Origin of the sequence: Chitinophaga sp. S165 (genome assembly GCF_003182155.1) — a bacterium.
Taxonomy (GTDB): domain Bacteria; phylum Bacteroidota; class Bacteroidia; order Chitinophagales; family Chitinophagaceae; genus Chitinophaga.
In genome coordinates this window covers 403701-461371 of sequence record NZ_QGTG01000005.1, presented here as the reverse complement: position 1 = coordinate 461371, position 57671 = coordinate 403701, and the positions used below count along the sequence as shown (strand labels likewise).

Genomic DNA, 57671 nt, shown 5'->3' with positions numbered 1-57671 from the left:
TCCGCCTGCCTGAGAACGTTTATTGCCTTCAAAGTTATTAGTTCCGGATCACCCGGTCCTGCTCCTACCAAAGATAAGTATGCCATGTGAGAAGTATTATAAAAATATTTATATGAGTAAAATCATACGAACCACTATAAAATTAGAACACTTATTCCTAATTTCATGATGCAGATCACAAAAAACGGCTCATTTTAACACTCGAATCGGAAAATAGACATCATATTAATTAATTCAACATATAAAGGCCGTTCTAAATTTATCAACTCAATTCTTTGCCGATGAAAATTGTAATTATAGGAAATGGCATGGTTAGCTACAAGTTTTGCGAGAAAATAATCGCCAAATTGCCAAGCCGGGCTGCAGAAATCGTGGTTTTCGGAGAGGAGCCCCGCCCCGCCTACGACCGTGTTCACTTAAGTGAGTTTTTTGCCGGCAAAACAGCAGACGACCTTCTCATGGCCCCGGCCGACTGGTATGCCGCCAACGATATTACCCTCCACCTGGGCGATCCTGTTCAGCAGATTGACCGTAACACCAAAACCGTCCATTCATATAAAGGTATTACAGAAGCGTACGATTACCTCGTAATTGCTACAGGCTCTTCTGCTTTTGTGCCACCTATTCCAGGTGTGGACAAAAAAGGCGTATTCATTTACCGTACTATAGAAGATCTGGAGCTGATGCGTGACTACGCCCCAAAAGCAAAAAGAGGCGTAGTGATCGGCGGAGGCCTGTTAGGGCTGGAAGCAGCAAAGGCACTGCTGGACCTCGGTATTTCAGATACACATGTCATAGAGTTCGCCCCAAGACTGATGCCCCGTCAGATCGATGAAAGCGGTTCCCGCATACTGGAGCAGCAGCTCAGACAACTTGGTTTACAGATACATACCAATAAAAACACCAGTGAAGTGATCGGTGGGGATACTATGACCGGATTACAGTTTGCAGATGAGTCCATCCTCGAAGCGGACATGCTGGTGATCTCAGCCGGGATCAAACCACGGGATGAACTGGCAAAACTGAGCGGCCTGGAAACCGGTCACCGGGGCGGTATTGTAGTCAACGAAAAACTGCAGACCACTGATCCTGAAATATTTGCTATCGGTGAATGTGCCTTATATAATGGTATGATCTACGGCCTGGTAGCACCCGGTTATGAAATGGCGGAAGTGGTCGCTTCTCATATTGCCGGTGAGGCACAGGAGAAAGCATTTACCGGTTTCGACATGAGCACCAAGCTGAAACTGATCGGTGTGGACGTAGCCAGCTTCGGCGATCCTTTTGCTCCGGCAGATACCAGCCGCAGTATCGTATTTGAAGACACAATGAAAGGCGTGTATAAACGCATCAGCATCACCAATGATGGTAAACACCTGTTAGGTGGTATCCTGATCGGCGATGCGGACGCTTATAATATATTATTACAGACAGCTAAAAATAAAGTCATCCTCCCTCCTAACCCTGAAGATGTGCTTTTAGGCGCCCGAGGGGGAAGCCAGGAAGCCGGTCCCGGTGTACTTGGATTACCGGATGATGCCATCATTTGTAGCTGCGAAAGTGTAAGCAAGGGTAGCATCTGCGCGGCCGTTGAAGCAGGCAATGAAACACTGGACGCCATTAAAAAATGTACCAAGGCGGGCACCTGCTGTGGTGGTTGCACACCAATGGTGAAAGACCTGATCACCGGCACCATGAAGGCACAGGGCAAGTACATCCGTAATGTGATCTGCGAGCACTTTGCCTATTCCCGCCAGGAACTGTATGACCTGATCCGTATCAAGAACGTCCGTTCTTTCGACGATGCGCTTGATCATTATGGTCATGGCGACGGTTGCGAAATATGTAAACCGGTGATAGCCTCTATCATGGCCAGCCTCTGGAATGACATGATCCTGGATAAAGGCAATGATGTTGTGCAGGATTCCAATGACCGCTTCCTTGCCAATATCCAGAAAGGTGGTACCTATTCTGTCGTTCCCCGCATCCCGGGTGGTGAGATCACTCCTGCCAAACTCCTGGTCATCGCGCAGGTGGCCTTAAAATATAACCTGTATACCAAGATCACCGGCGGACAGCGTATAGACCTTTTTGGCGCACACCTGGACGACCTGCCGAACATCTGGGAAGAGCTGATCGATGCAGGATTTGAAAGCGGTCATGCTTACGGAAAAGCTTTGCGTACCGTTAAAAGCTGTGTAGGTTCTACCTGGTGCCGCTTCGGGCTGCACGACAGTGTAAGCTTTGCTATACAGATAGAAGAACGTTATCGCGGCCTGCGTGCTCCACATAAGATCAAATCTGCAGTATCCGGATGTATCCGCGAATGCGCAGAAGCACAATCTAAAGACTTCGGCATCATTGCAACAGAGAAAGGCTGGAACCTGTATGTAGGCGGTAATGGCGGTTCAAAACCACAGCATGCCATCCTGTTGGCGGCAGATCTGGACAGTGAAACCTGCATCCGCTATATAGACCGTTTCCTGATGTTCTATATCAAAACAGCCGATCCGCTAACCCGTACCGCTACCTGGTTGAATAAGCTGGACGGAGGCATCACTTACCTGCGTAACGTAGTTATAAATGACAGCCTGGGCATTGCTGCCGAACTGGAAGCAGAAATGCAATCGCTCGTTGATAAATATAAATGCGAATGGAAGGAAGTAGTGGACAGTCCTGAATTGCGTAAACGCTTCAGTCACTTCGTAAATGCGCCAGGCACTAAAGATCCGACAGTAAAATTCGATACGCTGCGGGAACAGAAAAAAGCCGCAGAATGGAAATAGAAAATCAGTTCATTAAAAGACATTCATCAATAAACAGATAACTTATGTCAGCCATCATCAGCACGAGCACAAACACGACCACAAACATTGTATGGTTCTTCGCCTGTAATGTGATAGACGTTCCGCCAAACGGAGGAGTATGCGTAAAATATGATGATGTACAAATTGCGCTGTTCCGTTTTGCCAGACGCGACGCCTGGTACGCTACACAGAACATGTGCCCGCACCGTCAGCAGATGGCCCTCAGTCGTGGTATGACAGGCACTCATAATGGCGAGCCCAAGGTGGCTTGTCCCTTCCATAAAAAAACATTCTCTCTCGAAGACGGCCGTTGCCTGTCTGACGATCAGGAATGTTCCCTCACCACCTACCCTGTCAGGGTTGAAAACGAAAAGGTGTATATAGGGATCATGCAGGAAGCATAATATCAGCAGAGAGAGCGGGAATACTCTTTTGCTAACATTATCAACAGAATGCATGAAATGTTTATTCTCAGCAGGTTCTTTATACCTGCTCTGTATGCTCTTTTTCCGTCCTTCAGCGCATGCACAGTTCACGTTGGGCGCACAGCTCAGAACGCGTACGGAATTCAGGGATGGCCAGGGAGCACCGCTGCCGAAAGGCGCCTCCCCTGCTTTCTTCACCTCCCAGCGTAGCCGTCTCTTTGCCGGATTCAGTGGCTACCGTTTTAAACTGGGATTGACAGTACAGGATGTGAGAGTATGGGGACAGGATGTTTCCACTCTTAACAGGGTCACTGCTCAAGACTACAACGGCTTACTGTTACATGAAGCCTGGGCGGAGATCATGCTGCTGGACACAGTAGTTAAGAACAAAAGCCTGAACCTCAAAATTGGCCGGCAGGAAATCGTTTATGACGATAGCCGCCTGCTTGGAAATCTGGACTGGCTGCAACAAGGCAGAAGGCATGATGCAGCAGTACTGAAATATGAAACGGGACCATATACATTGCACCTGGGCGCAGCATTTAATCAGAACAGGGAAAATGCAGCCGGCACTATATATAATCCAACTCCTCCGGGAAATTACACAGCTACTACAAATGGTGGCGCCATGTACAAAAGCCTGGAATATCTGTATGGCTCACGGAAACTATCTGCAGGAACTATCTCTTTCCTGTTCCTGGCCGACCAGTTTTCCAAATTCCATCCCGATAGCACAGGTGTTAAGATCTGGGAGAATGGCGTACATACGCGCATGACGACAGGGTTATATTTCATCAATTCTTTTGATAAACTGACACTGACCGCCGCCGGATATTATCAGTTCGGCAAAAATGCTAACGCGCAGGAACTCAACGCAGGGCTGTTATCCGCCGCTTTCCAATACCAGCTCTGCAAATCGTTCAGTGCAGGTCTTGGTGCTGATTACACGACCGGTGGCACAAGCACAACAGGTAAAAGTCATGCATTCGATCCGCTCTATGGCACACCGCACAAATTCTGGGGCTATATGGACTACTTCTATGTGGCGAACGGATTTGGTAACCGCGGCTTGCAGGATTACTACCTGAAAACGAAATATAAGGCAGGAACAAAGTTTCAACTGACAGGAGATGTCCATGAGTTTTTCAGTGCCAGTGAAGTAGTGGAGAACGGCGTTTCACTCAGCCGGAAATTTGGTACAGAGGCTGACCTCGTAGCCACATATTCCCTCACGAAGGTGATCTCTTTTGAAGCAGGCTACAGCCACTTCTGGAATACGACCTCACTGACTTCCGCTGCCGTTAAGAACGTCTCCAATGCACAAAGCAACAGTAACTGGGCATATGTGATGGTCGCTATCAGACCGGAGATGATTTTTAAATAATACAATTATTCAACCAGATCTTTTTCAACATGAACAATCAACAACCTCTCAATAAACTACCTCTCTTTTCACTGAACTCGGTGCACATGCGTACATTTCATACCACGTGGCTGATGTTCTTCGTTTGCTTCTTCGGATGGTTTGGCCTGGCCCCCCTGATGCCGACTATCAGGGAAGACCTCGGACTAACGAAATCACAGGTAGGTAATATTATTATCGCTTCAGTATCCAGCACCATTATAGCAAGGTTGATCATAGGTAAATTATGTGATACGTGGGGTCCGCGCAAAACTGCTGTGCGACTGCTGATAGTGGGTTCGCTGCCGGTATTCCTCGTAGGACTGGCACATGATTATACCACATTCTTATTGTTCCGTCTTGCTATCGGCGTAATAGGCGCTTCTTTCGTAGTAACACAGTTCCATACGTCCATGATGTTTGCGGCAAACATAAAAGGCACGGCAAATGCTATTACCGGCGGATGGGGCAACCTGGGTGGCGGCGTGACCAACATGGTAATGCCTTTGATCTTTGCCGCAATAGTGGGATTCGGATATACAAAACCGGAAGCATGGCGCCTGGCGATGATCGTACCCGGTGCTATGATGCTGATGGTAGCATGGATGTATCACAAGTTTACGCAGGATACACCTACAGGCAATTTCGATGAGATCAACCGTAACAGTCCTGTAAAGGGGAAAACTGACTGGACCATCCTGGGAGACTGGCGTATATGGGCACTGACGCTGGCTTACGGCATGTGCTTCGGTATGGAGATCACCTTCGACAACGTAGCTTCTTTACACTTCGTGGATACATTTCATCTTTCACAGAGCAGCGCTGGTTTCTGGGCTGGCATCTTTGGTTTCATGAACATCTTCGCAAGAGCAATGGGCGGCATCGTATCGGATAAAGTAGGTGCGAAAGCAGGCATGAAAGGAAAAGGCATCCTGCTGGCCATTGTATTACTGTTGGAAGGTATCGGACTGCTTTTGTTCGCGCAGGCAGGCTCACTGGCCCTCGCTATTGTGTCTATGCTCACTTTTGCACTGTTCCTGAAAATGGCTAATGGAGCAACGTATGGTATAGTGCCTTTTATTAATGAAAAGAATGTAGGACTGGTAAGTGGCGTTGTAGGTGCAGGCGGCAACCTGGGTGGCATGTTGTTCGGTTTCCTTTTTAAGTCTGATAGCATCACTTATGTCGATGCATTCACTTACATCGGTTATATCGTAATAGCAGTGTCTTTCATCATACTGTTGACGAGATTCATTAAAAAACCGGCTACTGAAACGGCTTCCGCACCTGCCGGACAAGTAGCATTTGCAGACTAACAATGACAGGCAATCATCAACATAGTAAACTTCCTGCGGGCAGTTACCGTAGCACCTGCTGTTATTGCGGTGTAGGCTGTGGTATTATTGTGCACAGGGACAGGCAGGGGAAATTAAGTGTGGAAGGAGACAAAGATCATCCGGTAAATAAAGGCATGCTTTGTTCCAAAGGCATGAACCTGCATTATACTGTGATGGACACATCAGACAGGCTTTATTACCCGGAAATGCGCTATCACCGGCATATGCCCCGGCAGCGCGTTTCCTGGGACCAGGCGCTGGAGCGTACTGCTGCAGTATTCAAACAAATGATAGCACAATACGGCCCTGAGTCTGTAGCATTTTATGCCTCCGGACAATGCCTGACGGAAGAGTATTATGTGGTGAATAAACTGATCAAAGGATTTATCGGAAGTAATAATATAGACACCAACTCCAGGCTATGTATGAGTAGCGCGGTAGCTGCCTACAAATTATCACTGGGAGAAGACAGTGTTCCCGGAAGTTATGATGATATAGAACAGGCAGACTGCATATTCGTAGCCGGCGCCAATCCTGCGTGGTGTCACCCGATACTGTGGCGCAGGATTGAGGCTGCGAAAGCAAAGAACCCTGATCTGAAGATCATCGTCAGCGATCCGCGCGTAACACAGAGTTGTGCGATAGCAGATGTTCATCTTCAACTGATGCCGGGTACAGATATCGTATTACATCATGCTATTGGCCGGCTGCTGATAGAAGCAGGGCATACAGATAATCATTTCATCCAGCAACATACCGAAGGCTTTGCCAAATACCGGGATACAGTAATGGAGCGCAGCATCAGCAGTGCAGCATCAGTATGCGGTATTTCAGAAGACCTGATCTATGAAGCCGCTGCTATGATCGGCCAGGCCAAAGGTTTTATGACCATGTGGACAATGGGGCTTAACCAGAGTGCAGTGGGTGTAAATAAAAACCTGAGCCTCATCAATCTCAATCTTATTACAGGCAAGATCGGTAAACCCGGTTGCGGACCATTCTCACTGACAGGACAGCCGAATGCAATGGGAGGACGCGAAGTAGGCGGCCTGTCCAATATGCTGCCCGCACATCGTGTGCTGGACAATCCTGCACATCGTAAAGAAGTGCAGGAATTCTGGGGCGGTACTGCAATCTCCGACAAACCGGGACTGACAGCTACTGAGATGTTTGAAGCATTAAATGACGGCAGGCTGAAAGCCATCTGGATCATGTGTACAAATCCGCTGGTAAGTCTTCCTGATGCACGTATGGCTGAAGCGGCGCTACAGAAAGCGAAGTTTGTGGTTGTACAGGAAATTTCCTCTAAACCCGAAACACTGCGTTATGCAGATGTTGTGCTTCCTGCTGCCGCCTGGACAGAAAAAGAGGGCACCATGACCAATGCAGAAAGAAGGATCACTTATCTGCAAAAAATAAATGAAGCCCCCGGCGAAGCATTACCTGATGCTGAGATCATCAGCCGCTTTGCGAGGAAGATGGGATATCATGGGTTTGATTATAGTAATCCGTCAGAGATATATGCTGAACATAGCCGGCTTACTGCAGGTACCAATATAGATGTTAGTGGCGTCAACTATGAGTTGCTGAAGGAAAAGAGATCTTTACAATGGCCTTACCCGGCTGGCACCGCAAATAACGGTACACAAAGATTATTTACAGATCATAAATTCTATACATCATCTGCCAAAGCAATCATTCATTCCTTTCCTGACGACAACCGGTCAACGCCGCCCGATCCGCAATGGCCGCTTATTCTTACTACCGGCCGTATCCGCGATCAGTGGCATACGATGAGCAAGACCGGGAAAGTCAGCAAACTGAAACAACATATTCCCACCCCCCTGTTGGAGATCCATCCGCAGGATGCGGCTGAAAGAGAAATTAAGGAAGGAGATATAGTAGAGATCTTCAGTGAGAATGGCGTAGTGCGTGTCAAAGCACAACTGAGCACTTCCATCAAACAAGGTGTTGTGTTCCTCCCTATGCACTGGGGGAAGATACTTGATAATGACTTGAGCCGGGCCAATAATCTTACACACACACTGGTGGATAAAATCTCCAAACAACCCGACCTGAAGTATACGGCGGTACAGGTGAGACTATATCAAAAGCAGGCGCAGAAGATCGTTATCATTGGCGCAGGTGCAGGCGCCTGTGGCTTTGTAAAGGCCTATCGTGGAATAAATACAACGGACACTATCACTGTATTCAGTAAAGAGGACCAGCCTTTTTATAACCGTGTTATGTTGCCTGATTATATCAGTGGTACCCAGCAATGGGCGCAGCTGGTGAAAATGACAGACGAGGAGGAGAACCTGCTGGACATTACACTACATAGAGGCGTTAGTATTAATGGGATAGACCGTGAGCAGAAAACGGTAACAGACAGTAATGGCCTTATACATGCATATGATGTATTGATAATGGCGATGGGCAGTCGTGCGGCTACCCTAAGGGATGCGCCTTCTCTGGATGGCGTCTTTACAATGCGTAACCGGCGGGATGCGGATGCATTCGTCAGACATATTGACCCTGCAGCAGGAAAAGTGATGATCGTCGGCGGTGGACTGCTGGGTATTGAATTAGCTGCTTCACTAAGAGAAATGGATATAGACGTGGCCGTTATACAACGCACGTCTAAACTGATGGACAGACAGCTGGATGCTTTAGGCAGCCAGCTGTTATATGAAGAGCTGACCGACCGTGGTATTGAGATCCTGTACAATGATGAAATAGAAAGGTTCACCGGCTTAAACAAATTAGATGGCATCCAGCTGAAAAGCGGAAGGCATGTAGCTTGTCAGGCGGTGGTCATGTCCATAGGCACCCTTCCTAATATTGAACTGGCACGCGCCAGTCACCTGTTATGTAAAAGAGGTGTAGTTGTTAATGAATACCTGCAAACGAGTGATCCGGATATTTTTGCTATCGGAGAAATAGCAGAATTCAACGGAACCCTATATGGTATTACTGCAGCGGCAGAACAACAGGCAGCAATAGTTGGCCGATATCTGGCGGGTGACCTGACAAGTTATTATGAGGGATCACTGTTCATGAACATCCTCAAAATGCATGGCACTGATCTTTGTTCGCTGGGCATGATAGAAACACCAGATGATCCTGCCTATGAAGAGGTGGTGTTCATTGATAAATCAAAGCGTTATTATAAGAAATGTGTTATCCACAATGACCGCCTTGTAGGCGCTATTCTGATCGGCGATAAGTCTGAGTTCCTGGAATTCAGGGACCTGATATCCAATAAAATCGAATTGTCGGAAAAGCGCCTGGAGCTTTTACGCTCCGGCAAGAAAGCCGCTCCGGTGATCGGCAAACTGGTATGTAGTTGTGGAGGCGTGGGAGAAGGAAATATCTGTGAGAAGATCAAGGAAGGAGCCGATACCCTGGAAAGTATATGCCAGGCGTCAGGCGCAGGTATGGGCTGCGGTAGTTGCAGACCGGAGATCAAAGCCATACTTGAAAAGCAACTGCCATCCACACCTAAAGAGGAGGCAGTATTTATCATGCAAGCAGTTTAATCATGATCAGACATTCACAGACAGTGAGCATTAATTTTACGGGAGGGATCGTCTCTCCCGGACAGCTGCTGACTATTCTGGATATAGCGGCAGCAGCCAGGGTTACCCAGGTACGGTTTGGCTTACGGCAACAACTGCTGATAGAAATACCAGGTAAATACCGTCAGCAGTTTGAGGAAGAGTGTGTACGCCACCAGATCGTGTTCCATGCTTACGGTACTGCTCCTAATATCACCAGTTCCTATCCTGCGGCCGGCATTTTCATTAATGAAAGCTGGCTGACGGAAGGTATCTATAAAGATGTATTCTCATTATTCGATTATACGCCTGCGATGAAGGTGAATATCTGCGATAACAGGCAAACATTCACTCCTTTTTTCTCCGGCCATATTAACTGGATTGCAGCGGGACAGGCCCACTATTGGCATTTATTTATCCGTTTCCCGAAGTCCAGCCGTCTCTTTGCGTGGCCTGATCTCGTCTATACAAACAATATCGGCCAGCTGAGCCAATTTATCGAGTCAGTGTTGCAGCAACAGCAGTCTATCAGTAATGACGCACTGTATACCCTTGTGAAGGATAAACTTGAATATGCTTTCCGTCCGGTAACAGCGGAACTGGAGCTGCCTCCTTTCCATCTGCCTTACTATGAGGGCTTCAACAGGCATGAAAATCACTACTGGCTGGGCATCTACCGCAGGGATGAAGAATTTCCGCTTCCATTCCTGCAAAACCTTTGTAAGATATGCCTGGAAACGAGGACAGGGCAGCTGTACGCTACCTCCTGGAAATCGCTTATCGTCAGGAATATAGCACCGGAGCACAGAAGGCTATGGGATTATATACTTGGTAAGTATGGTATCAATGTAAGACATGCTGCCAACGAGTTGAACTGGCATGTGGAAGACAACAGCGAAGATGCATTGATCCTCAAAAGGCATATCATCCGTCATTTCGATAATGCCGATGTCAGGACTTACGGTTTATGTTTCAGCATCAGGATCAATCCGGGCAATAACTGTTTCGGTTCTATCGTGATCACTAAACAGGAAAGTAAGACAAAGAGCAGGCTTAAAGGGCTTCAACGATTTGATATTCATTATACACAGGATTTTAACCCGAATTCCGGCACTTTACTGCCTTACCGGACAGGAGTGGCCAAAGAGCATCTGGGGCCTTATATCACCTCTCTTTGCCGGGAGTTTTATGAGAACAGTGCGTTGACAGATCCATTGCTGAACTATGTAGCTGGACAGCAAACTGTTATAAGCACCACTCAGCCGGAGAAGGAAGTGCATCAATGCACCCGCTGCCTGACCGTATATGATGACACTGTGGGAGATCCTGGTCAGGGCATTGCAGCAGCAACACCCTTTCATAGCCTTCCGGAGCATTATCATTGTTCACTATGCGAGGCTCCGTTATCCGATTTTACAGCCATTACCGCAACATCTCTTGGGTGGCTTGCGGGGGCACAGGATTAACAATACATTTGCATTTTTCCCATATGCACTACAGCAGGTGCTTGCAGTGAAAATTGCGCTTATTTTATCACAAAAAGCCATAATACAAACACTAAAACGTTATAGAACTAATGTTTTTAGTACTATTTTTGCAGCGCAAATCGCGTAAATAAATTAATATGTCTCCTAAATCGGCGCCTGACATCGTTTTAATCGGTGCAGGCATAATGAGTGCAACGCTAGGCGTACTATTGAAAGAATTACAACCGGAACTGACCATTGAGATATTCGAAAGGCTGGATATCATAGCAGGAGAAAGTTCGGATGCATGGAATAACGCAGGTACAGGACACTCTGCTTTCTGCGAACTGAACTATACTCCTGAGAAAGAAAATGGCAATATTGAGATCAATAAAGCTATCAAGATTGCGGAGTCATTCGAAGTGTCCAAGCAATTCTGGTCTTTCCTTGTACAGCAGGGTTGTATTAAATCCCCGGAGACATTTATACAGAGCGTTCCTCACATGAGCTTTGTATGGGGTGAAAACAATGTTCAATATCTGAAGAAACGCCAGCAGATGCTGGAAAGCAATAATTTATTCAAGGGCATGGAGTACTCAGACGATCCTGCCGTCCTGAAACAATGGATACCATTGGTGATGGAAGGCCGTGATGCTGCTGAGAAAGTAGCGGCTACGCGTATGGAATCCGGTACGGATATCAACTTCGGCGCCCTCACCCGTGCACTCATCAGCTATCTGAAACAACAGAATGGTGTACAGGTACATCTGAAACACGAGGTACGTGACCTGGAGCAGGAAGAAGATGGCAGATGGTATCTGAAAGTGAAGAACCTGGAAACAGGTAAGAAAAGAACGCTGCATACAAGATTTGTATTTATAGGCGCTGGTGGCGGCTCTCTGCCGTTGCTGGAAAAATCAGACATTCCTGAAGGTAAAGGCTTCGGCGGCTTCCCTGTAAGCGGCCAGTGGCTGATCTGTAAAAACCCGGCTATCGTTGAAAAACATGCGGCTAAAGTTTATGGCAAGGCTTCTGTAGGTGCACCTCCAATGTCTGTACCTCACCTGGATACACGTGTGATAGATGGTAAAAAGGCCTTACTGTTCGGACCTTATGCAGGTTTCTCTACAAAGTTCCTGAAAAATGGTTCCTGGCTTGATCTGCCGAGGTCCATCAAATTCAATAACATTCGTCCGATGCTGGCTGCCGGCCTGGATAACCTTCCGCTCACCAAATACCTGATCGATCAGGTACGTCAGTCGCCGGAAGAAAGAATGGAAGCCTTACAGGCATTCCTGCCGGAAGCAAAAATGGAAGACTGGGAACTGGAAGTAGCAGGACAGCGTGTACAGGTGATCAAGAAACACCCTGAACATGTTGGTATCCTGGAATTCGGTACTGAAGTAGTGAGTGCGGCAGACGGCTCTATTGCAGCGCTGTTGGGTGCTTCTCCGGGTGCTTCCACTGCGGTATCCATTATGCTGGAATTACTGCAACGCTGTTTCCCCAACAAACTGGCTACGCCTCAATGGCAAAATAAGCTGAAACAGATGATCCCATCCTACGGGCAGAAGCTGGCGGAAAGCCCTACCCTGCTGGAACATGTGAGAAGCTGGGCAAATGCTGTACTGGAACTAAAGAAATAAGCGAATTACATACTGGTAATAAAAAAAAATAGGGGATATGGAAATATCCCCTTTTGTTTTAACCTTATCTTATTGTTTCTAAGAGACGTGTTTCAGACTGTAAGGCTTACGCCTTACAGGGTATTTTCACCAGCACTTCCACATTCTTCTCCGGTTCTGCCTGTATTTCAAAAGTGCCGTCGTGTAAGGCGGCGAAATACGACATCATATGACATACCGGCTGGTGAAATATTTCGCTATCTCCTTTCTCGGATGACTTAAAAGGAGACGAAAAGATATAATTCGCGTAAAAAGATCCCTTTATTTCAAAATATCCTGGCTCAAACCTGAATACTATCTTCGGTATCTGATGGGTTGTTGAATGCCTGTTCATCCAGAAAAAAAGATTCAGGATCAACTGCCGCATCACGGATTCGTCGATATTCGCTTCCACAGGTATTTTACTGTTCTGTAATTCAACGGCGGGAGATAGCAGATTGTTGTATGGCTCTTCACGTACCAGTTGTCCCAGAAAAAAAAGTAAGTTGGTGGTCTTCCTCTTTAGTTCAAAGGTCTTACCCAGCATATGCTGTATGATCCGGATATTCTGCAGTTGAAAATCAAGTTCTATTACCTGCGATCTGATTGATTCTGCCTGACGGGTGATCTTGTTCCCCATTGCTTTCCCGTCGTACAGTACGATTAGTTCAACACTTGAAAGTATGCTTGCTACAATAGATTTCAATTCATGAAAGATCTCTTCTATTAGCCGGCTGTCATCAAGGAAATTTTGTGCTGACACAGAACTTTTCATGTAACGCTGTTTACAGGCATCCCTGAAATTGGCTCCGGTGTACGTCTGACTACCGGAGTGTAAAAATAACACTTAAGGCGCTTTCTTTTCCATTAACATTCTTACTAATACGAGTAAAATATGATAGAGAAAATGTTAAAATGCGTTCTTATCGCCTTTGATAGTATTAAACACGGTTAAAAATATGATACGCAGATCGAGATACACTGACCAGTTTTCCATGTACCAGATGTCATGCTCGATACGTTTACGCAGATGTAATTCATCTGTGATCTCTCCACGGTAACCATTCACCTGTGCCCAACCTGTAATACCAGGTTTCAGGAAGTGACGGATCATATATTTCTGGATGATCGCAGAATATTCCTCTGTGTGTTTCAGCATGTGCGGACGTGGACCAACGATAGACATATCGCCCAGGAACACATTAAGGAACTGTGGCATCTCATCCAGGTTCGTCTTACGCAATATACGCCCTATCCTTGTAAAGCGGCGGTCATTCCTTGTAGCCTGTTTCGAATTCGCATCCTGGTTCACGTAGATGCTTCTGAACTTCAGGCAACGGAACGTCTGATTGTTACGTCCGGTACGATGTTGCACGAAGAATACCGGTCCCCTTGATTCCAGTTTCACCAGCAGCGCCAGCAATGGGATGAGCCAGCTCAGTATAAAGAGCATTACAGCGCCACTGAATAATACATCAAACATACGTTTCCTCAACCTGTTGGCGATATCATCCAATGGCTCTGCCCTCAATGATATAATAGGAATATTATCCAGGTAATCTACATATATCTGGCGGTTCACGAACATCCTGAAGTCAGGCACAAATCGAAAACGGATAAAATGACGTTCTGCCTCATGCGCCAGCGTATATAAATACGGGAACTGTTCAGGTGATAATGTTGAGTATATTTCTCTGATATTGTTTGACTGCGCATACGGGATGCAATCTTTCAGCGTACCTATTACCGGGTAATTAGAAAGCTCATGCACGTTGCTGTATTCCTCGAAATAACCCTCAAAACGTAGGTTGCTCTTACGGCCCATCAGGTTGTCTACCAGTTGTTTTGACAAATCATTATATCCAACGATCACCACCTTTCGTTCTATTTCCTTACGGTGAATGATATAATTCGTCAGCATATAAAAGAACAACCTGTCCAACAACACCACTATGATGAACATAGTCATGTAGGTGATGATAAAGATCCTGTTGAAGGCTTCTTTATTCAGGAATACGAAAACCAGCATCAGCAGCAGGTACAACATGATACTCTGCAGCAACTTTTTGACGATCCGTTCTACAGACATCTGCTGGCTCATAAAATAAATACCTGTCGTATATAAGGCAACGACCCATGCTGTATTGGATGCCATCAGGAACGTGTCCCTGTTTACACTCACCGGCACTCCATACTGCTGCAGCCAGTAAAGCGCAAAAAAGAAGAAGGCATTGAGGCAAACAAAATCCAGCACGAGGATCTGAATGCTACATATTTTAAGATAACGGTCCAACATATAAAGTGAGGTTCAATGATGTTAACTAACTACTACAGCTTCTTCAAAGCGTGACATTATTTTTCCTACAGACAGATGTGTTTCGGCATACACACGTCCGTTCCTTGCTATTTCTGAGGCATTGTCCTGCATGGCTCTGATAATGCCATCGGTAAGTGCTTGCTGATCTTCCGCATTAACCAGTACGCCCATATTATGTTTGCTTACCAGGTCGTGCAGACTTGTACCGCTATTGGCTGTGATAAGTGCCAAACCTCCTACCGCCAGGATAGTGGTAAGCTTGGATGGCATTACCAGGTCACTTGCGTTGCCTTTTTGTATCACCAGGTGTACATCGGCCATATTGAGGAAATGATTGAACTTTTCAAAAGGCTGCAGCGGAAAGAATATAACATTGTCAAGGCCTTTCGACTCCGCCTCTGCTTTTAGTTTTTCCTTATAAGGGCCAGAACCGCAGATCAGGAATTTCAGTTGCTTATCACTTTTCAGTGTTTCGGCAGTATTCAAAATTGCTTCCAGTCCCTGCTTCTCTCCTATTGCACCGGAATACAATACGATCTTGTCATTGACATTAAAGCCGTACTCTGTCTTCAGTGTAATGCGGTCTTCAATAGGATGGAATAAAGAAACGTCTACCCAGTTTGGAAAGAAGAAAATTTCCTTACCTGCTTTCTCCTGGATCTTGCGCATCATACCATCTGAAATACTGCTTACCATATCTGCATGTTTAAAGATGTAGCGCTCCAATCCGAACAGTGCTTTAATAAGTTTCGGAGAGGAGATCATCTTCAGATCACGGGCCGCTTCTATCTGCATATCCTGTATGTGATAGAGGAATTTGGCGCCTCTGAACTTCTTATACAATACGGCGAGTAATCCCAGGTGGAACGGTGGCACCACCGCTATCACCACATCAAATTTCTTACGGGGCAGCAATTGCAGTACCTTAAAAAAAGCCGATACCGCAAAAGAAAAGTCCAGCATGATACGTGTCTTACCGGATGGTTTTGCCGGTACGTATTGCGGGCAGCGATACACTGTTATCTTACCTCCCTGTCCGTTGTTCTCTATCACTTCTTTCTTATACCAATTCTTGTTCTTGTCGTATGGGGGCTGCACCTTCCACTCCGGATAGTAAGGGTAACTGGTGATGACGGTACAATCGTATCCTCCGGCTGCCAGCCATTTGATCATTTCACCATTATACTTGCCTATCCCGGTTGGTTCCGGTGAAAAATTACCTCCAATCAGTAGTATTCGCTTGGACATACCGCTATATAGATTTCTGTTTTTTTACTATCTCCATCTTTCCGATACGAAGGCCAGTGGATTGCCTTTGAATATTCCGTTTTCTGATACCGACGCCGTCACTACAGAACCTGCCGTGATGACTGTATCTGTTCCGATGGTAACACCTGGTCCGATGAATACACAGGCCCCAACCCAGCAACCATCCATCAGTGTAATAGCCCCATTACGGTAAGGCATTGAAGGGTGCCTGTAATTGTGATTACCACCACAGAGAAATGCACGCTGTGATACACATACATTGTTACCGATCACCAACGACTCGAAATTGAGCAGATAAGCTTCTTCTCCCAGCCACACATCATTACCTATTTCGAGTTTCCAGGGGAAATGAATGTTCACCCGTGGTTTGATCACTACGCCATTTCCCACTTTAGCTCCGAACAAACGTAACAGTCCTGCCTTAATGCCTGAAGGCACAGGAAAGGCCGTCAGGAAGAAGAACATCTTTACGATATACCAGCAAGCCTCCTTTAATTTACCAGCGCCGCGGTCCAGACCTTCAGAGGCATCGAAGTCTTTTAAACGGACCTGTGACAGATAAAAGTTATCCATTACTATCAGGAATTATTATAAACAAATACTACATCCTTTTTTACCAGCAAACGGTATACACATAGTCCTACATAAGCTCCCAGTGTGTTCAGCAGGATGTCATCGGCATCATACACACCGATCCTGAAGATCATTTGCAGCAGCTCTATAGAAAGACTGAAAAAGAATGCGGCGATTATTACTCTAAATTTGTTGGCAGGTGTTCCTGACAATGCATCTGTAAGAAAGCCCAAAGGCATAAACAGCACGATGTTTCCCAGAAGGTTCAGCAAAAAGAGCAGCCAGTATCTGATAGACCTGGTTCCTTCAGCGATGAAATCATAAGTACTCTTCAGTGGCATCCATCTCGGCTCGCCATAGTGCTCGCCTGCGGTCCTTGTCGGCTCCCAAAAAACGATGTACAGTAATGCTGCTAAATACACGACCAGTAAAACTATCACATCGCGTTTCTTTACTCTCAATATCATCCTTGTCTTAACCTGTTATTTCGCTTTAATTCATACATCTTGGCATCTACCAGGAAACGGTACCAGAAGCCCTGCAGGAAATGCCATACAAGTCCTGCGCCGCCGTCCAGGAAACCCAGCCTGATAAAGTACCGGTAAAGGAAGTAAATGAAAGGACGTACAAACAAGGGGATCTTGCTATATACTTTTTCCTTGATCCATCGTTTACGGGAAGACTGCTCCCCGCTTAACGATACTTCCACATTATTTGAAGATGTTGTACCCTTTTCTATATCCAGCAGATCCTTCACTTCACGTGAGGCATAGTTATTCTGTTTAGCCGTCCACCAGGTGAGATCATTCAGATTATGATCTACCATGTCATAATCGAAAGTCTCCGTTTCTCCTTTGTCCAGCACCACATGTTCATCCATGGCACGCTCTTCCAGTCTGCCGGTGCCTGTACGCCATATGCGTAGCAGACGGTGTGGATAGAAGCCGCCGCGTTTCATCCATTTCTCCATGAAGATCACACGGCGCTTGATAATAAAACCGCCTGTTTCCGGCTTTGCCAGAGGCAGTTTAGTATTGATCTCAGTTATCAGTTCATCCAACAGATACTCATCACTGTCCATGCGCATGGTCCATGTCGTAGTAATGTTGCAATTGTCCAGCGCCCAGTTGAACTGGTCAGAGTGGTTGCCTGGCCATGCTCTCTGCACAACCCTGGCGCCCAACGCAGTCGCAATTTCAACAGTACGGTCGGTAGACATACTGTCAACAATGATGATATTATCCGTTATACGTTTCAGGTTCTGAATACAACGGGTAATATGTTTTTCCTCATTATAACTGAGGATGATAACTGTTAAGGAATTAGACACCTGATTTATTTTGACTTATATAATTCGATATACTTATTCACAAGACGGCTTCTGTCGAAGTCACGCTGCATCAATGCCGGAGCTGCTGCTGACATAGCTGGTAACCTGTCTCTTTCTGCATAGGTTTGTTCCAGCACAACCTTGATATTCTCAGGGTCAATACCGGAGATCCAACCCAGTTTATTATCACTGATGTAAGTGCTTAAACCCACCATGTTGCTGATCAGCACAGGCGTGCCCATAGCAAGAGACTCTATGACGATGTTGGCAAAATTTTCATTGTAAGAGGTCAGCACCATTACATCATGATCGCGCAGCAATTTAAACTTGGCGTCACCGTATACAGGACCTACCCAGTTAATATGCGCGTCAATCCGATATTCACGCGTCAGTGCTTTCAACTGCTCCAGATAATCGTCTTTATGCGGACCGGCGATGGTCAGTTCGTACGGGAATGTAACCATACTCAGTCCCTTGAACAACAACTCCAATCCTTTCTTAGGATCGATGCGGCTCAGAAAAACAAACCTGATCTTTTGCTGCACAGTTTTGGGCGTTATCTGTCCACCCGGTACAGTTACAAAGTTGAAGATCTCTGCCACATCGGAAGCAGGATAGATCTTCTTTATCTCGTGTACTTCTGCAAGAGAAGTAGCGTGAAATTTTACTTTAGATAATAGCGGGTCACCAACCACTTTCTGAATGATCTTCTTCTGGAAATTGTGATTGGTTTCCATGATATAGTCACTCAGCATTCCCCTGGGAGAAACTACTGGACGCACTCTTCTTACATAACATACCAACAGGGTAAAGATGCTTACAAGATTCCACCAGGAGTGGATATGTACGGCATCATACTTTTTGATGTTCCTGTATAGATAGCTGATCAATCCGGGGGAAAAATGCGTATGGTCTTTTGTTAAACGCTTAAAGTAGAGTGTATCCACTCCATCCACCTGTTGTACAACACCATGCGGTACGTTCAACTCTTCTTTACCGTTGGCTGTTGTAGTTACTACCGTCACCTTATGTCCTTCCGCCACCAATTGCTCGCACAGTGCAGAACTTGAATAGATAGGACCGCCATACACGTAAGCAGGTTTATAAGATGGGATTACATGAAGGATGTTCATCTGTTACTTTCTTTTAACAATTTGTCTGTTTGTGTTACAATACTTACTAATAGACGAATCCATCTACCCTGTTAAAGTATTTTGCGTCCTTGTCAATATCACTCACTGTTTTGGCAGGAACGCCGGCATATAATTTCCATTCTTCATAGAACGGTTTATTCAGTAAAGACTTTGCACCGAGTACGGAGTAGCTAGGCAGTACTGCGCCGCCGAGCAGCACTACGTTCGTACCTACAAAAGTGTATTCACCGATCACAATAGGTGCGCTGTCCTGGCGATTCTCGTACACATTGATGGAGTGTGTAAGCAATTGCGACTGATACCCGGCAATCGTGGTGAACTTTCCTATCGTGATAGCATTTGTACAGTCTATATGATGATTCTTGGTGATAGCCGCCCATTCTCCCATGATCAGTTCAGCTTTGCGTTCAGGTTGATGACGGAAGTGTTTGGAATTCGTATTGGTAGCAAATCCTGTTACCCAGTTGCTCCTGCCTATTTTAGCATGTTCACTCATCTGCATGAGGTCAAGGTTCACAGCAACGGTAAAGTGGTCAATACGACTGTTCTTTTCCATGACCAGCTTACCGGGGAATACCCACGCCAGTCCGATACGTGCTGTGGGATGAATTTTATATTTAAACCAGCTTTGCAATGCCAGGCGCTTCAAACGCCAGGGTAGACATACAGTAATCAGTTTAAGGATCATCTGCTGATATATTAGTTCTTTGAATACATGGATAAATACGCCTTAATCATGATATCAGGAGAGAAACGTTTTACATTGACTAAACCCTGGTTAATTATTGCGTCTTTGTTTGTTTTGTCAGATAACTTCAGGAACTCGGCTGCGAATGCCTCCGGCTGATGCGGATCAGCGTGTAATCCGGCTCCTCCGCTCACTTCAGGCATCGGCTCGATATTGCTGGCAACAACAGCTGCACCACAGGCCTGCGCTTCGATCACCGGCCAGCCGAATCCCTCCGAGAAAGACGGGAAAATAAAAGCGTAACAGTTGCTATATAACGCCCGTAGTGTAGCATGTGGTGGTTTCTTTACTGATACCACTCTGTCCTGCAATCCCAGCGTCACCGCATGTGCATGTAATGATTCTTCAATTTCATTACCGGCATAACAGATCTTCCCTTTATATTTATCGCCCAGCGCATGCACCATGTCCAGCAACATCTTCCTGTTCTTGCGCTGTAATTTGGAACCGATATGCAATATATAAGGCTCGTTGGAGCTCAGACCTGTATCTTTCAATAATGTATCACCCTCTGCCTTTGCCACCGGATAAAAATCTCCGTTAAAGCCATTGTGAATAACCTTCCAGTTAGATTCATCCTTTCCTTTTCCTCTAGCCAGCTCTTTCAATTGGTTCAGAGTAAGATGAGATACACAGGCGATCTTCTTTGCACTGATCAGGTTAGAAAGTATCCACTCCTGCATCACCTTGCCAAAAGAAGAAGCAGGGCAATAAGCATCTGCATGTCCTCTTGCACCTCTGATCGCTAAAACATCATGACAGGTGATGATAGTACGTTGCCTGGGCAGGTGTTTAAGATAAAAGGCATTGGAGTGATCACAGATATGATACTGTGTATCTTTTGCCTTAAAAGCATTTTTAAAACGAAGTACTAAAGGAAATAATACCCACTTGTCCAGATACCCGAACCACTTGCCGATCCCGCCAGAAGTAGCGCTGAAGAAAGATCCGAAGAAAACGGTCGGTTTCCAGATCTCTGTGGTATGTCCCTCCTTCTGTAAACCACTTTCCAGCATGCGGCAAAAACGCTCCATACTTTCCTGCCTGTCCTTCTTATAATTTCCTATTAAAACAATTCGCATAATATTGTCTGATATTTTCTACTATACTGTTGCCAGCTTTTCCCGCCTGAACACTTTTTTAAAATCAGGCAGAGAGCCCATAAAAAGTGCACGCCCTATTGCGAAACTATTCAACAGGTAGTACCCTCCCATTGACAGGACCAACGCTATGAAGAACCGCGCAAAGGGATTTACGATATGCAAATGCTCCAGTGCTATGAACTGTATCGGCTGATGCAGGTACATAACGACCATAGATGCTATGCCGAATTCATTGAATGGTTTGCTGACCAGCGGATATTTTGATATGATTTTTACTAACTCTATCAGGCTTAAAATAATCACGAGGCTGGACGCCAACGTAACAAAAGGGATACCATATTCGCCATTCTTCATACCATATGTATTGGCGGGATAGTAATAAGTGAACGTGACCACCACTGCCAGCAGCACAAAAATCATCCACTTGTACTTACCGGGATCGCCCTGCACACCTTTGTACAGATAGCCGAGGTAGAAGATCGGTAATGCCGCAAATACAACATCCGCGTTCCAGGGTAATCCAAAAGAAGGTAAGAATTTGTTAATCGCATAACTGATCACCAGGCTTACGAGCATCAACAAACCAATGATCTTTTTACTCACTTTGTTCACCAGGAAATTCATGACCTGTTGTACGAGGAAGAAACAGGTTACATACCAGAACACAGCTGCCCATCCTATCAGGTAACGGCCTCCCAGAAAAGGCCTTACAATACCTTTTGCAATAGTTTCCTTCCCTGTAAAGATCTCCCGCATCTCGTATGGCACGTAGACCAGACAAAGGAAAGCTACATAAGGTACAAGTAAGTGAAATGCCTTTTTTGTCAGGTATTCTTTCCAGTCGGCAGAAGGCTTAAACAAAAAACCACCTATGAAAATGAATAATGGCATATGAAAGAGGAACAGGTATCTCACAGCGGTTTCAGGAAATATATGTCCTGCTACTACTGTCAAAATACCGATACCCTTTAATGTATCGATCCATCCTATCCTGGACGAGGTATTCAATGTATTACTCATGTTGCAAGGTATCATAGAAGCAGGTTAGCCGCCTGCTACTCCCGGGGTTGGCATGGTGTTTCATCAGGTACCCGGTTTTGTTATGGTTTATATGCTGATATGACTAATGCTATCTGATCTGCATGGCATATTCCTCAGACACCTCTTCTTCTTCCTCTTCATCATCACGGAGTGACGCCATCATAAGGCCGCCTACCAGGGTTGCAAATCCGAGTGAAGTAGGCTGTGACCATCCCCCTTGTGCTACAAGCATTAATCCATTACTTAGCATCAGCCAGGGAAGTACATCGCCTGTACGTAGCTTCCTAAACGAGTCGAACGCCAGACTGATAGCCAGTCCTATACGGATAAACACCAGTCCTAACCCCAGAACAGGGCCAAGTTCCCCTACTGCACGGCCCCACTCTCCTTCCGTTATCTGGAAAGAAATTCCTCCTGTCATCAGCACTGCACCTACGTTCGTGCCCATGCCTATTCCAAATCCCCACAATGGCATATTGGACGATGACGATAAGGCGCTCGCCATACCTCCCAGGTAACGGTCAAGCAACACTCCCTCCAATCCTCCTTCATTTTCATTGGCACTTTCGAAACGGGCTGTAAACGCATCAATGGCGGGGCCGACCACACTTGTCTGACTGAGAACGGCTACCAGTAGTACCAGGCCGATCACCGCCCCGAACATCCTACCCGCTAATTTAGGATTGCTGGAACCTGCATAGAGACAGAATACCAGCGTAATAATGATCTGAAAAAGCAATGCACGGCTGATAGAAAGCGGTATGGACATCATCAGTGCTCCTGTAGCAGCGATCAATATCCAACGGTTGATCTTTTCGGCGCCCAGCCAGAAATAAAAAATGAATGGTGCTGCAAAACCAAAGAATAATGTAGTACCGTTCGTAAAGGAAAAAGTTGCCGGAGGACGGAAGAAACCCATCGCACCACTAAACCCTGCACCGGTTTCACTATCACCTACACCTTTGTTCACCCAGGCAGTTTGCGGACTATAAAACTGTAATGCGATCAGCACTAACATGGGTATCGCGATCATCACAGTGGCCTTCCCCATCTGCACTACATCTTTCCGCGTAAAGATGCTCCTTATTACAAACATCATCGGAAAGTGTATCAGCAGGATGCGCGCGCCATATAACGCTACAAACGGATTACCATGCCCTAATGTGAGTGCGAAAACAAATCCCAACACTCCGATGATCGTCATTAGCGTGAGTGAATATGCGGGAATAAGTATCTTTCGTTGTAAACAAACAATGATCAGCCACAATGCCACAGGATCACGTACGATCAGCAGCGGCGTAGCCAATTGCGGTAATACCCAGCGACGCAATGCTCCTTCTAACAGCAACAACAGGAAGTATGCCCATACTCCCTGTTTCAGCCGTAGCATCAACTTCTGTGAGTTGAATGCGGTAAGCTGCTGATAACGTAACGCTGCTGCTTCAGCGATACGTTCTGCCGACGGATGATTACTCCTGGGATATTGATTCATAATTTCCTGAAACATTTATAACAGGTGAACATGATTACTGTCACCGGTAAATAAAACACATATATCTATCAACATAAACGAGTATGGCGTTTAAGCGCATCATCAACAACACAAATTATGCGTTTCTGATCGCTGTCGCCAATTCCTGTCCATAAACCTGCCATGGTCTGCTACGGGCCTTTTCCATTGCTGCCAATCCAGCTGCCGGTATGTTATCCGGCTGGTTCAGCAATGCTGCTATTGCATTGTATAAAGCGTCCGTCGACCCGGCTTCTGTCAGCCAGCCGTTCTTTCCATTCGTTATAAGGTCAGGGCCTGCCGTACGGTCTGTCGTGATCACCGGCGTACCTTGCGACATTGCTTCTGTGATCACCAGTCCGAACCCTTCAAACAATGACGGGAACAACAGTACATCGTGCGCTCTCATTGTTTTGAGGATCTCTGCATGCGGCATGCTGGGTATCCAGCGGTGCTTAGCCAGTGCGGCATCCAACGCAGGGCACTCCGCTGTTACTTTTTTTCCTACTACTGTCAGCGTTACTGCATTACCTAACCGCTCTACCGCAGCAAAAAGATCTGCAATGCCTTTACGCTGAGACAGTCCGCCTACGAATAATAATCTCAGCGGACGTCCTGTTATCTTTTCATATTCCCTGTTGCTGGTAACAGCGGGGAAACCATAAGGTATCACATCCACCGGGGCCAGTTTACCGGGATAATCGTTCAATGTCTTTGCCGTAAAACTGCTGGCCACAAAGATGCGGTTCGCCAGTTTCAGCTCTTCATCCTTTCTGTCCAGTTTCGCCTGTGAAGCCGTCAATCCCACCAGTGTGTTCTTCCACTCCGGCCAGCGCTCTCTTTCAAGCCCCAGTAAGTGTCTTGATGTACGCCAGTAACCTATCGGCAGGTCGTACAGGCATTTCAGCCCCAGGCGGGATGCTTCGCGGAAAGTGAACATAGCACCGTCTTCATAAGCATATACTGCATTTATCTGACGTGCTACTTTCTCCAGGCGGTTCGTGAGACGTCTGTCCATGTTATGATACACAGCGTCTACAGAGAACATACCTTTCTCATGCCTGATCAGGTTTTTCAATCCAGCTTTAGCTGCCACCAGACGTCCCAGTTCATACCAGGGCCAGGTTCTGGTAAAAGGCTGCAATCGCGCTTCAAAAGCACGACGCCTGATCTCAGACAAAGGCCCTAATCCGCCGAGGCGGTCCAGCGTACTTCCCGGAAAGGAAGCGATCGCTGTATGAAACTCGGACAGGATATCGGCATCTGCCAGCCCTGCTACTGCAGCCCTGACATTTGCATTGCCTGTAGGATGAGATATGATGACCATCTTAGTTTTGCTTATGTAATCCAAGTATATCGCCCCATGCAGAACGTAATGCTGCTGCAGAAAATCTGCTGGCATACAGTTCTTTCTGGGCCGTCTTTGTAACCAGGCCGCTCCTGATATCTTTTGCAAACGCCAGGACAGCTGCTTTTGCCTCTTCGTAAGAAGAAGTGGCAGGTATCACACGCGTTGCCTGCGGGTCACAGGCGATGTCAGGAATACCTCCTTTGTCGGTCGACAACCACGGCAGCCCTGCGCTCATTGCCTCCAGCAGGCTGACAGGCAGCCCTTCCGGATGTGTTGACAATAACAGGTATGCATCCAGTTGTGCGATCGCGGACTTCAATCCGTCTTCACCCGCAAAAGGACCATGAAAACGAACGTTAGGATAACGGTCAAAAGATCCCGCAGGATATTGTTTGCCTTCACCCCAGAGATGGAACTCCACGTCTTTCAGGTCAGCATCTTCACTCATACGGCAGATCAGGTCTATCCCTTTTTCAGGGATCAACCTGCCATAATAACCAAACCTCAGTTTACCTGCCGGTCCTTCACTGAAAGCCACTTCAACATTCCTTGAAAAAACAGGCACAACATCTATCTGACGGTTCAGTACCACTTTCATATCGCCTGCATTCCTGTAGGAACAGGCAATGATGGTATTTGCCGCCTGTAATGTCTTCCTGTATTTTGGCCCCCAGGTGGATTGGTCTTTGGCGTCTCCCGAAGTATGGTGGTGATGCACCCACTTATTGTAGACAGGCAGCATACGAGATAATAACCAGATGCTTTCACCCTGCCCATTCGTGTATACGGCGTCATATTTACCGGAGCTGCGCAGCTTAATGCCTAATTGCAGCATCCATAACAATCGCTTGTAGGAACGTCCATGCTTGCCGAAATAAATCCACCGGCATGTACGTTTGTAAAACGCTTCTATTTCCGGCGTCGTAGCCGCATTCAACACGACAAGGTCTATTTCTGCACCTGTCAATGCCATCTGCCGGCAAAACTCCTGCAGATGACTTTCTATACCACCTGTTTCCATTAACTGGGTGGTATAGACCAGTATCCGTTTTTTATCAGAAGCCTGCGCCATATACTCGTTCGATCTTATCCTTTGCAAATCCCACACGGTAAGAAGATACTACGCCCATGCGATACAGTTTTGCCATGATCGCAGCCTTTGCCCTGATCAGACGGTATTTTAATTTACCGGACACCTGTACAGCATTGGCACCTTCTTTTAGTGAATCGGCCACCAGTTCCAACAGGAACTGCTTCCTCTTTTCCAGCATCTCCGTTTTAACAGGAGATGTGTTCAGGTCTTTCCTTTCCAGGATCTCTTTATAGGAAATAATATCAATGAACTCCCCTACTGTTGCCAGACGTGGATCAGATGGATTCGGATGGATCAGTTTCACATTTGCTCCCATACCGAGACCTGGCAGTGCACAGTGGATCTTAGTGGTCAATACCAGGGATGCCTTACAATACCTGGCCAGCAGATCGTCCATGTGTTTTTCGGACGCCTTTGCATAAGACTCAAGATCACCGGATGTATCTGGTGGATCGTGAGAGACCCTTACCGGCTTTTTGCCCAGCAATGTTTCCAGTTTGTTGAATACAGCATCAGGCACCGGATGGTCTACGTTATCTACCAATAGTACTTCTCCTTCAGGATTGTGCGTAACAGGACCACGAGGTTTTGCCGTAATGGTCAGGCAGCTGGAATAATAGGCGGGAATGCCCCAGCCCAGCAGCAGGCGTAACGTTTTAGTATCACGGCAACCGATAGGTGCATGTTTCTTAAAATGCTCCCTTACGCCTGCATCTGCCAGCAAGGCAGAATTGGCGATATGCACAGCGGCATATACAGGAGTGATATTATCCGGAGCAGGAAACTTCTTAAAGGAGTGCATGTACCAGCCATTGGCTATCAGCAATCCTTTTTCATTACTTGCCAGATCAGCATGCGCCTCTCTGTCGGCTACCTTAGAGCCTTCAGGTAACAGGTCTTTGGCGACCATTCCCTGAAGTACATCTCCGATATTATTCCGAAGTAATCCTTCTACCTGATAGTAATAATTCATATAGTATCCTTGTTAAATTTCTGTTGGTAATGTTGAGTTATTCGTCCTTCGGATCTTGATCAGTGTATAGGTAATATTCATGATCACCTGTATTAGCTGTATCAGGATATTCATTGTCAGTACGCCGCTCAGGGTAGATACATCGATCAATGTAACACCTAAAACTATAGAAGCAATACTAACAGGAATTGAAATAATTGGATTGATCGCCCAGCTTCTGCTGGTAAAGAGAGAAAAGGTAAACGCAGAGGTAATACCGAGACAACTGATAAAGCTTCTCAATACTATTTCTTTTGTCAGCCCTGCATAATTGGGCCCTAGTACCATCAGGATCTGTGAAGAGAATAACCAGACAGTCAGGACGATACAGACACTCATTGCCAGCAGTCCCGCCTGGATCTGTAAGAAACGCCGCAATAACAGACCTGAGTTATTCGGCAACCGGGAAAACCTCGGTAAGATAAGGGTACTGAATAATATCGTAATAAAGCTAAGCGCTGTTGATAACCTGTCCAGTGCGCCCATTTGAGCAACTCCTCTTGTTGTTCCGAAGATGGAGATCAGCCAGATAGTGATCTGTCCCGAAAGACAGGTATAGATCCCCATCGGCAACAGCCGCTTCACCATCTTCATGATATCCTTCCGGATCTGCGGGTCTGGCTTCTGATGCCAGTCAGCATAACCGGATGAGATCTTCCTTAGATTAAAGTTTCCCCATATCTGCGGAAGACCTGCCGCCAGGATGGCGACAAATGCCCATGGGAAAATGAAAATAGTCAATGAAAGTAACACCAGCCTGCCAACATTGAGCACAACTGCATTCTTTTGCAGCGGCGCAATATCCTGTCTCAGTTTAGGCGCTATCTGCAGTAAAGTACCCGACAACGCCATGAAGAAAGATGGAATGAGCGAGAGAATGATCAGCACGGACATCAGCCAGCTGGCATTGTGATGCCGCATCAGGTACAGCAGCACCGGTACGGATACCAGCAAACTACCCACGGCGAACTTTCTTCTCAGATCCATCCCTGTGGCCATGACAGTACCTAATTTAACACGGTCCTGCCACACCTTCCCACCCTGGGACATTACTCCGGTAGAGATCCCTCCATCGGCCAGTACGGTCATGGTACCCAGCATTGTATTGCCCAAGGTATACAACGCGTACTCTTCAGGTTCCAGCAGCCGTATCACAAGGATCCCGCACACCAGACTGATAGCCTGCACCAACACCTGGGCGAAACCGGTCATTGTAACCAGTTTTACCCATTCTAAAGTTTTGGTGTATTTCGGATTGCTAAATAACTGATTAAACACTTTTACTCGCATAACGCATTTCGGCAAAAGCAAGCCCTTATCCTGCCAGTTGTTCCCACTGTGTTTTACTGTCCTTTCTAAATAACTCTACGTCGCAGGTTACCATTTCACTTACCAGTTCCTGCAGATCGTATTTTGGTTCCCAGCCTAATTTAGTCTTTGATTTTGTAGGATCGCCGATCAACAGTTCTACTTCCGTAGGACGGAAATAAGCAGGATCTACAGCTAATACCTGTTTGCCGATAGGCAGAATATATTCTTTATTGCGGCAAGCACTAACGTATGCAACTTCATCTACGCCAGTGCCTTCGAATTTCAGTTCTATACCCAGTTCATTGAACGCCATACGTACGAACTCACGTACTGGTGTAGTGACTCCTGTAGCAATTACGTAGTCGTCCGGTGTATCCTGTTGCAGGATCCTCCACATAGCCTCAACATAATCTTTCGCATGTCCCCAGTCACGGCGGGCATCCAGATTACCGAGGTACAGTTTATCCTGCAAACCCAGCGCTATAGCAGCTACTGCACGGGTGATCTTACGGGTTACGAAAGTCTCACCACGCAGCGGGCTTTCATGGTTGAACAGGATACCATTGCAGGCAAACATACCATATGCTTCCCTGTAGTTCACTGTGATCCAGTATGCGTACAATTTTGCAACAGCGTATGGGCTACGCGGATAGAAAGGTGTAGTTTCTTTCTGCGGAACTTCCTGTACCAAACCATACAGCTCTGAAGTACTTGCCTGGTATACCCTTGTCTTTTTTTCCAGCTTTAAAATACGCAGCGCTTCCAGTATACGCAGTGTGCCTATACCATCCGCGTTAGCGGTATATTCCGGTGTATCAAAACTCACCTTCACATGGCTCATCGCCGCGAGGTTATAGATCTCGTCTGGTTGTGTTTCCTGGATGATACGGATCAGGTTAGTACTATCGGTCATATCGCCGTAATGCAATCTGAAACGTACATTTTCGCTGTGAGGGTCTTGATAAAGGTGATCGATCCTGTCAGTGTTCAGCAGTGATGCACGGCGTTTTACACCATGTACCATATACCCCTTTTCGAGCAGCAGTTCTGCCAGGTAAGCACCGTCCTGTCCATTTACACCGGTAATTAAAGCAACTTTCATACAAAATGATTTTATTAAGATAATTGGGGAATATGATTAACTTCCGGAGAGCACGTTCAATGCCGGTTGAGCTATACCTATGCTGTAACAGGTGAAACCGTTTTTCTCGAGATATGCGTTATCGTATATATTCCTGCCGTCAAATACAACAGCACCTTTCAATAATTGTTTTACACGTACCCAGTCTGGCAAACGGAACTCGTTCCATTCTGTTACCAGCAGTACAGCGTCTGCGCCTTCAGCAGCCGCATACATGTCGTTACACCACTTAACGGTATCGCCCAGTGTTTTCTTCGCTTCATGCATGGCTACAGGATCGAATACCTGTACATTTGCGCCGGCGTTCAGTAAAGATTCTATGACTACCAGACTGGATGCTTCACGCATGTCGTCAGTAGCCGGTTTAAAGGAAAGTCCCCATACTGCGAAGGTTTTGCCTTTCAGCATACCATCGAAATGTTTGTTGATCTTGCCGAACAATACTTTCTTCTGATCATCGTTCACTGCCTCAACAGCTTCCAGGATACGTAATCCGTGTCCGTATTCCTTACCTGTCTGCACCAGGGCTTTTACATCTTTAGGGAAGCAGGAGCCGCCATACCCGATACCCGGGTAAATGAAGCTGTTACCTATCCTGCCGTCACTACCAATGCCTTTACGTACTTTATTTACGTCAGCACCTACCAGTTCACACAGGTTAGCAATATCGTTGATGAAGGAGATCTTGGTGGCCAGCATAGCGTTTGCAGCATACTTGGTCATTTCTGCAGAAGCGATATCCATGAAAATGATCGGGTGACCGTTCAGCAGGAATGGATGATACAAACGTTCCAGCATTTCTTTTGCCCTGTCTGTATTTACACCCACCACAATACGGTCAGGTTTCAGGAAGTCCTGTACAGCAGCGCCTTCTTTCAGGAACTCAGGATTTGATGCAACATCATAGTCGATCAGTGCGTTCCTGTTCAGCATTGCTTCTTTGATTGCCCTGTTCACTTTCACAGCGGTACCAACAGGTACAGTGCTCTTTGTTACCACTACCAGGTAATCGGTCATATTAGTACCGATCTCTTTCGCAACCTGCAATACATATTGCAGATCAGCACTGCCATCTTCACCCGGAGGCGTACCTACCGCAATGAAAGCGATATCTGCACCTGGGATCACTTCCGCCAGGTTAGTGCTGAAAGAGAGACGGCCGTTGTTGAAGTTGCGGGTAACGATCTCTTCGAGACCCGGCTCATAAATAGGTAAAATACCCTTTTTAAGATTATTGATCTTTTCAGCATTAACATCCACACATACTACCTGGGTGCCTACTTCTGCGAGACAGGCGCCGGTAACCAGCCCTACATATCCTGTTCCAATTACAATTGCTTTCATTTGATGATATTGAGACGCTGTTAATATTCTTATTTACAATGCAACCATGTGCCTTTTATGAAGGAAATCGGCATAAGCCTGTACCAGTCCTTCTTTCAGTTCTACACTGTGTTTCCATCCCAGCTTATGCAGTTTTGATACGTCCATCAGCTTCCTGGGCGTACCGTCAGGTTTCGAAGCATCAAAAACGATATCACCTTCGTAACACACTACTTCTTTCACTGTCTCTGCCAGTTCGCGTATACTCAGGTCTTCACCTGTACCGATGTTCACCAGCTCTTTCTCATCGTAATGCAGCATAAGATAAACACAGGCAGCTGCAAGGTCGTCTGCAAACAGGAACTCACGTTTTGGTGTACCACTACCCCACACTGTAACATTGGGCGCTCCGTTTTCTTTTGCTTCATGGAAGCGACGGATCAAAGCCGGCAGTACGTGTGAATTTTCAGGATGATAGTTATCGCCGATACCATACAGGTTAGTCGGCATAACACTGATATAGTTACAACCATACTGGTCGCGGTATGCTTCACATAATTTGATACCAGCTATTTTAGCAATAGCATAAGGCTCGTTGGTAGGTTCAAGCGGCCCTGTTAACAGGCTGCTTTCCTGTAATGGCTGGGGCGCCATCTTTGGATAGATACAGGAACTACCCAGGAACATCAGCTTTTTAACACCATGCTTCCAGGCAGCATGAATGATGTTGGTTTCCATCATGAGATTATCGTACAGGAACTCTGCACGATAAGTATTGTTAGCATGAATGCCGCCTACTTTTGCTGCAGCCAGGAACACATAATCCGGCTTCTCTCTGGCAAAAAATTCATTTACATCTGCCTGCGAGCGCAGGTCCAGTTCTGCGGAGCTTCTTGTCAGCAGATTCTCATATCCAAGCGTTGTCAGTCTTCTGCTGATTGCACCGCCTACCATTCCGCGGTGACCAGCTATATAGATCTTATCTTTAAGTTGCATAAGGTTGAATCTTTTTTTATAGCAATTCCGGTCTGTTTTCCTTTACCCACTGATGCAGTTGTTTTACTTCCTGTCCTTTTCCTTTCTGGAGGATCAGCAGTACTTCAGGAGTATTGACCACCACTACATTTTCCACACCTACTAATGCTACGAGTTTATCTTTTCCTATTACCATGCTGTTTACAGGATCGCTCTCTATAAATACTGCCTGGTGATTGCTGTAACGGTAATGGCTTGCAAGGGCTTCAGCCAGGGCTTCATAGCCGCCTACATCGCTCCATTGCATAGCGCTTGGTACTACCTTTACAATATTACTTTTCTCCAGTACAGCATAGTCTATACTGTCTGAAGGAATGGCTTCCATTGCTGCCAGGGGAATAGATCCGGTCTCTTTCCAGATGGCCGCAGCTTCAGCAGCTGCTGCATAGATCTCCGGTGCATATTGCAGCAATTGCTGCAGTAATACGCCGGCTTTACCGCAGAAGATGCCACTGTTCCATAAGTAGTCGCCGCTTTTCAGCATTGCCTCGGCCGTAACAGCATTTGGCTTTTCGGTAAAGCGCACTACATCAAAACCGGAATACTGGATATAACCATATCCTGTTTCCGGGTATGCAGGTTGCAGTCCAATAGTTACCAGATGGCCTTCGGCAGCCAGTTCGCCTGCTTTCTTTATTGTTTCAGCATACAGGTCCGGCGTACCAATAAGGTGATCTGCCGGAGTGATAAGCAGTATAGTTTCAGGTGTTGCAGAAAATGCCGCCAATGCTATTGCAGCAGCGGTATTACGTCCCACCGGCTCTGCCATCATCTGTACATGCTGAGCACCTGCTTCACCGAGTTGTTTTGCCACCATTTCAGACTGCTGTTCATTTACCACAGCCATTACCTTGTCACAAAAAATGCTGTTACGCACCCATGTGAGCTGTAGTAAACTCTGCCCGTCAAATAACGGCAGCAGTTGTTTTGGTGTCTGTTTATTTGATAAAGGCCAGAGACGGGTCCCTGACCCTCCACATAATAATATGTGTAGCATAGTGTTCAGCGTTAATATTTTAAATAGGATTTCCAACGCCTGCTGTCGCGGCGCCGGCATACTCTTTTTTGTTGTTGCCCAGCACCATCAGATCACTGGTTTTCACAGTGGCGATCAGCGAGAAGCCCATGCTGTACAATACCGCTTTAACAGTATTCTTGCCAGCTTCCACTACCCGTCCATGCTGATGCATCAGCGGACCTGCAGTGATACGGATCAGATCATCCTCGTGGATCGGGAATCTTTCAACTTCCACATCCTGGTATTCACGCAGGAAGCGTTTGATCAGATCAACTTCATGATCAGGAATGCTGGCAGGTTTACCCAGCCAGTAAACGAAGTTTACGATACCACTCGTTTCACGTACAAGTGTTTTCTTGTCTTCAGGAATACGCACGAATACATACGACTTAAAAAGAGGTTCTTCAACGATCTTCTTTCTGTCGCTCCACTGATGCGTTACTCTATTCAGTGGACAATATGTTTCGATCTGCTTACGAACAAGTGCATCCGCCACTTTTTTCTCCCATCTGGGCTTAGTATAGACTGCATACCAGGTGTGTGTCTTCTGTTCCATTTCAGAGGGTTTTGAAGTTAATACATGACTAGATTATCAGATAAGGTGGAAATCATAAAGGCGGGAAAAGAGGAGGTAAAAAATTGGCATAGCTTCGCCTCCTCAGTCACATGAGTAGTTTTCACAGTGATAGTTTTCAATGAGTTGCATCTATGACGCAACTCATTTTGTTATTTGAAAATTTTTGTAAAACGTCCCTTCTTGACAGCCCCATTTTTATGGTCATCCGTATACCCATATCCGTAACCCTGCCCGTTACCATAGCCATAGCCTCCGCCATAAGCATATCCGTAACCTGGCAGCCCACGCATTTTCAGGCCATTGAATACGATATTCAACTTGCCGAGATCCCCCTGTTCGTACAGGTCTTCTATCAATTTCAGATTAAACTTCGGTGTTCTGTCATGACGTACTACGTACAGCGTTGCATCAGCAAACGGCGCCAGCAAACGCGCGTCAGTAACAGGACCTACCGGAGCTGTGTCTATAATGACATAGTCAAAAGAAGCTCTTAAAGTGGCCAGCAGGTGTTCAAGCCTGCCATTCAAAATCAATTCGGTTGGATTTGGCGGTATCACGCCTGCAGAAAGCAGGTACATGTACTCGTTATTTTCTATAGGCTGTTTAAGAATATCATTCAGTGATGAATGGCCTACCAGGTAATTACTGATACCCGGATGATGCGGCACATTCAGGATCTTACTTACTTTCGGTTTACGGAGGTCAAACTCCAGCAACACTACTTTCTTCTTGGTCAGTGAAAGGCTCAATGCAAGATTCACTGCAATAAAACTCTTTCCTTCACCAGAGATGGAAGATGTTACCAGGATCGTTTTATTATCTCCATTAATACCGATATAAGATAAGGTAGTACGGAGGGCTCTGAACTGTTCTGCAACAGGTGTACGCCTTCCTTCTGCGATGGCGATGCCGCCGCTCTTGTCGAACATGATCTCGGCAATGATCGGTGCAGATGTACCTTTTTCAATATCTGACCTGAACATTACTTTGTTGTTCATCATATCTTTCGCTGCAATGAACCCCGCAACAATCGCAAGACCAAAGATGATCGCCATTGCCATCACCATAGATTTCTTCGGGCTGAATGGCAGACTGTCTGCTTCAGCAAGATCAATGATACGGCTGTCAGAGATCGCCGCTGCATATTGCAATGCGGTTTCTTCACGTTTCTCCAGCAGGAAAGTGTAGATGTTATTTTTAATAGCCTGTTGCCTGCTTACTTCCAGTAATGTTCTTTCTTTATTAGGCACACCTTTCAGCATTCCCATAAAGCGTGAATTCTGTGCTGCAAGCTTTGCTCTTCCTGCTTCCAGGTTAGTGCGCAAGCTTCGGATATTATCCATAATAGCCGGTCTCAGTCTCTCTTCCTGTGCAACCAGGCTTGCCAGCAATGGGCTGTTCTCTCCAGTTGTCTTACGCAGCTTTTCCTGTTGCAATTCAGTTTCCTGCAATCTTGTTAACAGTCCCAGCAACGTCTGGTCTTCGATGCCGATAGTAGCAGGTACTACGTTATCTTCATCATGTTTCTCTCTTACATATTTTTCAACAGCATTCAGTGTTGACAATTGCATATCAGCTTCGCTCAGTCTCACATCGTTATCCTGTACGGACGACAGGAACAATTTGCTCTGCTCACCAATATCAACAATGCCCTGATCTGTTTTATAACGTTCAATCTGACCTTCTACCTGGCTCAGTTCTGCAGTGATGATACGTAACCTGTCTTCCACGAATGACATTGTCTTGGACGCAGTCTGGTTCTTATCCTGGATAGATTCGGCATCGTATGTCCTCATCAGTTCATTCAATATATCTTTACCTCTCTGAGGTACTGCATCCACATATTCAAGCCTCAGTACGTTCCCTTGTTTATTGGCAGGAGCTATTTTCAACATGGCGATGATCTGCCCGGCCAAAGCTTTTTCACCTGCAATACGCATATAGAGGTGTTTATCGCGTAGGCTGGCGGGATTGAATTCCGGATTTGGCGTTATTAATATACGCCCCCATGTGGTAGTAGTCACCGTATCATTCAGCGGATAAGTTTTATCACCCAGGGTGATCTTCTGCCCCTTATAATCATATGCCAGGTCCAGGAGAGCGCCTGCCATCGGATCGATATGGTCCGGGTCGATAAAGGTGATCTGTACGGGAGCTCTTTTGTACATAGACACATCCCTGATCCGACCTCTTTCGAAGATCTCTCCATAAAGGTTGAGGTGCCGTACAACCGACTTTGCAATTGTACGGGACTTCAGTATTTCAATTTCGTTTTCTATTTTCTTTCCTGATCCCAGGGGGTCCATCATTTCGATGATAGAGCTTTCCACAGCCCGTGCATCTTCCTTGATGAGCAGTGTAGAGGACATCTTATATAGCGGGGTAGCATACCTAAGATAAACATATGCTATGGAGAAAGAAATTATTGACGCAATCACAAATAAAGGCCAGTAAGGCTGATATTTATGCCTGATCATCTCCAGGAGGCCCGTATGTTCCTCTCGTTTTGTGCGCGTATTTAATACTTTCTGTTGCATGGCTCTCAACACAAATTTGTAGGATGAATTATTGGAATAACATCAGCTTAGTTGTTCAATATCAACTTGTCCAGTACAATCACGAACAGTGAAATACTGCTCAGGATAATTGCTATTGTCTGGCGGTTGCCACTCGCATTAGCTACTCTTGCCTTAGTTGGTTCGACATATACAACGTCGTTAGACTGTACATAATAGTAAGGGGATGATAAGACATCATTGTTATTCAGATTGAGGCGTTTAACAACCTTCTGCCCATCTATTTCTCTAATTAACAGTACATTCTCTTTTTTACCATTGATAGTAATATCGCCAGCCGCACCCAAAGCCTCCATTATCGACATCCTTTCGTTATTGATGTTAACAACACCGGGCCTGCTCACTTCACCGAGTACCGTTACCCGGTAGTTCAGGAAGCGTACACTCACCACCGGATCCCTCATCAGTTTCCTGTTGTTCAACTCTTCACGCAGATATACGGTAAGTTGCTCTTTTGTCAGTCCGGCAGCTTTTACTTGTCCAAGCACCGGATACTCAATAAATCCCTGTTCACTAACTAAATAACCTGTTGCCTGGGGACCTCCTCCAGCAGCTCCGGTGGATGCAACACTTGGGGTGTTAAATACAACAGCATCCTCGGGGTTCATGCTACTCACAATAATTTGTAATACGTCATTTTTGTGAATTACCGGCTCGAAATTTCCTTGCACGGGCGCAATAACAGTATCAGATATATTGTTGAAATAAACTGATTTCTGTGTACTGACACAAGATGTAAAGAAACAGCAGATAAGGACCGGAACAACAAAGATATAACGTAAATAATCCTTCTTTAGAATCATCTTACCGTTTTGAATATTTAAAGGTTTTTCTTCCGCGCTTTCCGTAGTACAAAGCTAGTTTATAGCCGTCGTCGGCACACTACTCGTTACAGTAAAAAACGCCTGCATAACACAAACGTGCCTACTAATTAGAGTATCATCTTTCACAAAAATCGACTCATATCTTTAAACGAAAGCATCTGAAAAAAAATCCAAGAATTCGTAATTAAAAAGAAAGAATACAAACTATTTGACCAGATTTTTGAAATTAGTTCTGATTTTGTGGCAACATTAAGTTTTTGATAAATCTTCTTCAGGTGTTGGTTTACCGTGAAAACAGTTACAAAAAGCTTCTCCGCCATCTCCTTATATGAGTAACCTTCTTTTAACAAAGCAAGCAACTCATACTCTCTTTTAGTAAGCTTGTGCCGGATATCTTCAAGGGGGTCCTTGGCGATGTAATTAATAAGTAAATGAGCCGCTTTGGGAGATAGCGTGCCTCCTTCACTAACAGCGTCCATAATTGAATGATAGATCTCCATTAAACGGCTGGTCTTAATAATATAACCATTCGCTCCCTGACGGATCGATTCAATTACATAATGTTTTCCGTCATGTCCCGACAGAACAATTAGTTTAGCCTCGGGGTAAACCTTCTTCAATTCCTGCATACCCTGTATGCCTGATTCCCCCGGTAGTGAAATGTCCAGTAATATCACGTTTACTTCAGTCTCTTTAAATGGAAGGGCTCTGAATTCCTCCATTGACTTACAAGCAAATACGACCTTACACTCTTGAAAATCCTCTAGAAACTCCTTGTAATTGTTCAACTGGAAATAATTATCTTCTATAATTCCAATATTGATCATAGGGGTAAAAAGTTAGCAAGGTTCATAATTGGTTCAATAAAAAAATATGGCATATAAAAAGTACTTGATTGTGCAAAAATAGTTCCAAAAACGAGAATTTATACGGCAATTTTGCAACTCGCTGAATATGAGAACAATAAAGATGAAGGTTTGTTGGTTTACACTGTTAAGTATCCTATTATGCTAATTTATATATGATATTTCGGTTAACTTTTCTCAAATATTCACAATAAGAGTCACCACGAAGATAGAAATTCATTTTTAAATTAAATACTCACTAGATAATTATTCCTTTATTAAGTATTTTGCTTTTTAATTGGAACGGCAACATCCGGTCAGCACTCTGGGAATTCTCCACATGTTGTGTACCAGATATCGGGGAGAAATATACCGTCCAATCATTAAAAGTTAGAACAATGAACTCCACTCATATTTCAGAGAGTAACACATTACTGAGCAATGCCAGTAACGTGTTGGCAATCACTGCTCATGAATTTAAGACACCGCTAACCACCATTACATCTATCGTAGATCTGCTTTCCACTAAGCTGCTGGCAGACCACCATATGACACCATTCTATGAAAAACATCTGTCGCAGATCACTTCAGAGATCTTTTCCCTGAACAATATGCTGGACGAAATGCTGACTATCAATAACATCCTCTCCGGCAGTATTGAAACCAGGAAAGAACTACTTCATGTCGAAGAACACCTTCTTCCTTTAAAAGAACAGTTTCATTTCCTTACGGATGATGGGGACACTTTTGAGATCAATATTTCAGGTACGCCCCGTTCAATATTTGCGAGTCCCAGCCAGATCACCAGGATATTGACAAATCTGGTCGGTAATGCTTTTAAATATTCCCGTCAGCAGGCCCCCAGTGTTCACCTGAACTACGGTAACGACTCACTCGTTATTACCATTACTGATGATGGTATTGGCATACCCGCCGATGACCTGCCTCATTTATTTCAACCCTATTACAGAGGAAGTAATACAAATGGTATTGCCGGTACAGGATTAGGTCTTACTATTGTGAAAACTTTTGTAACAGCAAACGACGGAGATATTTCCGTAACCAGCGAACCGGAAAAAGGCACGGTTTTTACACTGGTCTTCAGGTATCCATGATACCCCGCCAGTAAAACATAAGCATGAACGCCAGAATTCTTTTGATTGAAGACAAAACAGGCCTTTTGGAGACACTTAAAAGCCTGCTCGAACTGCATGACTACTCAGTGATCACCGCCAGGAATGGAGAAGAAGGACTATCAATGGCTATCCAACATCTGCCCGATCTTGTGATCAGCGATATCTATATGCCCGCCATCAATGGTTATGAACTACTGGACAGATTCCGTGAACATCCACAGCTCTGTAAAATTCCCGTACTCATTACCAGTGCAAAAAAAGAAGACAATGAAATAAAAGATGCCTTGCAGAAAGGTGCGACAGGGTATCTTGTTAAACCATTCGTGTTTGCGCATCTGCATGAACAGATCAAAAAAGCGCTTGCAAAACATTAAACAATTACTTCACCAGCATCACCGTTCCCCTGTACTCTTTCGGCTCATTACCACTGGTGTTGAAAGAACATACGTATATAAATGCCTGAGATGATTGCGGCATCCCTTTCATGTAACCATCCCATCCTATCTTCGGATCATTTGTCTGGAAAACAAGGCTTCCCCATCTGTTAAATACCCTTAACTGATAATTGGTCACTGCATCATATACTTTAGGACGAAAAAGATCATTGTTACCATCACCGTTGGGACTAAATGCAGATGGCATTACCACAAGGCAGTTCTGCCATGGAGAAGTTACAACTGCCATCCCTTTTTCACCACATCCATTGGCATCTTCTATTTCGAAATGGTAATTACCTGTTTTCAGATTACGATGCAAACTATCCGGCTGCCACATATCGCCATCCATCCGGTACTTATAAGGCGGCGTGCCTCCCTCTACAACCCATCTGATACTGCCGTCACTTACCTCGCTACAGCTGCAGGGCTCTATTTTCACTTCTTTAACAAGCAGCGGCGCAGGCTCCTGTATCAACACATTGGCTGTATCAGCACATACCTGTTTATCCTTTACAATAAATACATAATTACCAGGCGTCAGATCTTTGAACTCCTGCCCTTCTTTTTCAATACCATTCACTGACAGATCATATGGTGGCAGACCTCCCGTAATGTTTAATGCTATTGCACTTTTATTATCACCGGCACAATCAGATATTGTTACATTGGTACTGGTTGTCAGGTCAGACTCTCCTACAGTAATAGACCCTTTTGACGTAACACCATCAGCAGAAGTGACCAGCACTTCATAAAGTCCGCCGGGCAGATTAGAGACTTCCGGCGTTCTGTAATTACCAGGCGTCCACTGATAAGTATAAGGAGGCGCTCCTCCTATAACCTTTACGCTTACACTGCCTGTCTCTATATTATTACATGACGCCGTGGCTGTCAGTTCTGTTTTCATGATCTGTTTGATCATTGAAAGATTATCCATGAACACCACTACTCCAACGCCGAGATTACACTTGTCTTCCGAATAGGCATAAAAAGAAATGAACTTATGTGCAGCGCGTGGTTTGAATTCGGCTGTCCACCTGTGCCATGTGGTGTCTGTAAAACTGCCGGACATCCACAACAACTCAGACGTATCGCCTGGTGTGTCGCCTCCGAAAATAGCCAGGTTGCCATAACAATGTTCATGACTATAAATGCGGCTGAAGGCAAGATCTAAAGAGAGTGTATATATCAGTCCTTTCTGTAGTGGTGTAGCCAGTTCCTGCTCTATGCCTTCGGTGTAATTGTGTCCTGCCTGTAAACCTACATATGTCTTCCCTGCTTTGGCTGTTTTGCGGAAACCGTAAACGCCCGGCAATATATCAGGTGTATTGACTGCTACACGCCATTCCGGCGGAGCAACCTTTATTCCAGGTTTACCTTCAAGTGAAGAATTCCGTAAAGTAACATGCTGCGCAAATGCCTTATTATTCACAAAACAACAGAACAGCAAAAGCAGTAATAATACACATATCCTCATAGCAGCATATGTGAGATAACAACATGGTTTTCCCATTAGCCGTATGTGGACGGCCTGGATGGTTTTAATCATAGGAAATCAGTTAGGTCAATCGGTCAATAAATCATTCATTTGTTTTTTGCGATCAACATGCAAATGGATTCTGGTTACAGATAAACATTGTGTCTGATTTAATTCACAGGTATGGTGAGGAGGACATCGGGAATTCCCCCGTTGATTAAATTGCTTTATGCTTGCTTATTGCATTTCCAGTCGAATAAAGATACAATATGTTTTTCATTAATATAACGCTATCTAGAGATTTTTATTACATTTAGTAAATTAATACTCAATATAGTAGCGCACTCTGCTGCAAGAATAAAGGCATAGAAAATCTATGCCTTTATTGTGTACAGATGACTTGTTCGTACATGTCTAAACTACTCTTTTATGGAACAAGCAAATCATAGTTTAACCCATTGTCATCTGATCTTAACTGTTGCGCCTTTTTGGTTCGCGCTTGTTATTATCTTTCTCTTTCTTAGGGTGTCTTTTATCTTTAGGTAAGATCACTTTAATAGTATCATCAGCGGTTTTTTCGCGTGTAATATCGCGACTGTAATCATTCCCGAGATTAGGACCTCCCTGTTCCAGACCGGTACTACCGATCGACCTGTCTCTGACTGCCATAACGCTGTATTTTTAGGGTGATTAAAATAACATACTCACATCATTATCAGCCCAAAACCATGCCAGCAGAAGCAGGCACGTGAATAGTACTCAGACATTTCCATATGTGAATAATCTCTTAAAATTTGACACCAGATTGATCATTTCCGTCTGTTTAACTATTTTTCCGGGATTTTAGTGTTAAATTGTAGTAAACAGATCGTTTACACCACCTATGCCTGATACAGCCCTATAAGTGCTGTAATGAGTTAGTCAAAGAAAAAACCTGTAAGTATGAAGGACAAGTTGCCTTATATCACGTCAACCCATTTCATCTCCCTGATCAAAGCTTATCTTCAGGGTAATAAAACAAAGCCTGAAATACTTGCAGAAACTGCAGACCTGCTTCCATCTTCTGTCCATAATGAAGTCAGCCAGCTTCTTACTGCCGCTGCACATAATATGAATGACGCTTTTTATGCGGACATTGTAGATAGTATTCAACATACTTCCGGTACAGTTCCTACACGTAAAGGGCTTGTTCACCATCTTGAAGCCTTGCTCCAGGAAGAGATCACTGTGCAGGAACTGCTGGACTGGGCTACCTGGTACACCATTGAAGAAGATCAGATCAGTGCTGGTATAATGGATGATTTTGCTGTGGAGTATTTCTGCCTCGATTTCCTCCCTGTGTATCACGAACAACTTTCAGAAAGACAATTTCACAGCGCTTTACAACTTTTTAAGCAACAAGCTCAAAATCCGTTAAAGGAGAAGATAGCCTTAACATTACTGATTGAAACAGAACGGCAGCATTTTCTGTATTTCCTGCGGAGCTTTCTCGAACAGCCGCAGTACATTGAAGCGTTGGACTCTTATCTGATGAAGAAGTTTGGTATGGACCACAACAGCTTTCCGTACATGGAAGAGCTGATGAAGATGAGCGGACACCCGGAAAAGATGGAGGATTTGTTGGAGAAAGCGAGGATGTTAGCGGTCTGATAAAATCCAGGGATGGCCTTTTTTATACAGGCTTGGCAGATAACTTACAAACCAATTTGGCAGTTCATTTTCATTAATATTCGGTATTATTACCCCATTTACACATTCTACGATCTGTTTACCAATTCGTTCTGAGGAATCAAGAATAATTAGTTGGTCAAATATCTTGAAATGCTCATTTAGTTTATAGAGATTTCCATAGAAAATTCTTTTCAATTTCATATTCAGGTACCTGATGCCCTCCGTTTTTTGCCCTTGTAAAGACTCTATCTTTGGATACTTCTACAGAGTCTAATCCCATAAAGAGCATACACATAACCTTTATTCTTAAATGTCCTTATTAATTCCCAACTGTTCTCCTCTGTAAAATGGCCTTCATAAACAAAGTCTTCACTATGCTGGATTGCATATTTATACTGCCGCTCAAATTCTTCATAAACATACTCATCCGCCAGGCGGCCTGCTTCTTTCCAGGAACCACCCACTTGCTTACGAAATTCTAATTGCTTAATAGATTTTAGTTTATCACCGTCGAATGGAGGATGTTTCGAAATAACGGCTTCAGGCAACAAACCAGGACCAGTAGAAGATTTACCGGCGCCATTGGATCCGGCAATAATATATAAAGTGGGCACTATACAAATTGAGCGTTAAGTTGGTTTCTGATCAAATCAGCCTGTATAGGCTTCAATATCTCTTCAACTACATAATCATTCAGTTTGCGTGAAATAGTCACAATATCCATCCTTCCATCAGGATATTCCAAATAGTATTTACCCTTAGGTAGATTTTTGTCGTAGATCATAAAAGGTGATCCGCTCTCCAGCGTTTCTTCTCTTAGTTTCTTTACAGCAATCTGAGCTCTTTTTTCTGTTTCGGTTAGTCCCCTCATCACGATTATTTATGATTCAAATTTAATATAAAAACAATGCGAACTATTTTTCCTAACTCACCATCAAACTACACCCTCTCAGCGCCGAATTATCCAGCCGGCCCAGCACCTCAAAGCTGCCTTCGCTGTGTAACCTTCCAATATCTTCCGTAGCAATGAATGCACAGGAATAAACATTCGCAAGATCTACTACATTGATCACACCGGAAGCATTTGATACCGACAACTGAAAAGGGTCATTTTCGTCTCTTACGAGCACCTTCATCCAGGGTGGCGAAGTAAACAATCCTTCTCCTTTGGAGTATGCCTGAGACAGTAATTCCGTCATTCCGTATTCCGCATGGATATGCTTGCAGCCCAGTCTCTCCCTGAGATAGTCATGTACCTGCTGCCGGGTCCATTCCTCCCGGCGTCCCTTCATACCTCCTGTTTCCATGACGATCGTATTTTCCAGTTGCAGGGAATGGTGCTCGGCAAAGTCAAGTAATCCGAAGGTAACGCCTATTAACAGCGTTTTCTGACCGCTGGCTTCCAGTTCCCGGAGGTGGTCGGCGAGTTTGTCATGTTCATAGAGATAGAACCCGCTGGCAGCATGTCCGCTCCTTTTCACCATATCCTGCACCATGTATACCAGGGATGAATGCCGGCGTTCGAGGTAAGAAGGCAATAGCCCCAGTACCACGAAGTCGCTGACAGGGCCATATGTCCGTTCAAATCCGGCCAGGAAACTCCGTTCATAGATAGCGGCTTCCTTTACGAGGTGACGGCTGTTAATGGTCTGGGTCGTACCACTGCTTTCAAAGACCAGTTCCGGCGTGAAGGTACCACAGGTAACGGTATGTGTTTTGAAGAACTGGATGGGCAGGAAGGGGATCTGCTGTAGTGAGCGCACATCGGAAGGACGTCTGTGCAGGGCGTCGGTATAAGCCCGGTAAAGGGCGTTCTCCTGGTACTGGTAACGGAACAGCTCCAGCGCTGCCGCTTCCATATCCTGCTCCTGTAAGGTTGTAAATAACGCTGCCGTAGTGATGCCGCTCATGTCGCTTAGCTTTAAACGCACAAATTTAGGGGTTACGTAACAATCAAACCAGATTTTACGTTATAGCTCTGTGGAATGGTTATCAGGGCGTATTAGCTATAGTTAAAAAAATAATGTAGGTTTGTTATATGAAGAAAATACTCGTTTTATCCCTGTTCGCATTGGCAGTTATATCCGGGTCTGGTTGCGGAAAAGACTCCATAGGCACTAAGCCGATGCTCAGTTTCCTCTCCTACTCATCTGACCCGGTGATACCTGCTAACGGATTGGAAGTACGCTTCCAGGTAAAAGACGGTGACGGAGACATCGAAAACGAATTCTGGTTCTCACCCATGTACGATACTGCGCCAGAGGACACGAACTTTACCTCCCGCAAGATGCCGGACCTGGAAGCGCATAATGGCACTAGTCTGAACGCTGAAGTGCTGCTCCAGCTTGACCCTATCGACTTATCAGGTGGGACTGGCGGTATTGCGAAAGACAGTCTGCATTTTCTGATATATATTGTTGACAATGCCAACAATATCAGCGATACTATATCAACACCCAAAGTTGAAGTTATCTATCAATAAATAGTCTTCAGGGATCAGCAATGAAGAATGCATAACCTGCACGTTCATTCCTGATTCCTGATTATATTTGTTCCATGGACAAATTCCACGAACTCCGGAACAAGATCGCTACGGCCGTACTTGGCGGCGGCGAAGCACGCATCTCCTCCCAACATAAAAAAGGTAAACTTACAGCAAGGGAACGGTTACAGCTCCTGATGGACGAAGGCTCATTCGAAGAGCTGGACATGTTCGTACATAACCGTAACCGTGGTATGACCACCGACCAGGAACAATTTCCCGGCGATGGCGTCGTTACCGGCTATGGCACTATCAACGGCCGTCTGACCTATGTTTTTTCCCAGGATTTTACCGTTTACGGCGGCAGCCTTTCAGAGCCGCATGCCCGTAAGATCTGTAAGATCATGGACCTCGCTATGCAGAATGGTGCACCTGTTATAGGCCTGAACGACAGCGGCGGCGCACGTATACAGGAAGGCGTAGTGAGCCTGGGCGGTTATGCGGATATCTTTTATCGTAATACCCGCGCTTCCGGCGTCATTCCACAGATCTCCGCCATTATGGGGCCCTGTGCCGGTGGTGCAGTATACTCTCCCGCTATTACAGATTTTATCCTGATGGTGGAAGAAACATCCTATATGTTCGTAACAGGGCCTAACGTCGTTAAGACCGTTACCCACGAAGAAGTAACGGCAGAGGAACTGGGTGGAGCACATACCCATGCATCAAAAAGTGGTGTGACACATTTTTCCTGCACCAACGAGGTGGAATGTATCCGTAACATACGGCAGCTGCTTAGCTATGTGCCACAGAACTGTGAGGAAGATGCACCAGTATACCCATACGAACCGGCCGACGAGATCCGCACTGTACTGAACACCATCATACCTGCCAGCTCCAATCAGCCGTACGATATGAAAGACGTGATCAGCGAACTGACGGATGCCGGCAGTTTCTTTGAAGTACATAAAGATTTTGCTGAAAATATCATTGTGGGCTTCGCCCGTATTGCCGGCAGAAGTATTGGTATTGTAGCCAATCAGCCAGCCCACCTGGCCGGGGTACTGGACATACACGCCTCTGTAAAAGGCGCCCGCTTTACCCGTTTCTGCGACGCTTTTAATATCCCGTTGCTGGTATTGGTAGATGTTCCGGGTTTCCTGCCGGGAACCGATCAGGAATGGAACGGCATTATCACCAACGGCGCGAAACTGCTTTTTGCATTAAGTGAAGCCACAGTTCCGAAGATCACCGTTACTACCCGTAAAGCCTACGGTGGTGCTTATTGTGTGATGAATTCCAAACATATAGGAGCTGATCTTAATTTCGCATTTCCGCAGGCAGAAATAGCCGTAATGGGACCAAAAGGTGCGGTAGAGATCATCTATAAAAAGGAAATAGACGCAGCTGCCGATCCGGAAGCCCGTACCAATGAACTGGTGGCGGAATATACAGAGCGCTTCGCAAACCCTTATCTGGCGGCAGAAAAGGGATACATTGACGAAGTGATCGTACCCGACCAGACACGTATAAAACTGATTAAGGGCTACGCAATGCTTGAAAATAAGGTGGTGACACTGCCCAGAAAGAAACATGGGAATATCCCGCTTTAAACTGACAATTAGAAATTAGGAATCGGGAATTAAAGCAATCTTTGGACGCATAATTCCTAATTTCGCATTCCAATTCTTAATTCCTAATTCCTAATTGCCGATTGTTAATGCTTCGCGATCTGTTCAATTTTATCATTTTCTCATCTCTCTTTGTAGCCTGCTGCGCCATACTCATGATATGGCAAACGAATGAGCTGCTGCATGTCGGGAACATTAACGAACCCTATTACTTCTTTGTTTTCTGCTCAACTATCTGCAGCTATAACTTTCACTGGTACCTCACACCGGCAGATTACTCCACTTCTGAACGCATCATGTGGGGCGCCCGCCATAAAACATTGCAACTGGTATTATGTGCACTGGGAGGGCTGGGTGCAGTATATGGTTTCTGGCTATTGCGCGAGCACTGGCTGCCATTAAGTGGCGCCGCCTTTCTAACCTTCCTGTATTCCGCCCCTAAACTCCCACAAAGGGCCTTTGTATGGCTGAGGAAGATCGCCGTTGGGAAAACCCTGTTCCTGACCGCTGTATGGATCTACGTGACCACTCTGTTACCGGTATTCATAGAAAAGCAGCCCTATTCCACTACGATGGTATTCCTGACCTTACACCGCTTCTTCCTGGTATATGCCATTTGTATCCTCTTTGACTACCGCGACCTGGAGTCCGACAAAAAGGAGGGTATCCGCTCACTTATCACGATCCTCAGTGCACCGAATCTCAGAAAATTATATATCACATCGCTGGTACTGGCTACGCTCTTTGCATTTGCATTGTACCCGGCAGATAGTCTGCTGCTGACCGTCATCCTGCTGGCTCCTGTAGCAATAACCGCTTTGCTTACACGATACGCTATCAGCAACCGGTCAGATCACTTCTATTATTTTGTGCTGGATGGCATGGTAATGCTTTCCTCACTACTTCATTTTATTATAGCGGCATTGTCATAGCGAACGCCAGGCTTGCGGTAACCGGCAAACACTTACTTTTGCAGCACAAATTAACTTAACAGCTAACTTAACAGCAATGTCTAAAAAGCAAAAATCCATACTCAGTAAAGAGGCGCTTACTTTCCTGCGTAAATATCTCAATAATCCCTCCCCTACCGGATTTGAGAAGGAAGGACAGAAATTGTGGCTGGAGTATCTGCAGCCATTTATAGATGAGCATTATGTAGATGCGTATGGTTCGGCGGTCGGCATTATCAACCCGAAAGCCCCGTTCAAAGTGGTGATTGAAGCACATGCTGATGAAATATCATGGTTTGTCAATTACGTTTCTCCTGAAGGACTGATATACGTTATCCGCAATGGCGGCTCTGATCAGCAGATCGCACCCTCCAAACGCGTGAATATCCATACTGAGAATGGCATCGTAAAGGCCGTGTTCGGATGGCCGGCCATTCATACCCGCCTGCGTAGCACAGAAGGTAAAGACCCGCAACCTAAAGTGGAGAACATCTTCCTGGATTGTGGCGCCCGTAGCCGCAAGGAAGTAGAAGATCTAGGTATCCATGTTGGTTGTGTGGTGACCTTCGAGGATGGTTTTGAGGAACTGAACTATGATTACTACATCTGCCGTGCCTTCGATAACCGCATCGGTGGATTCATGATAGCAGAGGTAGCCCGCATGCTGAAAGAAAAGAAACAGCAACTGCCTTTCGGCCTGTACATCGTGAATGCCGTACAGGAAGAAGTAGGCCTGCGCGGCGCTGAAATGATCGCTAAGAGAATAAAGCCGGATGTGGCCATCATTACCGATGTAACACACGATACCACTACCCCGATGATCAATAAGAACATCGAAGGTGAGATCCGTTGCGGGAATGGTCCAAGCATCACCTATGGCCCGGCAGTGCACAACATTCTGCGCGATCTGATCATTAAAACAGCCAAAAAGAACGATATCCCTCACCAGCTGCATGCCGTAAGCCGCAGCACCGGTACGGATACCGACGCCTTTGCCTATTCCAATGACGGTACCCCGTCTGCACTGATCAGCATCCCGCTGCGTTATATGCACACGACCGTGGAAATGATCAAAAAAGACGACGTGGAAAACACCATCCACCTCATTTATCAGACACTCCTGAGCATTACACCGAAAACAAACTTTAAATACCTGTAAACCAATTAAAAATCAGGAATTAAGGATTAGGAATAAGTCATAATAGAGCGCTATTCCTAATTCTTAATTCCTAATTTCTAATTCAATTTTAATTTGTAGGTTTGCTCTCAAATTAGATTATTATGCAAGATGTGCAGATCCGTCACGACTGGTCTATTGAAGAAATAAAAGAGATCTATAATACGCCCTTGCTGGAACTGGTTTTCCGTGCTGCTTCCATACACAGACAAACGCAGGATACTGCAGAAGTACAGGTTTGTACCCTGCTCTCCATTAAAACAGGCGGTTGCTCCGAAGATTGTTCTTACTGCCCACAGGCAGCCCGTTATAATACCGATATCAAAGTGCATGGCCTTCTGAAAAAAGAAGACGTGCTGGCATACGCCCAGAAAGCGAAAGAAGCTGGTTCTACCCGTTTCTGTATGGGCGCTGCATGGAGGGAGGTAAGGGATAACCGCGACTTCGACCGTGTACTGGATATGGTAAAGGGCGTAAATGAACTGGGCATGGAGGTTTGTACTACCCTGGGTATGCTGACCGAAGAACAGGCCCAGAAACTGGCGGATGCAGGTTTGCATGCCTACAACCACAATCTGGACACTTCCAACGAATACTACGAGTCCATCATCACTACCCGTACCTACGATGACCGTCTGCGCACACTGGACAACGTCCGCAAAGCAGGTGTAAGCGTTTGTTGCGGTGGTATCATCGGTCTGGGCGAGTCCCACGAAGACCGTATCGGTATGCTGAAGACCTTGAGCAGTATGCCTACCCATCCGGATTCCGTTCCTATCAACGCCCTGACCCGCGTAAAAGGAACCCCGCTGGAAAATATGCCTAAAGTAGCTTTCTGGGATATGGTGCGTATGATCGCTACTACCCGTATCGTAATACCAAAGGCAATGGTACGTCTCAGTGCCGGCCGTGCTGAAATGAGCATCTCCGAGCAGGCTCTCTGCTTTATGGCAGGCGCCAACTCCATCTTTACAGGTGAGAAACTGCTGACCACAGACAATCCTTCCTTCGAAGAAGATCACATGATGTTTGAACTGTTAGGTCTGAAACCCAGAGAGGCTTTCAAAGACCAGCCAGTTGAAACTGCCGTATTGAGCTAATATTAAACTGGAAATAAGAAAAGGCCTGTATCAAAACGTAAGATACAGGCTCTTTTTATTCCGGTACCTGATGGAGTCAGGTAGCCATTTAAGCGATTCTCAGCGCCTATTTTTACTTTTTGAGCAGTAGCGTACTTGAGAATGTTCCTTAACCAGAAAGAAGCCATTCATTAACCGTGAGGCCGTTTTTTATGTAAGCAGCAATTCCTTTACTGTTGGATTGCCCGGCAAACTTTTTACTATCACAATGACTTTACTACCTGCAGGCAGCGCAGTGATCTTATAATGCCAATCAATCCCATTCCGGCCCGAAAATGCACGCCCACTCTCGGTAATTACACCGTCAGTGTCTATCACCCTTACCTCCACTTCTGCTACCCTAAACTCGTTTTGGGCAGTCACTACAACCTCATCGCCTTCCAATCTGATATTTTGGACCTCAGGGCTGCGGTAAGCATCCTTCACCGCTATATTATAAGCATTTTGCCCCGGCCCTGCCAGCGACTGATAATAAGCCTTGATCTGTGGATCTTCCAGCATTATCTGCGCACGCATCGAAGCAATGGTCATCTTATGCCTTGCCTCCAGCTGCTTTTGCGTAGGCTTTTTCTTTGAAGGGCCGCGTTTCTTCGCCATAATGATCTGCCCGTTCCTTTCGTAGATCGTGATCTGTTTGCCGAGGGTGCCCCGCACCAGTTGCATGAGGATATTGTCTTTAACAATGGCCATAAAAAGGTCGTTTTGAGGTTAGTACTACAAGTTTTTTGTATTGTTTCTCTAAGGTACGTATAAGCTTACTAAAATGTCATTAAAAGATCACCTAAAGGTCACTTCAATATCGATTTGGATATATAGATGACCTTTAAATATCCTTTTGGTGACCTTTTAGTAAGCTTATATAATGCCGATAGATAACTTATTCGACCCCTGGTAGAAGGATAATGATAGTGGGGAGCCTATTACCGTGATGCAAGGAAATTGCCGGATTGCCAAAACCATCCGGTTCAGGACCGCGAAGCAAAGGGGGTAATGGATAGAATTTGTCTTGTTGGGACGTGCTGAAATTTATGCTGAACACACAAATCCCCAGGATACAACCTGATCCATAACGTTTATGATCTTCCGTTCGGAACGGAAGATCATAAACGTTATGGATCAGGTTGTATCCTGGATGTATGCCAGGCATACCCAGAGAACTATTGATATTAAAAGATTACAGGAAATAAGCGATGCCTAAAGCATATCCTTTCATGCCTAACCCACAGATACTTCCCACGCAGGCAGGCGCTATCATGCTTTTATGCCTGAACTCTTCCCGGGCATGGATATTACTGATATGGATTTCCAGTACAGGGGTCTTGATAGCGGATATAGCATCGCGCAGCGCCACAGAGGTATGGGTATAACCGCCCGCATTTAACAGGATACCATCAAAAGAAAATCCTATTTCATGCAGATGATTGATCATTTCCCCTTCAATATTGCTCTGAAAATAGGTCAGCTGCACTTCCGGGTACTGCGCCTTCAGTTTTTCGAAATAAGATTCGAAAGACTCATTTCCATAGATACCTGGCTCCCGCTTTCCCAGCAGGTTTAAATTAGGGCCGTTGATGATCGCTATCTGCATATGATTCTGGATATTATTGTGGCTTTAAATGTATTACTTTCGGTCTCCCCAGCGGAATGTGTCCTGCTCTATCCCTGCGAGGTCCAGCACCCTGTCTACCACAGTTGCTGCGACATCTTCCAGTGTTTTAGGCACGCTGTAGAAAGATGGCGTTGCTGGACAGATGATCCCTCCGGCTTCCGTTACCGCCATCATATTTTTGATGTGCATCAGGTTATACGGGGTTTCTCTCACCACACAGATCAGCTTTCTCCTCTCCTTCAGCACTACATCCGCCGCGCGGGTGATCAGGTCATTAGAGATGCCGGTGGCGATACGCCCCAGGGTACCCATGGAACAGGGACAGATGATCATGGTGTCAAACCTGCCGGAACCTGAGGCAAAAGGAGCATGGAAGTCTTGTTGTGTATATGTTTTGAAAGGTAATTGCTTGTAGTCGTCTGTGCCTAACTCTGTTTCCCAAACGGTACGTGCATTGGTGGTCATTACCAGGGCTATCTGGTCTGTCTGTGCGGAAGCCGCCTGCAATTTATTCAGTAATTGCCTGGCATAAATGGAACCGCTGGCACCCGTAACCGCTACAACTATACGATGTTTCATTCGCTCGATTAATAGAGTACAAAGCTAGGGCAAAAAAAATACCGGCCATAGGCCGGTACTAAATTCTTTGGATAAATAGTTTAAATGCTTCCTCAGTTTGATTTGCTCACCAGGTCATCCATCGTGATCCCACTGTGACTTTCATCATAAATGCATTCCCCGTTACGGATCAGCAAAACCTGTGGAGATTCGTGCGGTACATTGAAATCCGCTTCGATCCTGTTAGAAATGTTCCTGAATTTGATCAGGTCCAGATAGTAAAAGGAAATTTCTTGTGGCGCAGCTGCTCTCTCCAGCCGGGACTTCGCAACAGCGCTGATAGAACAACGCGTGCTGTGTTTGAAAATTACTACCGGCTTCGTTACCGACGCCTCCCTGATCTCTGTTAACTGATTCTCTGTAGTAAGTGGTATCCAGTTCATTAACAATCCTTCGCTTTTATCTCTTGTGTTGCTTTACCGATTTTCATTGGACAACCTAATTTATTCTGTGATGCACAAGAGGTTAGGAAAGCAGCAAAGATAAAGAAAAGACAGGCCCCGGCCAAAACTTTCAGATAAGATGATTGCATAAAGGGATGTTTATTTGAATAATGAAATTTCATAGGGAATGGTGATATCACTTTTTTAATCGCCAATTTTTGACGTTACTTTGCAAATATAAAATTTATATTAAAGATTTTAGATATAATATCGCTCCTTTTTCCCTGAGACAACATAAATATAACGATAAAACGCAGGCAACTGGTTTAAAATTATATGGCAAAAGTACATTTTATTGCTGTAGGCGGCAGTGTGATGCATCAGCTAGCTATCGCACTGAAAATCAAAGGTTACCAGGTAACCGGCAGTGACGACGAGATCTATGAACCAGCTCTGGGCAACCTGCGGCAGGCAGGTATTGCTCCGGCCACTATGGGCTGGGACGATAGCCGTATTACGGCAGACCTCGACGCGGTTATTCTGGGTATGCATGCCCGTGGGGATAATCCTGAATTGATCAAAGCGAAAGAACTCGGTCTTAAGATCTACTCCTTCCCTGAATACATTTACCAGGAAAGTCAGCAGAAAAAGAGGGTCGTTGTAGGCGGCAGCCACGGTAAAACGACCACTACCGCTATGATCATGCACGTATTGCAGCAGTCAGGACAGGCTTTTGACTACCTCGTAGGCGCACGTCTTGCCGGTTTCGCACAGTCGGTCAATATTACCGACGCTCCTGTGATCGTTTGTGAAGGGGATGAATACCCTGCGTCTGTCATTGAAAAAAGACCTAAGTTCCATTTCCTGCATCCGCATATAGCGGTTCTCACCGGTATTGCCTGGGACCATATTAACGTGTTCCCGACCTTTGAGAACTACCTGGAACAATTTGCCATCTTCCTCCGTACCATGAAGGCGGGCAATATCCTCATCTACAACAACACTGACCCGGAACTGGTTAAACTGGTTAAGACCGAAGGTCTGCACCTGAAACTGGTCCCTTACGATATACCACAACACCAGATTTCCAATGGCACTACAACCGTAACATTCGGTGGTCAGCAGTCTGTATTGGAAGTATTCGGCGATCATAACCTGCTGAATATGCACGCAGCCCGCCTGGTTTGTAATGAACTCGGTATCAGCGATGAAACCTTCCTGAAAGCCATCGCCACTTTTAAAGGCGCGGCCAAAAGACTGGAACTGGTCGGTAAAAATGACCACTGTGCTGTTTATCGCGACTTCGCCCATGCACCTTCCAAAGTAATGGCCACCATCAATGCCCTGCAGTCACAATACCCGCAGCGCAGACTGATAGCCGTACTGGAACTACATACCTACAGCAGCCTCAATGCTGACTTTATGGTACAGTACCAGGGTGTGATGGACAAAGCTGATGTGCCTGTGGTATTCTACAGCAAACATGCACTGGAAATCAAACGTATGCCTGACCTGGCCCCCGACCTGGTGGCACAGGGCTTTGGCCGGAATGATCTTCAGATATTCACCAACAGGGAGCACCTGCAGGCATTCCTCGACAAACAGGACTACAGCAATGCTAACCTGCTCATGATGAGTTCGGGTGATTATGAAGGATTGGACGTAAATTCGCTGAAAAAGTATCTATAAAAATTAGTCATGCCCTCTTTGCAACTTAAAAGGCCCCTGGCCGTAATTGATCTGGAGACGACCGGCACCAATGTGGCTACGGACCGTATTATTGAAATTGCTATCATTAAGGTATTCCCTGACAAGACTACCCAATCCAAGGTGAAAAGAATTCACCCCGGCATGCCTATTCCTGCTTCCTCTACTGCTATACACGGTATCGGTGATGAGGATATCAAGGACTGTCCTACCTTCAAACAATGTGCGAACGAACTGCGCCAGTACCTCGACAACTGCGATCTGGCCGGTTATAATTCCAACCGTTTCGATATTCCACTGCTGGTAGAAGAATTCCTGCGGGCAGGCCTTGAATTTGACGTGAAAGACCGCAAGTTCATTGACGTCCAGAAGATCTTCCACCTGATGGAAAAACGTACGCTCAGCGCTGCCTATAAGTTCTATTGCGATAAGAACCTCGAGAATGCGCACAGCGCTGAAGCAGACGCCCTCGCTACCTACGAGATCCTGGAAGCGCAGCTGACCCGCTATGAGCAGCTGCAGTCAGAGGTAGGCCCGCTGGCAGATTTCACAAAAGAGGATGATTATGTGGACTTTGCGAGACGTATGGTCATGCAGAATGGCCAGGAAGTATTCAATTTTGGCAAATATAAAGGAAGGCCTGTAAGGGAGGTATTAAAAATAGAACCTCAGTATTATGATTGGATGATGAAAGCTGATTTTCCGCTGAATACCAAGCAGAAACTCACAGAAATCTATCATAGTATGATGTTAAAAAAGATTTAATATTTATAAAAGCCATACTTTATTTAGTGTTTACACTAATTTCGCACTCCTAAAACAACATTTGCTAGATTGGAAAAGCTCGTCATAATTCCCACGTACAATGAGAAGGATAATATCCGTAACATCATTGACGCGGTATTTGCCCTGCAGCAAAACTTTCATATACTGATCGTGGACGATGGTTCGCCCGATGGTACCGGTAATATTGTTAGGAATTTGCAGCAGACCCATTCCGGCGAATTGTTCCTGGTGGAAAGAAGCGGTAAACAGGGATTAGGTACTGCCTATATCCACGGCTTTAAATGGGCGCTCGAAAAGGGATATCAGTACATCTTTGAGATGGATGCTGACTTTTCCCACAACCCATCCGATCTTGTCAGGCTGTATGACGCCTGTGCAAAACAAGGTGGCGACGTTTCTGTAGGCTCCCGCTATGTAAAAGGCGGCAGAACGGAAAACTGGCCCTGGGACAGGGCTGTACTCTCATACGGCGCTTCCGTATATGTACGCCTCGTTACCTGGATAAGGGTAAAAGATGCTACTGCCGGTTTCGTATGTTATAAGAGACAAGTACTGGAAGCAATTAACCTGGATGCTATCCGTTTCGTAGGATATGCCTTCCAGATAGAAATGAAATTCACGGCCTGGAAGCTGGGCTTCAAAATAAAAGAAGTTCCCATCACTTTCAAGGACCGTAAAGAAGGATATTCCAAAATGAGTAAAGGCATTGTGAAGGAAGGAATACTGGGAGTACTCAAAATTCAATGGGAAAGCCTGTTCCGCAAGTATGAAAGACGCGTAAGAAACAGCGAATAAGCGGACAATGAAAAAAGCACTGATACAATTACACCTGTCGGTATTTCTGGCAGGTTTTACGGGTATATTAGGAAAACTGATCACCCTCAATGAAGGTATGCTTGTTTGGTACAGGCTCCTTTTTACCGTCATCACTCTCTACGTCATTTTCCGGTGGAGGAAGATGCTCTCCAAACTTTCTTTTAAACAGATCGTCCCTATCGGCCTCACAGGCATGGTAGTAGTGCTGCACTGGCTGTTTTTCTATGCCAGCATCAAATATTCAAACGTTTCCATTGGCGTAGTGTGTTTTGCCCTCACCAGTCTGTTCACCGCAGCCCTTGATCCGCTGATCAACCGGTACAGGGTAGATAAGATCGAACTTTTGCTCAGCGGCATCACGCTTTGCGGCATTTTCCTGATCTTCCATTTCGACGTGCAATACCGTACAGGTATCATCCTGGGTGTCATTTCCGCTTTGTTTGCGGCCTTGTTCACCATCTTCAATAAACGCCTGATCGCCAAATACGACACACCAACGATTACGTTTTATGAGCTCTCTGTTGGCTGGGTAGGGCTCACGCTGATCATGCCCGTTTACCTGTATTTCTTCCCGCAGCCACTGAGCCTGCCTTCGGTTACTGATCTCAGCTACCTGCTGATCCTGGCCTGGGCCTGCACCGTGTGTATGTATATGCTGCTGATGAATGCCCTGACAAAGATCTCTCCCTTCACTGTAAACCTGACCTTTAACCTGGAACCGGTGTACAGTATTGTGATGGCCTTTATTCTTTTTCATGAGAACAGGGAGCTGACTTACGCGTTCTATATTGGCCTTGCCTGCATTGTATTGTCAGTAGTTTTACAGATGACCAGAGTAACGCGGAATATACGGCAATCTCATGCCTGATTTCGACCGCCTATCCGCAATTTTCCCATAAGTAAATACCAATTTTCCTATTTTAGAACACATGAAGCAAATCATGTGTGCCGCCGCTTTTACCGGCCTCTCCTTAATAACCTATGCGCAACAGCCAGCTAAAAAGCCGCTCGATCATTCCGTATATGATAGCTGGCAAAGCATCGGCAGTAAAGCCATCAGTAACAACGGTCAGTGGATCGTGTATACTGTCACTCCACAGGAAGGCGACGCCTCCCTCGTTATTTACAACAGCAAGAACGGGCAACGCCTCGAAGTGCCCCGTGGCAGCAATCCTGTGATCACAGAAGACAGCCGCTATGCCATCTTCGCTATCAAGCCTCCCTTTGCTGTAGTACGACAGGCAAAGATCAAAAAGAAGAAACCTGCCGACATGCCTAAAGATTCCCTGGGTATCGTTACGCTGGGCAATAACGACATTTATAAAGTCCCTGCCGTAAGGTCTTTCAGAACGCCTGAAAAAGGCAGCGGCGTAGTCGCCTATCTGAAAGAAAAACCGCAGGCAGATACCGCCAGTGGTCATCTTGTCGTATACTACCTGGATAAAAAATCCGCAGATACCATCAGAAACGTACAGGATTACCTGTTCAGCAAACCGGGTAACCGCCTGCTGGCAGAGACTGTGTCGGATAAAAAAGATTCTCTCTCAAAACCGGCAGTACTCTTATGGGACGTAACTGCTCATAAAGCAGATACACTGAGCCGTGGCACCGCCCTCCGCAAACAGTTTGCCTTCGATGAAAAAGGCGAACAGGCGGCATGGTGCAGCTCCCGCGATAGTGCCAAAGCCCTGCAACAATTTTACTCATTGTACTATTACAGACCCGGCCAGGACAGCGGCGTAATTACGGCCGACAGGAGCACCCGTGTTTTCCCGAACAACTGGTCTGTCAGCGTCGATGGCAAAGTATGGTTCAGCAAAAACGGTCAGCGGTTATTCTTTGGTAC

Annotated in this window: 53 protein-coding genes (2 of these 53 cut by a window edge); 20 read left to right on the top strand and 33 right to left on the bottom strand. The window is 45.6% G+C overall.

All coding sequences use genetic code 11. The features are described 5' to 3' along the window. Positions 1-86, bottom strand: the beginning of a protein-coding gene (cobA, locus tag C7475_RS21240) for a uroporphyrinogen-III C-methyltransferase (protein WP_110055393.1). Its footprint begins 673 nt before the window's first position; 86 of the gene's 759 nt are visible here — the first part of the coding sequence; its start codon is at positions 84-86; the stop codon falls past the left edge of the window. A gap of 195 nt (positions 87-281) precedes the next feature. Between cobA and nirB the strand changes: the two genes are divergently transcribed. From nirB to C7475_RS21205, 7 genes are all read left to right on the top strand, one after another. Next, a complete protein-coding gene (nirB, locus tag C7475_RS21235) occupies positions 282-2786 on the top strand; it encodes a nitrite reductase large subunit NirB (protein WP_110055392.1) in 2505 nt (834 codons plus the stop codon). A gap of 44 nt (positions 2787-2830) precedes the next feature. After that, positions 2831-3211, top strand: a complete 381-nt coding sequence (gene nirD, locus C7475_RS21230; RefSeq protein WP_110055391.1) for a nitrite reductase small subunit NirD — start codon at positions 2831-2833, stop codon at positions 3209-3211. 52 nt (positions 3212-3263) lie between these two features. Further along, positions 3264-4616 carry an alginate export family protein gene (locus C7475_RS21225; RefSeq protein WP_233259918.1) on the top strand — a complete coding sequence of 451 codons (1353 nt, stop codon included), beginning with the start codon at positions 3264-3266 and terminating at the stop codon, positions 4614-4616. A gap of 86 nt (positions 4617-4702) precedes the next feature. Next, positions 4703-5950: an MFS transporter gene (locus C7475_RS21220; protein ID WP_233259917.1), complete on the top strand. Its 1248-nt coding sequence runs from the start codon at positions 4703-4705 to the stop codon at positions 5948-5950. 2 nt (positions 5951-5952) lie between these two features. Further along, positions 5953-9510, top strand: a complete 3558-nt coding sequence (locus C7475_RS21215; RefSeq protein WP_110055389.1) for a nitrate reductase — start codon at positions 5953-5955, stop codon at positions 9508-9510. A gap of 2 nt (positions 9511-9512) precedes the next feature. Continuing rightward, complete coding sequence (locus C7475_RS21210; RefSeq protein ID WP_110055388.1) at positions 9513-10994, top strand: rubredoxin; 1482 nt, start codon at positions 9513-9515, stop codon at positions 10992-10994. 158 nt (positions 10995-11152) lie between these two features. Next, entirely contained in the window at positions 11153-12640 is a 1488-nt protein-coding gene (locus tag C7475_RS21205; protein WP_110055387.1) for a malate:quinone oxidoreductase, read from the top strand. A gap of 106 nt (positions 12641-12746) precedes the next feature. Here the strand turns inward: C7475_RS21205 and C7475_RS21200 are convergent, their stop codons facing one another. The 23 genes from C7475_RS21200 to C7475_RS21090 form a co-directional block, all read right to left on the bottom strand. After that, positions 12747-13433, bottom strand: a complete 687-nt coding sequence (locus C7475_RS21200) for a hypothetical protein (protein WP_110055386.1) — start codon at positions 13431-13433, stop codon at positions 12747-12749. 135 nt (positions 13434-13568) lie between these two features. After that, a complete protein-coding gene (locus C7475_RS21195) occupies positions 13569-14954 on the bottom strand; it encodes an undecaprenyl-phosphate glucose phosphotransferase (RefSeq protein WP_110055385.1) in 1386 nt (461 codons plus the stop codon). Between the two features lie 21 nt (positions 14955-14975). Beyond that, positions 14976-16223, bottom strand: coding sequence for a WcaI family glycosyltransferase (locus C7475_RS21190; protein WP_110055384.1), 1248 nt, complete (start codon positions 16221-16223; stop codon positions 14976-14978). A gap of 27 nt (positions 16224-16250) precedes the next feature. Next, positions 16251-16817 (bottom strand): WcaF family extracellular polysaccharide biosynthesis acetyltransferase, encoded by a 567-nt coding sequence (locus C7475_RS21185; protein ID WP_110055383.1) that lies wholly within the window; start codon positions 16815-16817, stop codon positions 16251-16253. Positions 16818-16822: 5 nt separating this feature from the next. After that, on the bottom strand, positions 16823-17284 hold the full coding sequence (locus C7475_RS21180) for a VanZ family protein (RefSeq protein WP_110055382.1): 462 nt from the start codon (positions 17282-17284) through the stop codon (positions 16823-16825). Next, complete coding sequence (locus C7475_RS21175) at positions 17281-18147, bottom strand: glycosyltransferase family 2 protein (protein WP_110055381.1); 867 nt, start codon at positions 18145-18147, stop codon at positions 17281-17283. Before C7475_RS21175 ends, C7475_RS21180 begins: the two co-directional genes overlap by 4 nt. Before the next feature lie 5 nt (positions 18148-18152). Beyond that, positions 18153-19280, bottom strand: a complete 1128-nt coding sequence (locus C7475_RS21170) for an XrtY-associated glycosyltransferase XYAG1 (RefSeq protein ID WP_110055380.1) — start codon at positions 19278-19280, stop codon at positions 18153-18155. A 46-nt stretch (positions 19281-19326) separates the two neighbouring features. After that, positions 19327-19989, bottom strand: a complete 663-nt coding sequence (locus C7475_RS21165; protein ID WP_110055379.1) for a hypothetical protein — start codon at positions 19987-19989, stop codon at positions 19327-19329. Between the two features lie 11 nt (positions 19990-20000). Then, positions 20001-21131, bottom strand: coding sequence for a glycosyltransferase family 1 protein (locus C7475_RS21160; protein ID WP_110055378.1), 1131 nt, complete (start codon positions 21129-21131; stop codon positions 20001-20003). A 21-nt stretch (positions 21132-21152) separates the two neighbouring features. Next, on the bottom strand, positions 21153-22172 hold the full coding sequence (locus tag C7475_RS21155) for an acyltransferase family protein (protein ID WP_158286570.1): 1020 nt from the start codon (positions 22170-22172) through the stop codon (positions 21153-21155). 109 nt (positions 22173-22281) lie between these two features. Further along, entirely contained in the window at positions 22282-23685 is a 1404-nt protein-coding gene (locus C7475_RS21150) for a hypothetical protein (RefSeq protein WP_233259916.1), read from the bottom strand. Between the two features lie 115 nt (positions 23686-23800). Further along, on the bottom strand, positions 23801-25030 hold the full coding sequence (locus C7475_RS21145; RefSeq protein WP_110055376.1) for a glycosyltransferase family 4 protein: 1230 nt from the start codon (positions 25028-25030) through the stop codon (positions 23801-23803). 1 nt (position 25031) lies between these two features. Next, a complete protein-coding gene (locus C7475_RS21140; RefSeq protein WP_146217610.1) occupies positions 25032-26153 on the bottom strand; it encodes a glycosyltransferase family 4 protein in 1122 nt (373 codons plus the stop codon). Beyond that, the gene (locus C7475_RS21135) at positions 26110-27120 is read right to left on the bottom strand and encodes a polysaccharide pyruvyl transferase family protein (protein ID WP_110055374.1); all 1011 of its coding nucleotides are present in this window, start codon (positions 27118-27120) and stop codon (positions 26110-26112) included. Before C7475_RS21135 ends, C7475_RS21140 begins: the two co-directional genes overlap by 44 nt. 12 nt (positions 27121-27132) lie before the next feature. Then, positions 27133-28371, bottom strand: coding sequence for a polysaccharide biosynthesis protein (locus C7475_RS21130; protein WP_233259915.1), 1239 nt, complete (start codon positions 28369-28371; stop codon positions 27133-27135). 103 nt (positions 28372-28474) lie between these two features. Beyond that, positions 28475-29572, bottom strand: a complete 1098-nt coding sequence (gmd, locus tag C7475_RS21125; RefSeq protein WP_110055372.1) for a GDP-mannose 4,6-dehydratase — start codon at positions 29570-29572, stop codon at positions 28475-28477. A 36-nt stretch (positions 29573-29608) separates the two neighbouring features. Then, positions 29609-30955 carry a UDP-glucose/GDP-mannose dehydrogenase family protein gene (locus tag C7475_RS21120; protein ID WP_110055371.1) on the bottom strand — a complete coding sequence of 449 codons (1347 nt, stop codon included), beginning with the start codon at positions 30953-30955 and terminating at the stop codon, positions 29609-29611. A 33-nt stretch (positions 30956-30988) separates the two neighbouring features. Further along, positions 30989-31930 carry a GDP-L-fucose synthase gene (locus C7475_RS21115; RefSeq protein ID WP_110055370.1) on the bottom strand — a complete coding sequence of 314 codons (942 nt, stop codon included), beginning with the start codon at positions 31928-31930 and terminating at the stop codon, positions 30989-30991. A gap of 16 nt (positions 31931-31946) precedes the next feature. Next, entirely contained in the window at positions 31947-32966 is a 1020-nt protein-coding gene (locus tag C7475_RS21110) for a mannose-1-phosphate guanylyltransferase (RefSeq protein ID WP_158286569.1), read from the bottom strand. Positions 32967-32985: 19 nt separating this feature from the next. Then, positions 32986-33543 (bottom strand): UpxY family transcription antiterminator, encoded by a 558-nt coding sequence (locus C7475_RS21105; RefSeq protein WP_110055368.1) that lies wholly within the window; start codon positions 33541-33543, stop codon positions 32986-32988. A gap of 170 nt (positions 33544-33713) precedes the next feature. Beyond that, on the bottom strand, positions 33714-36101 hold the full coding sequence (locus C7475_RS21100; RefSeq protein WP_110055367.1) for a polysaccharide biosynthesis tyrosine autokinase: 2388 nt from the start codon (positions 36099-36101) through the stop codon (positions 33714-33716). A gap of 47 nt (positions 36102-36148) precedes the next feature. After that, the gene (locus C7475_RS21095; RefSeq protein WP_110055366.1) at positions 36149-36943 is read right to left on the bottom strand and encodes a polysaccharide biosynthesis/export family protein; all 795 of its coding nucleotides are present in this window, start codon (positions 36941-36943) and stop codon (positions 36149-36151) included. A gap of 143 nt (positions 36944-37086) precedes the next feature. Continuing rightward, positions 37087-37791 (bottom strand): response regulator transcription factor, encoded by a 705-nt coding sequence (locus tag C7475_RS21090; protein WP_110055365.1) that lies wholly within the window; start codon positions 37789-37791, stop codon positions 37087-37089. Positions 37792-38207: 416 nt separating this feature from the next. Here C7475_RS21090 and C7475_RS21085 point away from each other — a divergent pair, with 416 nt between their 5' ends. Next, positions 38208-38924, top strand: a complete 717-nt coding sequence (locus C7475_RS21085; protein WP_110055364.1) for a sensor histidine kinase KdpD — start codon at positions 38208-38210, stop codon at positions 38922-38924. 23 nt (positions 38925-38947) lie between these two features. Beyond that, the gene (locus tag C7475_RS21080) at positions 38948-39319 is read left to right on the top strand and encodes a response regulator (protein ID WP_110055363.1); all 372 of its coding nucleotides are present in this window, start codon (positions 38948-38950) and stop codon (positions 39317-39319) included. Between the two features lie 4 nt (positions 39320-39323). On the opposite strand, the gene C7475_RS21075 is transcribed toward C7475_RS21080, so the two are convergent. After that, a complete protein-coding gene (locus tag C7475_RS21075) occupies positions 39324-40928 on the bottom strand; it encodes a T9SS type B sorting domain-containing protein (RefSeq protein WP_110055362.1) in 1605 nt (534 codons plus the stop codon). A gap of 399 nt (positions 40929-41327) precedes the next feature. Beyond that, the gene (locus tag C7475_RS21070; protein ID WP_110055361.1) at positions 41328-41525 is read right to left on the bottom strand and encodes a hypothetical protein; all 198 of its coding nucleotides are present in this window, start codon (positions 41523-41525) and stop codon (positions 41328-41330) included. A gap of 273 nt (positions 41526-41798) precedes the next feature. On the opposite strand from C7475_RS21070, the gene C7475_RS21065 reads away from it, so the two are divergent. Next, entirely contained in the window at positions 41799-42506 is a 708-nt protein-coding gene (locus C7475_RS21065) for a hypothetical protein (protein WP_110055360.1), read from the top strand. 266 nt (positions 42507-42772) lie between these two features. On the opposite strand, the gene C7475_RS21055 is transcribed toward C7475_RS21065, so the two are convergent. From C7475_RS21055 to C7475_RS21045, 3 genes are read right to left on the bottom strand one after another with little or no spacing between them, the layout of a single operon-like run. Next, positions 42773-43141 (bottom strand): zeta toxin family protein, encoded by a 369-nt coding sequence (locus tag C7475_RS21055; RefSeq protein ID WP_158286568.1) that lies wholly within the window; start codon positions 43139-43141, stop codon positions 42773-42775. Then, complete coding sequence (locus C7475_RS21050) at positions 43141-43398, bottom strand: hypothetical protein (RefSeq protein WP_110055357.1); 258 nt, start codon at positions 43396-43398, stop codon at positions 43141-43143. The genes C7475_RS21055 and C7475_RS21050 overlap by 1 nt, the downstream gene beginning before the upstream one ends. 52 nt (positions 43399-43450) lie before the next feature. After that, complete coding sequence (locus C7475_RS21045) at positions 43451-44458, bottom strand: acyl transferase (RefSeq protein WP_233259913.1); 1008 nt, start codon at positions 44456-44458, stop codon at positions 43451-43453. Between the two features lie 107 nt (positions 44459-44565). Between C7475_RS21045 and C7475_RS21040 the strand changes: the two genes are divergently transcribed. From C7475_RS21040 to bioB, 5 genes are all read left to right on the top strand, one after another. Beyond that, on the top strand, positions 44566-45009 hold the full coding sequence (locus C7475_RS21040) for a hypothetical protein (RefSeq protein WP_110055355.1): 444 nt from the start codon (positions 44566-44568) through the stop codon (positions 45007-45009). A gap of 74 nt (positions 45010-45083) precedes the next feature. Then, positions 45084-46622, top strand: a complete 1539-nt coding sequence (locus C7475_RS21035) for an acyl-CoA carboxylase subunit beta (RefSeq protein WP_110055354.1) — start codon at positions 45084-45086, stop codon at positions 46620-46622. Between the two features lie 107 nt (positions 46623-46729). Further along, positions 46730-47572 carry a UbiA family prenyltransferase gene (locus C7475_RS21030; RefSeq protein WP_110055353.1) on the top strand — a complete coding sequence of 281 codons (843 nt, stop codon included), beginning with the start codon at positions 46730-46732 and terminating at the stop codon, positions 47570-47572. A gap of 76 nt (positions 47573-47648) precedes the next feature. Then, the gene (locus tag C7475_RS21025) at positions 47649-48749 is read left to right on the top strand and encodes a M42 family metallopeptidase (RefSeq protein ID WP_110055352.1); all 1101 of its coding nucleotides are present in this window, start codon (positions 47649-47651) and stop codon (positions 48747-48749) included. Positions 48750-48871: 122 nt separating this feature from the next. Then, entirely contained in the window at positions 48872-49867 is a 996-nt protein-coding gene (gene bioB / locus C7475_RS21020) for a biotin synthase BioB (RefSeq protein WP_110055351.1), read from the top strand. Between the two features lie 189 nt (positions 49868-50056). Here the strand turns inward: bioB and C7475_RS21015 are convergent, their stop codons facing one another. The 4 genes from C7475_RS21015 to ytxJ all read right to left on the bottom strand — a co-directional run bounded on the left by C7475_RS21015 (position 50057) and on the right by ytxJ (position 52516). Next, complete coding sequence (locus tag C7475_RS21015) at positions 50057-50596, bottom strand: hypothetical protein (protein WP_110055350.1); 540 nt, start codon at positions 50594-50596, stop codon at positions 50057-50059. Between the two features lie 484 nt (positions 50597-51080). Next, positions 51081-51494 carry a type II 3-dehydroquinate dehydratase gene (gene aroQ, locus C7475_RS21010; RefSeq protein WP_110055349.1) on the bottom strand — a complete coding sequence of 138 codons (414 nt, stop codon included), beginning with the start codon at positions 51492-51494 and terminating at the stop codon, positions 51081-51083. A 33-nt stretch (positions 51495-51527) separates the two neighbouring features. Further along, positions 51528-52094 (bottom strand): UbiX family flavin prenyltransferase, encoded by a 567-nt coding sequence (locus tag C7475_RS21005; RefSeq protein WP_110055348.1) that lies wholly within the window; start codon positions 52092-52094, stop codon positions 51528-51530. A 92-nt stretch (positions 52095-52186) separates the two neighbouring features. Then, positions 52187-52516 carry a bacillithiol system redox-active protein YtxJ gene (gene ytxJ / locus C7475_RS21000; RefSeq protein ID WP_110055347.1) on the bottom strand — a complete coding sequence of 110 codons (330 nt, stop codon included), beginning with the start codon at positions 52514-52516 and terminating at the stop codon, positions 52187-52189. A 336-nt stretch (positions 52517-52852) separates the two neighbouring features. On the opposite strand from ytxJ, the gene murC reads away from it, so the two are divergent. The 5 genes from murC to C7475_RS20970 all read left to right on the top strand — a co-directional run. Next, on the top strand, positions 52853-54205 hold the full coding sequence (murC, locus tag C7475_RS20990) for a UDP-N-acetylmuramate--L-alanine ligase (RefSeq protein WP_110055345.1): 1353 nt from the start codon (positions 52853-52855) through the stop codon (positions 54203-54205). 9 nt (positions 54206-54214) lie between these two features. Continuing rightward, on the top strand, positions 54215-54988 hold the full coding sequence (locus C7475_RS20985; RefSeq protein WP_110055344.1) for a 3'-5' exonuclease: 774 nt from the start codon (positions 54215-54217) through the stop codon (positions 54986-54988). Positions 54989-55057: 69 nt separating this feature from the next. Next, positions 55058-55804: a polyprenol monophosphomannose synthase gene (locus C7475_RS20980; RefSeq protein WP_110055343.1), complete on the top strand. Its 747-nt coding sequence runs from the start codon at positions 55058-55060 to the stop codon at positions 55802-55804. Positions 55805-55811: 7 nt separating this feature from the next. Next, entirely contained in the window at positions 55812-56693 is an 882-nt protein-coding gene (locus C7475_RS20975; protein ID WP_110055342.1) for a DMT family transporter, read from the top strand. 61 nt (positions 56694-56754) lie between these two features. After that, on the top strand, positions 56755-57671 hold the 5' end (the start) of the coding sequence (locus C7475_RS20970) for a S9 family peptidase (protein ID WP_233259912.1). 1846 nt of this gene lie beyond the right edge of the window; 917 of the gene's 2763 nt are visible here — the first part of the coding sequence; it begins with the start codon at positions 56755-56757; its stop codon lies beyond the right edge, outside the window.

Excerpts from the sequence above, each read along its gene's own strand:
- nirB (WP_110055392.1), top strand. The coding sequence starts at position 282 with ATGAAAATTGTAATTATAGGAAATGGCATGGTTAGCTACAAGTTTTGC.
- nirD (WP_110055391.1), top strand. The coding sequence starts at position 2,831 with ATGTCAGCCATCATCAGCACGAGCACAAACACGACCACAAACATTGTA.
- C7475_RS21225 (WP_233259918.1), top strand. The coding sequence starts at position 3,264 with ATGAAATGTTTATTCTCAGCAGGTTCTTTATACCTGCTCTGTATGCTC.
- C7475_RS21220 (WP_233259917.1), top strand. The coding sequence starts at position 4,703 with ATGCGTACATTTCATACCACGTGGCTGATGTTCTTCGTTTGCTTCTTC.
- C7475_RS21215 (WP_110055389.1), top strand. The coding sequence starts at position 5,953 with ATGACAGGCAATCATCAACATAGTAAACTTCCTGCGGGCAGTTACCGT.
- C7475_RS21210 (WP_110055388.1), top strand. The coding sequence starts at position 9,513 with ATGATCAGACATTCACAGACAGTGAGCATTAATTTTACGGGAGGGATC.
- C7475_RS21205 (WP_110055387.1), top strand. The coding sequence starts at position 11,153 with ATGTCTCCTAAATCGGCGCCTGACATCGTTTTAATCGGTGCAGGCATA.
- C7475_RS21200 (WP_110055386.1), bottom strand. The coding sequence starts at position 13,433 with ATGAAAAGTTCTGTGTCAGCACAAAATTTCCTTGATGACAGCCGGCTA.
- C7475_RS21195 (WP_110055385.1), bottom strand. The coding sequence starts at position 14,954 with ATGTTGGACCGTTATCTTAAAATATGTAGCATTCAGATCCTCGTGCTG.
- C7475_RS21190 (WP_110055384.1), bottom strand. The coding sequence starts at position 16,223 with ATGTCCAAGCGAATACTACTGATTGGAGGTAATTTTTCACCGGAACCA.
- C7475_RS21185 (WP_110055383.1), bottom strand. The coding sequence starts at position 16,817 with ATGGATAACTTTTATCTGTCACAGGTCCGTTTAAAAGACTTCGATGCC.
- C7475_RS21180 (WP_110055382.1), bottom strand. The coding sequence starts at position 17,284 with ATGATATTGAGAGTAAAGAAACGCGATGTGATAGTTTTACTGGTCGTG.
- C7475_RS21170 (WP_110055380.1), bottom strand. The coding sequence starts at position 19,280 with ATGAACATCCTTCATGTAATCCCATCTTATAAACCTGCTTACGTGTAT.
- C7475_RS21165 (WP_110055379.1), bottom strand. The coding sequence starts at position 19,989 with ATGATCCTTAAACTGATTACTGTATGTCTACCCTGGCGTTTGAAGCGC.
- C7475_RS21160 (WP_110055378.1), bottom strand. The coding sequence starts at position 21,131 with ATGCGAATTGTTTTAATAGGAAATTATAAGAAGGACAGGCAGGAAAGT.
- C7475_RS21155 (WP_158286570.1), bottom strand. The coding sequence starts at position 22,172 with ATGAGTAATACATTGAATACCTCGTCCAGGATAGGATGGATCGATACA.
- C7475_RS21150 (WP_233259916.1), bottom strand. The coding sequence starts at position 23,685 with ATGAATCAATATCCCAGGAGTAATCATCCGTCGGCAGAACGTATCGCT.
- C7475_RS21145 (WP_110055376.1), bottom strand. The coding sequence starts at position 25,030 with ATGGTCATCATATCTCATCCTACAGGCAATGCAAATGTCAGGGCTGCA.
- C7475_RS21135 (WP_110055374.1), bottom strand. The coding sequence starts at position 27,120 with ATGAATTATTACTATCAGGTAGAAGGATTACTTCGGAATAATATCGGA.
- C7475_RS21130 (WP_233259915.1), bottom strand. The coding sequence starts at position 28,371 with ATGACCGGTTTCGCCCAGGTGTTGGTGCAGGCTATCAGTCTGGTGTGC.
- gmd (WP_110055372.1), bottom strand. The coding sequence starts at position 29,572 with ATGAAAGTTGCTTTAATTACCGGTGTAAATGGACAGGACGGTGCTTAC.
- C7475_RS21120 (WP_110055371.1), bottom strand. The coding sequence starts at position 30,955 with ATGAAAGCAATTGTAATTGGAACAGGATATGTAGGGCTGGTTACCGGC.
- C7475_RS21115 (WP_110055370.1), bottom strand. The coding sequence starts at position 31,930 with ATGCAACTTAAAGATAAGATCTATATAGCTGGTCACCGCGGAATGGTA.
- C7475_RS21110 (WP_158286569.1), bottom strand. The coding sequence starts at position 32,966 with ATGCTACACATATTATTATGTGGAGGGTCAGGGACCCGTCTCTGGCCT.
- C7475_RS21105 (WP_110055368.1), bottom strand. The coding sequence starts at position 33,543 with ATGGAACAGAAGACACACACCTGGTATGCAGTCTATACTAAGCCCAGA.
- C7475_RS21100 (WP_110055367.1), bottom strand. The coding sequence starts at position 36,101 with ATGCAACAGAAAGTATTAAATACGCGCACAAAACGAGAGGAACATACG.
- C7475_RS21095 (WP_110055366.1), bottom strand. The coding sequence starts at position 36,943 with ATGATTCTAAAGAAGGATTATTTACGTTATATCTTTGTTGTTCCGGTC.
- C7475_RS21090 (WP_110055365.1), bottom strand. The coding sequence starts at position 37,791 with ATGATCAATATTGGAATTATAGAAGATAATTATTTCCAGTTGAACAAT.
- C7475_RS21085 (WP_110055364.1), top strand. The coding sequence starts at position 38,208 with ATGAACTCCACTCATATTTCAGAGAGTAACACATTACTGAGCAATGCC.
- C7475_RS21080 (WP_110055363.1), top strand. The coding sequence starts at position 38,948 with ATGAACGCCAGAATTCTTTTGATTGAAGACAAAACAGGCCTTTTGGAG.
- C7475_RS21075 (WP_110055362.1), bottom strand. The coding sequence starts at position 40,928 with ATGATTAAAACCATCCAGGCCGTCCACATACGGCTAATGGGAAAACCA.
- C7475_RS21070 (WP_110055361.1), bottom strand. The coding sequence starts at position 41,525 with ATGGCAGTCAGAGACAGGTCGATCGGTAGTACCGGTCTGGAACAGGGA.
- C7475_RS21065 (WP_110055360.1), top strand. The coding sequence starts at position 41,799 with ATGAAGGACAAGTTGCCTTATATCACGTCAACCCATTTCATCTCCCTG.
- C7475_RS21050 (WP_110055357.1), bottom strand. The coding sequence starts at position 43,398 with ATGAGGGGACTAACCGAAACAGAAAAAAGAGCTCAGATTGCTGTAAAG.
- C7475_RS21040 (WP_110055355.1), top strand. The coding sequence starts at position 44,566 with ATGAAGAAAATACTCGTTTTATCCCTGTTCGCATTGGCAGTTATATCC.
- C7475_RS21035 (WP_110055354.1), top strand. The coding sequence starts at position 45,084 with ATGGACAAATTCCACGAACTCCGGAACAAGATCGCTACGGCCGTACTT.
- C7475_RS21030 (WP_110055353.1), top strand. The coding sequence starts at position 46,730 with ATGCTTCGCGATCTGTTCAATTTTATCATTTTCTCATCTCTCTTTGTA.
- C7475_RS21025 (WP_110055352.1), top strand. The coding sequence starts at position 47,649 with ATGTCTAAAAAGCAAAAATCCATACTCAGTAAAGAGGCGCTTACTTTC.
- bioB (WP_110055351.1), top strand. The coding sequence starts at position 48,872 with ATGCAAGATGTGCAGATCCGTCACGACTGGTCTATTGAAGAAATAAAA.
- C7475_RS21015 (WP_110055350.1), bottom strand. The coding sequence starts at position 50,596 with ATGGCCATTGTTAAAGACAATATCCTCATGCAACTGGTGCGGGGCACC.
- aroQ (WP_110055349.1), bottom strand. The coding sequence starts at position 51,494 with ATGCAGATAGCGATCATCAACGGCCCTAATTTAAACCTGCTGGGAAAG.
- C7475_RS21005 (WP_110055348.1), bottom strand. The coding sequence starts at position 52,094 with ATGAAACATCGTATAGTTGTAGCGGTTACGGGTGCCAGCGGTTCCATT.
- ytxJ (WP_110055347.1), bottom strand. The coding sequence starts at position 52,516 with ATGAACTGGATACCACTTACTACAGAGAATCAGTTAACAGAGATCAGG.
- murC (WP_110055345.1), top strand. The coding sequence starts at position 52,853 with ATGGCAAAAGTACATTTTATTGCTGTAGGCGGCAGTGTGATGCATCAG.
- C7475_RS20985 (WP_110055344.1), top strand. The coding sequence starts at position 54,215 with ATGCCCTCTTTGCAACTTAAAAGGCCCCTGGCCGTAATTGATCTGGAG.
- C7475_RS20975 (WP_110055342.1), top strand. The coding sequence starts at position 55,812 with ATGAAAAAAGCACTGATACAATTACACCTGTCGGTATTTCTGGCAGGT.